51 protein-coding genes (2 of these 51 running past the window's edge) are annotated in these 57,671 nt (G+C 70.3%); 35 read left to right on the forward strand and 16 right to left on the reverse strand.

Going from position 1 to position 57,671, the window contains the following annotated elements; genetic code table 11:
- Window positions 1-1,238, forward strand: the 3' portion of a protein-coding gene (gene fadD2, locus G6N37_RS21735; RefSeq protein WP_163683478.1) for a long-chain-fatty-acid--CoA ligase FadD2. The gene continues 442 nt to the left of window position 1, outside the view; only the last 1,238 of its 1,680 coding nucleotides appear in the window; the start codon falls outside the window, past its left edge; it ends in the stop codon at window positions 1,236-1,238.
- 12 nt (window positions 1,239-1,250) lie between these two features.
- Here the strand turns inward: fadD2 and G6N37_RS21740 are convergent, their stop codons facing one another.
- The 4 genes from G6N37_RS21740 to G6N37_RS21755 all read right to left on the reverse strand — a co-directional run bounded on the left by G6N37_RS21740 (window position 1,251) and on the right by G6N37_RS21755 (window position 6,017).
- Entirely contained in the window at window positions 1,251-1,616 is a 366-nt protein-coding gene (locus G6N37_RS21740; protein WP_163683479.1) for an ATPase, read from the reverse strand.
- A 418-nt stretch (window positions 1,617-2,034) separates the two neighbouring features.
- Window positions 2,035-2,268, reverse strand: coding sequence for a hypothetical protein (locus tag G6N37_RS21745; protein WP_163683480.1), 234 nt, complete (start codon window positions 2,266-2,268; stop codon window positions 2,035-2,037).
- A gap of 309 nt (window positions 2,269-2,577) precedes the next feature.
- The gene (locus tag G6N37_RS21750; RefSeq protein WP_163683481.1) at window positions 2,578-4,779 is read right to left on the reverse strand and encodes an acyl-CoA dehydrogenase; all 2,202 of its coding nucleotides are present in this window, start codon (window positions 4,777-4,779) and stop codon (window positions 2,578-2,580) included.
- A 104-nt stretch (window positions 4,780-4,883) separates the two neighbouring features.
- On the reverse strand, window positions 4,884-6,017 hold the full coding sequence (locus G6N37_RS21755) for an alpha/beta hydrolase (protein WP_163683482.1): 1,134 nt from the start codon (window positions 6,015-6,017) through the stop codon (window positions 4,884-4,886).
- Window positions 6,018-6,128: 111 nt separating this feature from the next.
- On the opposite strand from G6N37_RS21755, the gene G6N37_RS21760 reads away from it, so the two are divergent.
- The 4 genes from G6N37_RS21760 to G6N37_RS21775 all read left to right on the forward strand — a co-directional run bounded on the left by G6N37_RS21760 (window position 6,129) and on the right by G6N37_RS21775 (window position 10,401).
- Window positions 6,129-6,710 (forward strand): VOC family protein, encoded by a 582-nt coding sequence (locus G6N37_RS21760; RefSeq protein WP_163683483.1) that lies wholly within the window; start codon window positions 6,129-6,131, stop codon window positions 6,708-6,710.
- The gene (locus G6N37_RS21765) at window positions 6,710-7,258 is read left to right on the forward strand and encodes a hypothetical protein (RefSeq protein WP_163683484.1); all 549 of its coding nucleotides are present in this window, start codon (window positions 6,710-6,712) and stop codon (window positions 7,256-7,258) included. The genes G6N37_RS21760 and G6N37_RS21765 overlap by 1 nt, the downstream gene beginning before the upstream one ends.
- 342 nt (window positions 7,259-7,600) lie before the next feature.
- Window positions 7,601-9,052 carry a condensation domain-containing protein gene (locus G6N37_RS21770; RefSeq protein WP_163683485.1) on the forward strand — a complete coding sequence of 484 codons (1,452 nt, stop codon included), beginning with the start codon at window positions 7,601-7,603 and terminating at the stop codon, window positions 9,050-9,052.
- Complete coding sequence (locus tag G6N37_RS21775; protein WP_163683486.1) at window positions 9,049-10,401, forward strand: hypothetical protein; 1,353 nt, start codon at window positions 9,049-9,051, stop codon at window positions 10,399-10,401. The genes G6N37_RS21770 and G6N37_RS21775 overlap by 4 nt, the downstream gene beginning before the upstream one ends.
- Window positions 10,402-10,410: 9 nt before the next feature.
- Here G6N37_RS21775 and G6N37_RS21780 read toward each other — a convergent pair whose 3' ends face one another.
- Entirely contained in the window at window positions 10,411-11,085 is a 675-nt protein-coding gene (locus tag G6N37_RS21780) for a TetR/AcrR family transcriptional regulator (protein WP_163683487.1), read from the reverse strand.
- An 82-nt stretch (window positions 11,086-11,167) separates the two neighbouring features.
- Here G6N37_RS21780 and G6N37_RS21785 point away from each other — a divergent pair, with 82 nt between their 5' ends.
- Entirely contained in the window at window positions 11,168-12,079 is a 912-nt protein-coding gene (locus G6N37_RS21785; protein ID WP_163683488.1) for an oxygenase MpaB family protein, read from the forward strand.
- A gap of 93 nt (window positions 12,080-12,172) precedes the next feature.
- The gene (locus G6N37_RS21790; RefSeq protein WP_163683489.1) at window positions 12,173-13,750 is read left to right on the forward strand and encodes a PPE family protein; all 1,578 of its coding nucleotides are present in this window, start codon (window positions 12,173-12,175) and stop codon (window positions 13,748-13,750) included.
- A 51-nt stretch (window positions 13,751-13,801) separates the two neighbouring features.
- On the opposite strand, the gene G6N37_RS26360 is transcribed toward G6N37_RS21790, so the two are convergent.
- On the reverse strand, window positions 13,802-14,365 hold the full coding sequence (locus G6N37_RS26360) for a DUF4333 domain-containing protein (protein WP_232075137.1): 564 nt from the start codon (window positions 14,363-14,365) through the stop codon (window positions 13,802-13,804).
- A 197-nt stretch (window positions 14,366-14,562) separates the two neighbouring features.
- Between G6N37_RS26360 and G6N37_RS21800 the strand changes: the two genes are divergently transcribed.
- Window positions 14,563-15,693, forward strand: a complete 1,131-nt coding sequence (locus tag G6N37_RS21800) for an FHA domain-containing protein (protein ID WP_163683490.1) — start codon at window positions 14,563-14,565, stop codon at window positions 15,691-15,693.
- Here the strand turns inward: G6N37_RS21800 and G6N37_RS21805 are convergent.
- Both G6N37_RS21805 and G6N37_RS21810 read right to left on the reverse strand, forming a co-directional pair.
- Window positions 15,690-16,061 (reverse strand): hypothetical protein, encoded by a 372-nt coding sequence (locus tag G6N37_RS21805; RefSeq protein WP_174813866.1) that lies wholly within the window; start codon window positions 16,059-16,061, stop codon window positions 15,690-15,692. The two genes, G6N37_RS21800 and G6N37_RS21805, sit on opposite strands and share 4 nt — an antisense overlap.
- 63 nt (window positions 16,062-16,124) lie before the next feature.
- Window positions 16,125-16,913 (reverse strand): sensor domain-containing protein, encoded by a 789-nt coding sequence (locus G6N37_RS21810; RefSeq protein ID WP_163683491.1) that lies wholly within the window; start codon window positions 16,911-16,913, stop codon window positions 16,125-16,127.
- A 113-nt stretch (window positions 16,914-17,026) separates the two neighbouring features.
- Between G6N37_RS21810 and G6N37_RS21815 the strand changes: the two genes are divergently transcribed.
- The 17 genes from G6N37_RS21815 to eccE all read left to right on the forward strand — a co-directional run bounded on the left by G6N37_RS21815 (window position 17,027) and on the right by eccE (window position 40,516).
- Window positions 17,027-18,130: a sensor domain-containing protein gene (locus tag G6N37_RS21815; protein ID WP_163683492.1), complete on the forward strand. Its 1,104-nt coding sequence runs from the start codon at window positions 17,027-17,029 to the stop codon at window positions 18,128-18,130.
- 117 nt (window positions 18,131-18,247) lie between these two features.
- Window positions 18,248-19,618: a DUF7373 family lipoprotein gene (locus G6N37_RS21820; protein WP_232075140.1), complete on the forward strand. Its 1,371-nt coding sequence runs from the start codon at window positions 18,248-18,250 to the stop codon at window positions 19,616-19,618.
- The gene (locus G6N37_RS21825) at window positions 19,615-20,823 is read left to right on the forward strand and encodes a DUF7373 family lipoprotein (protein WP_163683493.1); all 1,209 of its coding nucleotides are present in this window, start codon (window positions 19,615-19,617) and stop codon (window positions 20,821-20,823) included. The genes G6N37_RS21820 and G6N37_RS21825 overlap by 4 nt, the downstream gene beginning before the upstream one ends.
- Before the next feature lie 7 nt (window positions 20,824-20,830).
- Window positions 20,831-22,849, forward strand: a complete 2,019-nt coding sequence (locus G6N37_RS21830; protein ID WP_163683494.1) for a serine/threonine-protein kinase — start codon at window positions 20,831-20,833, stop codon at window positions 22,847-22,849.
- A gap of 54 nt (window positions 22,850-22,903) precedes the next feature.
- The gene (locus G6N37_RS21835; protein WP_163683495.1) at window positions 22,904-23,809 is read left to right on the forward strand and encodes a class I SAM-dependent methyltransferase; all 906 of its coding nucleotides are present in this window, start codon (window positions 22,904-22,906) and stop codon (window positions 23,807-23,809) included.
- Window positions 23,810-24,001: 192 nt separating this feature from the next.
- Entirely contained in the window at window positions 24,002-25,480 is a 1,479-nt protein-coding gene (locus tag G6N37_RS21840; RefSeq protein ID WP_163683496.1) for a PPE family protein, read from the forward strand.
- A 348-nt stretch (window positions 25,481-25,828) separates the two neighbouring features.
- Window positions 25,829-27,682: a type VII secretion AAA-ATPase EccA gene (gene eccA / locus G6N37_RS21845; RefSeq protein ID WP_163685367.1), complete on the forward strand. Its 1,854-nt coding sequence runs from the start codon at window positions 25,829-25,831 to the stop codon at window positions 27,680-27,682.
- Complete coding sequence (eccB, locus tag G6N37_RS21850) at window positions 27,679-29,289, forward strand: type VII secretion protein EccB (RefSeq protein WP_163683497.1); 1,611 nt, start codon at window positions 27,679-27,681, stop codon at window positions 29,287-29,289. The genes eccA and eccB overlap by 4 nt, the downstream gene beginning before the upstream one ends.
- Window positions 29,286-33,260, forward strand: a complete 3,975-nt coding sequence (gene eccCa, locus G6N37_RS21855; protein ID WP_163683498.1) for a type VII secretion protein EccCa — start codon at window positions 29,286-29,288, stop codon at window positions 33,258-33,260. The genes eccB and eccCa overlap by 4 nt, the downstream gene beginning before the upstream one ends.
- 10 nt (window positions 33,261-33,270) lie before the next feature.
- Window positions 33,271-33,579 carry a PE family protein gene (locus G6N37_RS21860; protein ID WP_163683499.1) on the forward strand — a complete coding sequence of 103 codons (309 nt, stop codon included), beginning with the start codon at window positions 33,271-33,273 and terminating at the stop codon, window positions 33,577-33,579.
- A gap of 2 nt (window positions 33,580-33,581) precedes the next feature.
- Window positions 33,582-35,069 carry a PPE family protein gene (locus G6N37_RS21865; RefSeq protein ID WP_174813867.1) on the forward strand — a complete coding sequence of 496 codons (1,488 nt, stop codon included), beginning with the start codon at window positions 33,582-33,584 and terminating at the stop codon, window positions 35,067-35,069.
- Between the two features lie 63 nt (window positions 35,070-35,132).
- A complete protein-coding gene (esxG, locus tag G6N37_RS21870) occupies window positions 35,133-35,426 on the forward strand; it encodes a type VII secretion system protein EsxG (protein ID WP_083178349.1) in 294 nt (97 codons plus the stop codon).
- Window positions 35,427-35,457: 31 nt separating this feature from the next.
- Window positions 35,458-35,748: a WXG100 family type VII secretion target gene (locus G6N37_RS21875; protein WP_083176306.1), complete on the forward strand. Its 291-nt coding sequence runs from the start codon at window positions 35,458-35,460 to the stop codon at window positions 35,746-35,748.
- A gap of 10 nt (window positions 35,749-35,758) precedes the next feature.
- Window positions 35,759-36,628, forward strand: a complete 870-nt coding sequence (locus G6N37_RS21880; protein WP_163683500.1) for an ESX secretion-associated protein EspG — start codon at window positions 35,759-35,761, stop codon at window positions 36,626-36,628.
- Window positions 36,629-36,684: 56 nt separating this feature from the next.
- A complete protein-coding gene (gene eccD / locus G6N37_RS21885; protein WP_163683501.1) occupies window positions 36,685-38,148 on the forward strand; it encodes a type VII secretion integral membrane protein EccD in 1,464 nt (487 codons plus the stop codon).
- Window positions 38,145-39,542, forward strand: a complete 1,398-nt coding sequence (gene mycP, locus G6N37_RS21890) for a type VII secretion-associated serine protease mycosin (protein WP_163683502.1) — start codon at window positions 38,145-38,147, stop codon at window positions 39,540-39,542. The genes eccD and mycP overlap by 4 nt, the downstream gene beginning before the upstream one ends.
- On the forward strand, window positions 39,539-40,516 hold the full coding sequence (eccE, locus tag G6N37_RS21895) for a type VII secretion protein EccE (RefSeq protein WP_163683503.1): 978 nt from the start codon (window positions 39,539-39,541) through the stop codon (window positions 40,514-40,516). Before mycP ends, eccE begins: the two co-directional genes overlap by 4 nt.
- Here the strand turns inward: eccE and G6N37_RS21900 are convergent.
- Window positions 40,506-41,714: an alpha/beta hydrolase family protein gene (locus G6N37_RS21900; protein WP_163683504.1), complete on the reverse strand. Its 1,209-nt coding sequence runs from the start codon at window positions 41,712-41,714 to the stop codon at window positions 40,506-40,508. The two genes, eccE and G6N37_RS21900, sit on opposite strands and share 11 nt — an antisense overlap.
- A 118-nt stretch (window positions 41,715-41,832) precedes the next feature.
- On the opposite strand from G6N37_RS21900, the gene G6N37_RS21905 reads away from it, so the two are divergent.
- Entirely contained in the window at window positions 41,833-42,618 is a 786-nt protein-coding gene (locus tag G6N37_RS21905; RefSeq protein ID WP_163683505.1) for a trans-aconitate 2-methyltransferase, read from the forward strand.
- Here G6N37_RS21905 and G6N37_RS21910 read toward each other — a convergent pair.
- Both G6N37_RS21910 and bluB read right to left on the reverse strand, forming a co-directional pair.
- Window positions 42,615-44,018: a sulfatase family protein gene (locus G6N37_RS21910; protein ID WP_163683506.1), complete on the reverse strand. Its 1,404-nt coding sequence runs from the start codon at window positions 44,016-44,018 to the stop codon at window positions 42,615-42,617. The two genes, G6N37_RS21905 and G6N37_RS21910, sit on opposite strands and share 4 nt — an antisense overlap.
- Window positions 44,019-44,056: 38 nt before the next feature.
- Window positions 44,057-44,734 (reverse strand): 5,6-dimethylbenzimidazole synthase, encoded by a 678-nt coding sequence (gene bluB / locus G6N37_RS21915; protein WP_163683507.1) that lies wholly within the window; start codon window positions 44,732-44,734, stop codon window positions 44,057-44,059.
- A gap of 73 nt (window positions 44,735-44,807) precedes the next feature.
- Between bluB and G6N37_RS21920 the strand changes: the two genes are divergently transcribed.
- Window positions 44,808-45,092 (forward strand): hypothetical protein, encoded by a 285-nt coding sequence (locus tag G6N37_RS21920; RefSeq protein WP_163683508.1) that lies wholly within the window; start codon window positions 44,808-44,810, stop codon window positions 45,090-45,092.
- Here G6N37_RS21920 and G6N37_RS21925 read toward each other — a convergent pair.
- On the reverse strand, window positions 45,076-45,558 hold the full coding sequence (locus G6N37_RS21925; RefSeq protein WP_163683509.1) for a hypothetical protein: 483 nt from the start codon (window positions 45,556-45,558) through the stop codon (window positions 45,076-45,078). The two genes, G6N37_RS21920 and G6N37_RS21925, sit on opposite strands and share 17 nt — an antisense overlap.
- An 82-nt stretch (window positions 45,559-45,640) precedes the next feature.
- Here G6N37_RS21925 and G6N37_RS21930 point away from each other — a divergent pair, with 82 nt between their 5' ends.
- Together G6N37_RS21930 and G6N37_RS21935 are read left to right on the forward strand one after the other, a co-directional pair.
- Entirely contained in the window at window positions 45,641-46,315 is a 675-nt protein-coding gene (locus G6N37_RS21930; RefSeq protein WP_163683510.1) for a phosphatase PAP2 family protein, read from the forward strand.
- A gap of 59 nt (window positions 46,316-46,374) precedes the next feature.
- Window positions 46,375-47,031 (forward strand): L,D-transpeptidase family protein, encoded by a 657-nt coding sequence (locus G6N37_RS21935; RefSeq protein ID WP_163683511.1) that lies wholly within the window; start codon window positions 46,375-46,377, stop codon window positions 47,029-47,031.
- Between the two features lie 3 nt (window positions 47,032-47,034).
- Here the strand turns inward: G6N37_RS21935 and G6N37_RS21940 are convergent, their stop codons facing one another.
- On the reverse strand, window positions 47,035-47,532 hold the full coding sequence (locus tag G6N37_RS21940) for a nuclear transport factor 2 family protein (RefSeq protein WP_163683512.1): 498 nt from the start codon (window positions 47,530-47,532) through the stop codon (window positions 47,035-47,037).
- Entirely contained in the window at window positions 47,519-48,139 is a 621-nt protein-coding gene (locus G6N37_RS21945) for a TetR/AcrR family transcriptional regulator (protein WP_163683513.1), read from the reverse strand. The genes G6N37_RS21940 and G6N37_RS21945 overlap by 14 nt, the downstream gene beginning before the upstream one ends.
- Before the next feature lie 38 nt (window positions 48,140-48,177).
- On the opposite strand from G6N37_RS21945, the gene G6N37_RS21950 reads away from it, so the two are divergent.
- The 4 genes from G6N37_RS21950 (at window position 48,178) to G6N37_RS21965 (ending at window position 53,463) form a co-directional block, all read left to right on the forward strand.
- Window positions 48,178-49,401, forward strand: a complete 1,224-nt coding sequence (locus G6N37_RS21950; RefSeq protein ID WP_163683514.1) for a hypothetical protein — start codon at window positions 48,178-48,180, stop codon at window positions 49,399-49,401.
- Between the two features lie 157 nt (window positions 49,402-49,558).
- Window positions 49,559-51,478 (forward strand): Hsp70 family protein, encoded by a 1,920-nt coding sequence (locus tag G6N37_RS21955; RefSeq protein ID WP_163683515.1) that lies wholly within the window; start codon window positions 49,559-49,561, stop codon window positions 51,476-51,478.
- 145 nt (window positions 51,479-51,623) lie between these two features.
- A complete protein-coding gene (locus G6N37_RS21960) occupies window positions 51,624-52,988 on the forward strand; it encodes a DUF7159 family protein (RefSeq protein ID WP_163683516.1) in 1,365 nt (454 codons plus the stop codon).
- A gap of 67 nt (window positions 52,989-53,055) precedes the next feature.
- The gene (locus G6N37_RS21965) at window positions 53,056-53,463 is read left to right on the forward strand and encodes a hypothetical protein (RefSeq protein ID WP_163683517.1); all 408 of its coding nucleotides are present in this window, start codon (window positions 53,056-53,058) and stop codon (window positions 53,461-53,463) included.
- 14 nt (window positions 53,464-53,477) lie between these two features.
- Here the strand turns inward: G6N37_RS21965 and G6N37_RS21970 are convergent, their stop codons facing one another.
- A complete protein-coding gene (locus G6N37_RS21970) occupies window positions 53,478-54,191 on the reverse strand; it encodes a DUF3060 domain-containing protein (RefSeq protein WP_163683518.1) in 714 nt (237 codons plus the stop codon).
- 56 nt (window positions 54,192-54,247) lie between these two features.
- Between G6N37_RS21970 and G6N37_RS21975 the strand changes: the two genes are divergently transcribed.
- Together G6N37_RS21975 and G6N37_RS21980 are read left to right on the forward strand one after the other, a co-directional pair.
- Window positions 54,248-55,267: an NADP-dependent oxidoreductase gene (locus G6N37_RS21975; protein WP_163683519.1), complete on the forward strand. Its 1,020-nt coding sequence runs from the start codon at window positions 54,248-54,250 to the stop codon at window positions 55,265-55,267.
- A gap of 155 nt (window positions 55,268-55,422) precedes the next feature.
- Window positions 55,423-56,253 carry a glycoside hydrolase family 16 protein gene (locus tag G6N37_RS21980; protein ID WP_163683520.1) on the forward strand — a complete coding sequence of 277 codons (831 nt, stop codon included), beginning with the start codon at window positions 55,423-55,425 and terminating at the stop codon, window positions 56,251-56,253.
- Here the strand turns inward: G6N37_RS21980 and G6N37_RS21985 are convergent, their stop codons facing one another.
- Window positions 56,254-57,671, reverse strand: partial view of a glycosyltransferase family 39 protein gene (locus tag G6N37_RS21985; protein ID WP_163683521.1) — the 3' portion only. The gene runs 100 nt beyond the window's last position; only the last 1,418 of its 1,518 coding nucleotides appear in the window; the start codon falls outside the window, past its right edge; the stop codon is at window positions 56,254-56,256. It abuts the gene before it with no gap.

Below are 57,671 nucleotides of genomic sequence, written 5' to 3' on the forward strand. Positions count from 1 at the left end.
AGGTGTCGGAGCGCGAGGGCGCGAAGCTGATCATCTACGACGACGAGTACACCAAGGCGGTCAGCAAGGCCGAGCCGGAACTGGGCTTCCTGCGGGCCCTGGGCACCAACCCGGACGCCGACGAGCCGTCGGGCAGCAAGGACGAGACCCTGGCCGACCTGATCAAGCGCAGCAGCAAGTCGCCCGCCCCGAAGGCGAGCAAGCACTCGTCGATCATCATCCTGACCAGCGGCACCACCGGCACCCCGAAGGGTGCGAACCGCAGCACCCCGCCGACGCTGGCACCGATTGGGGGCATCCTGTCGCACGTGCCGTTCAAGGCGAACGAGGTGACATCGCTGCCCGCGCCGATGTTCCACGCGCTGGGTTTCCTGCATGGCACCATCGCGATGTTCCTGGGCTCGACGCTGGTGCTGCGGCGCAAATTCAAGCCGCCGCTGGTGCTCGAGGACATCGAGAAGTACAAGGTGACCGCCATGGTGGTGGTGCCGGTGATGCTGTCGCGGATCCTCGACGCGGTCGAGAAGATGGACAAGAAGCCGGATCTGTCCAGCCTGAGGATCGTCTTCATCTCGGGCTCGCAGCTGGGGGCCGAGCTGGCCAGCCGCGCGCTGAAGGACCTGGGCCCGGTCATCTACAACATGTACGGGTCCACCGAGATCGCGTTCGCGACCATCGCCGGGCCGCAGGACCTGGAAAAGAACGCGGCCACGGTTGGCCCGGTGGTCAAGGGCGTCAAGGTCAAGATCCTCGACGACAACGGTCAGGAGCGGCCGCAGGGCGAGGTCGGGCGCATCTTCGTCGGCAACGCCTTCCCGTTCGAGGGCTACACCGGGGGCGGCCACAAGCAGATCATCGACGGCCTGATGTCCTCGGGCGATGTCGGCTACTTCGACGAGCACGGCCTGCTCTATGTCAGCGGCCGTGACGACGAGATGATCGTCTCCGGCGGCGAAAACGTGTTCCCCGCGGAGGTCGAGGACCTGATCAGCGGGCACCCCGAGGTGGTCGAGGCGACCGCGATCGGCGTCGAGGACAAGGAATGGGGCCACCGGCTGCGTGCCTTCGTGGTCAAGAAGGACGGCTCCGACGTCGACGAGGACACCATCAAGCACTACGTCCGCGACCACCTGGCGCGCTACAAGGTGCCGCGTGAGGTGGTCTTCCTCGAGGAGCTGCCGCGCAACCCGACGGGCAAGATCCTCAAGCGCGAGCTGCGCGAGATGGAGGTCGACTAGCCGCCGACGGGGTCAGCGCCGGTCTCTGATGGCGCGGGTGATCTGCGCCGCGAGCTTGGGGTCGACCAGGAGCTGGTCGATGAGCGCGGTGAGGACCTCTTGTCCGGTCACCCGGGCGACTCCCAGGCGGTCGGCCGCCTCCCGCTGCCAGATGTCCAGGGCCCGGTGGGTGGCCGCCGGCAGGTCGACGGTGCGCCGCGTCCGCTGAACCCGTCCCGCCTGGTTGGGCGCCGGCTGGCCGACCATACGCGGGGCGGCCTGCTGCGCGAGCCCGGTGAGGCGCTCGGTGGGCGCGGCGTCTCCCGCCGGCGCGGCGGACGGCGCGGGACCCCGAAACGTTCCGGCGCGGGGTCCGATCTGGCTGGGGTTGAAGTTCACTGTGGCGGTCGTCCTCCGATGAGTGGCCAATCAGTAAATCAGCGCTCGAGTGTGTCAATACTGATTCTTCCACCGACGACGGCGTAAGTCGCGTCGCCGGGCCGCCGGCCGCCCGGCGCCGCGGCGGGTCCGCCGGCAGCGCGTCCCAGCAGCAAATTATTGACGGTAGCTGGCAGGCTGGCGGTTTGGGGGCGCATATTTTCGCCGTCGGACGGAATCGCCGATATTGAGCAATCAGCAATTCAGTCGGTCTGTTAATACGCGACTGTGGAAACCAGTATCTCAGTAGATCCCTATTGAACTGCTCATATGCGCTGTATCGGCAGGTCAGTATCTGCTGTTTCCCTGGTATTGGGAAATCAGTAAACGCGACAAACGGACAAATTCAGGCCAATTGCATACGCAGTTGTTACATAATTCACAGCACAATTACGGTGTAGTCTCGTTGTTTGCCGGGAAACTTCTGGCTAACGTTTTCTTTTGTCGGCATCAGGTCTGGAAGGAGCCTCGCGAAGATGATCTCCGCACGATCGTTGCGTGGCGCGGCCGCGGGCGCGGCCGGTGCTTCAGCCGTGGCCGGAGCGCTGCTGTTCGGCACCGGCCCCGTTGCGCAGGCGGCCCCGGTACCAGGTCCCGGCACCAGCTTCACCACCGCCGGTCCACACGGCGCGCCGGGCGGACCCGGAATCCTTCCCGACCGTCCAGGAGGGGGTCATGGATGGGGCGGAGGCCACGGATGGAACGGGCACCGTGGTCCGGGTTGGGTGAACCGCGGATTCTGGGCCCCGGGCCACTGGTGGAACTGGTGGTGGTGAACCAGCCTCCCCGTGGTAGCTGGTCAGCTTCGACGTGCCGATCCACAGTAGGCTGACCAACCCACGGGATGGGGGGGAAACCATGCCGGCCTGACCACCCCTCAGGTCGGCATGGCCCTCTCCAGGGCCGAATCGCCAACCGGCGGTTAGGGATCGCGAGGAAGCCCGAGCAGCCGCTCGGCGATGATGTTCAGCTGAACTTCGGATGTTCCTCCGTAGATGGTCGTGGCCCGGCTCGCCAGTAGGTATTCGCCCCACTTGCCGGGTAGCTGGCCGGTGTCGCCGATGGCGGCGTCAGTGCCGAACGAGGACACCGCGAACTCGGCGTACCCCTGCCCGGTGCGCATCGAGAGCAGCTTGGAGATGGCCGCCGACGGCATGGCATCGCCGCCGGCCAGCGTCAACAGCGTCGAGCGCAGGTTCAGCACCTTGGCGGCCTGGCCCTCCGCGATCAGTTGACCGGCCCGGTGTTGCGCGACCGGGTCGAACTGCCCGTCGCGAACGAACTCGACGAACTGCGCGAGCGTGGCCAGGAAGTTCGCCTCGCTGCTGCCGATCGAAACCCGTTCCGCGGTAAGGGTGTTGCGGCTGACCTCCCACCCACGGTTCACTTCGCCGAGCACGCATTCATCGGGCACGAACACGTCGTCGATGTAGACGGTGTTGAACATCGCGTTCCCGGTGAGCTCGCGCAGCGGCTTCACCTCGACGCCCTCGCTGCGCATGTCCAGCAGGAAGTAGGTGATGCCGTTGTGTTTCGGGGCGCTCGGGTCCGTTCTGGCCAGCAGCGCGCCCCAGTGGGAGAGCTGCGCGGCCGTGGTCCAGATCTTCTGGCCGGTGATGCGCCAGCCACCGTCCGTGCGGGTCGCCTTGGTGCTCAGCCCGGCCAGGTCCGATCCGGCGCCCGGCTCGGAGAACAGCTGACACCAGATCATCTCGCCACGGAAGGTCGGCGGCAGGAACCGCTGTTTCTGCTCCTCGGTCCCGAAGGCGACGATGGACGGGATGATCCACGTCGCGATGCCCATCTGCGGGCGCTTGACCCGGCCGGCGGTGAACTCCTGGGCGATGATGATCTGCTCGATCGGGCCGGCGGCGCGGCCCCACGGTTTCGGCAGATACGGCAGCGTCCAGCCGCCCTCGGCGATGGCGACCTTGCGCTGGTCGCGCTCCAACGCCTTGAGGGCGCCGACCTCGGCGCGGATCTCGTCCCGCAGCTTCTCGGTGTCCGGGTCGAGGTCGATGTCGACCGCCCGAAGGCCGGTGCTGGTGGCGGTGTGCACCACCTTCTGCGGGTATTCCGAACCGCGGCCGAAGGAGGCGGCCAGCAGCAGCGCCCGGCGGTAGTACACGTTCGTGTCGTGCTCCCAGGTGAAGCCGATCCCGCCATGCACCTGGATGCAGTCCTGCGCGCACCGTTGGGCGGCCGCCGGTGCCAGCGTCGCCGCGACGGCGGCCGCGAACTCCACGTGGGAACCGGTGATGTCCCAATCGTTTTCGCGCGCCTCGTCGATGGCGCGGGCGGCGTCCCACACCGCGGCGGTGGCCCGCTCGGTGTCGGCGATCATCTCCGCGCACTTGTGCTTGATGGCCTGGAACTGGCCGATCGGCCGGCCGAACTGCTCACGGATCTTGGCGTATTGCGACGCGGTGTCGGTCGCCCAGCGCGCCACGCCGATCGCCTCGGCGGACAGCAGCGTCGTCATCAGCGCGTGCGCGGTCGCCATGCTCAGGTTGCCCAGCGCGGCGTCGGCGCCGATCTCGACGGCGTTGGCGCGCACGTGGGCGACCGGGCGTAGCGGGTCAAGACTTTTCACGGGCTCGATCTCGAGTTCCTCGGCGGGCACCACCACCCACTCCTCGCCGCTGTCGATCGCGACCGGGAGCACCAGCACGGAGGCCTGCGCCGCCGCGGGCACCGCGCGGACCTCGCCGCGGAGCACCAGCGCGTCACCGTGGCGGGTGGCGGTCAGCCCGCAGCAGTCCATCGCGTAGGCGGCGATGACGGCACCGGACGCCAGCTCGGACAGCACCTTCGCGTGCGGGTCGTTGGCGGAGATCAAGGCGCTGGCGATCGCCGACGGCACGAAGGGCCCGGGCACCGCGCCGTAGCCGAACTCGGCCAGCACGATGGCCAACTCGAGGATCCCGAAACCCTGCCCGCCCACGGATTCGGCCAGATGCAGGCCCTGCAGGCCCTGGTCGGCGGCCGCTTGCCAGTACGGCGGCGGATTGTCGATCGGCGTTTCCATGGCCGCGTGCAGCGCCTCGGACGGCGCGACGCGCGCCACCAGCGACCGCACCGAATCGGCCAGGTCTTGATGCTCAGGAGTGATAGCGATCGGCATTGGTCGCCTTCCCATGCGTTCGGGTTCCGTCTCGGCCAGGCACCTTCCAAACTAACAACCGGTCGGTTGGTTGACCACAGCGGTCACCGGGGCGGTGGGGGCACTCAGCCAAACCGCTTGGCGATCCACTTGGCGATGATGTCGGCCTGCTCGCCGCGGGCGCCCGGGGTGGTGAAGTAGTGATCGGTGTCGACCGACGCCTGCGTCTTATCGGGGCTGGCGAGCGCGGCGAAGATCCGTTGGGCGTCGGAGGGAAACACACCGGTGTCGGCCTCGGCGTTGATGACCAGGGCGGGGCAGCTGATGCGGGCCAGGTGCGGTTCGGCCCGGGTCTGCGCCACCCGCAGGCTCCACATGCCGAGCCAGTTGCGCAGGGTGCAGGCCGCCGCAATGCCGTGCGCCGACCGGTTGGCCTTGACCGGAAGGCCGGCATAGCACATGTTCGGCTGACGCCGGGTCGGCTCGATGCTCGCGTCGACCATGCGGGGATCTGCCCAGGTGCGCATGACGCTGAACGGGCGGTCGGAAAACCCTGCCGCGCGAACGCGTTTGAGCTCTCTCTCCGCCCAGTCGGTGATCGCGTGGTTGCGCGCGGTCTGCGCGCGGCGGTAGCGGGTGAGGAACTCCGGCGCGTACGGCGGGCCGTTGCGCTCGTTGAACAGGTCGAGGTCGGCATCGGTGGCGACCGGGTCGTTTTCGTCGACCACGGCGGCATCCATCCAGGCCGTCAGCACGTCGGGCCGCCCCGGATGGGCGGCGGTGGCCACGTAGCCGTCGGCGGCGGGCAACTCGGTCAGGCCCGCCGCGGGCCGCATCCCCTCCAGCGGGGTGACGTTCGGCTCCACGGCTTGCGACTGATACGCGGCCATCAGCGAGCCGCCCCCCGAGTTACCAAGCAACACAACGGTTTGCACTCCCTGCACTTCCCGTAGCCAGCGAACCCCGACGCCGATGTCGACCAGTGCGTGGTCGAGTAGGAAGCTGCTTTCGAAGCCGCGAAACCTGGTGTTCCACCCGAGGAAGCCGACGCCGCGGGTGGCCATGTAGTCGGCGAGGTAGTGCTCGGAGAAGTCGATCTGGTAGTGGGAGGCGATCATCGCCACCTTGGGCTTGCGTCCGACCCCGCGGTGGTAGACCCCCTGGCAGGGATGCCCGCCCGCGCCGGCGCGCCCGGCGGTGGGCGACGGCAGACCGACGAACTCGCGGATCACTCCCGCGGCACCGGTGTGAAGAGTCATTTCGGCGGCCCTGCTGGCGATTGACGTCTCGTTCAAAACTGAAGCTGATGTTAGATTCGGAATTACATCTTGGCCAGGATTTCCGCAGCCGGGACCGAGGGGAGCCGCGCGATGATCAAGCCGCACAACACCAACACGGAATTCGAACTCGGCGGGATCAATCACGTCGCCCTGGTCTGCTCGGACATGGCCCGAACCGTGGACTTCTACACCAACACCCTGGGCATGCCGTTGATCAAGTCGCTCGACCTGCCCGGGGGCGCGGGCCAGCACTTCTTCTTCGACGCCGGTAACGGCGACTGCGTGGCATTCTTCTGGTTCGCCGACGCCCCCGACCGGGTACCGGGCATCTCGTCGCCGGGCGCCATCCCCGGCATCGGCGACATCACCAGCGCCGTGAGCACCATGAACCATCTGGCCTTCCACGTGCCGGCCGACAAGTTCGACGCCTACCGCCGGCGCCTCAAGGAGAAGGGCGTGCGGGTGGGGCCGGTGCTCAACCACGACGAGAGCCCGACGCAGGTGTCGGCCACGGTGCACCCAGGGGTGTACGTGCGCTCGTTCTACTTCCAGGACCCGGATGGCATCACGCTCGAATTCGCCTGCTGGGTCAAGGAATTCGGTCAAAGCGATGCCCAGGCCGTGCCCAGGACCGCGGCGGACCGCCGGCCTCCGGTGGTCGCCGGTCGCTGATGACCGAGCGCATCCTGACCGACGCGCAGATCGCGGCGCTCACCCCCGAGCAGCGACGGCAGCTCATCTCCCGGCTGGAGCAACCGGTGAGCGACCTGATCGATCCCGCGCTGCTGGTCCGGGTGCGGCGCATCCGGTTGAGCCTCATGGTCGGCGGCTCGATGGCGATGGTTCCCTGGCTGGGATATCTCTCGGTGACGTTGCCGGAGAACTACGTTGCCCACAACTGGCCCGTGACGTGGGTGGGCTTCGACCTTCTCCTGGTCGGGTTCATGCTGGCGACTGCGGCACTCGGGTATCTGCGTCGCCAACTGCTGGTCCCGGCCGCGTTCACCACCGGGGTGTTGCTGATCTGCGACGCCTGGTTCGACCTGACGACGGCCGGGCCCAAAGACTTCTGGCTGTCGGTGACCACCGCGCTGCTGATCGAAGTGCCGCTCGCGGTGTTCCTGATCTTCAGCGCGCAGCGGCTGATACGGCTCACCATGATGCGGCTGTGGCTGTTGGACCCCGGCATGCGGCTCTGGCAGCTGCCGCTGTTCCCCTGAGGCGGCACGCATTTAGCTCGGCGAGCCGTCATGCGGCGCCGGCTCGGCGTGATCGTCCGGTCGGGGAAGAGGAGATTACCGCCGGCACCGCCGGAATGCGCGGGAATCGCGAATCTTCGCAAAACCGCGTCATCCCCGAGTTCCTGTACTAATGTCCAACAACAGCGACAAGGGGGGTTACTAGCGGCAACCGCAAGTTCAGTCCGACATACGAAATGGTCGCGAAGATCCCCTGGTACGAAATTGAATTCATGCTGCGCAGAAAAGCCATTCGAGAATGGGTTTTCCGGTACCCCTTTGCCGCACAACGGATCAGCATCGTATTAGAGCGAGGATCAAGAAATGGTCGCACTCGGAAACATCAGCGAATGGCAACCACCGCACGGCCCACTGACCACGTGGACGGCCACACCCGCGGCGCACGAAGCGGCTCGTACCGCGCCGTTGAGCGAACTGGTTCCGAGTTATCAACAGAGCCAACACCTCTGGACCGCTCACCATGGTAACGCGCTCAACAGAAGGCTGCCCCGTCTGATGGTGGTGGCCTGGGACATCCCCGGCGTGTGTGACATCCCGGCGATGACGGCGGCGATCAATGCCCATGTCCGCGGTCAGGACACCTACCACAGCTGGTTCGAAATCGTGGAAGGCGTCATCGTTCGCCGCGCGATCGCCGACCCCGAGGTCATCGAATTCGCTCCGACGGCGTTCGGGCCGATGAGCCCCGACCAAGCGCGCACCCACGCCCTGACGGCGACACCCGAGACGCTCGGATGGGGTTGCTTCACATACGGTGTCGTCCAGGGGGCAGACCACTTCACCTTCTACGCCAGCGTCGACCACCTGCACATCGACGGCGTCTCCGCCGCGCTGATCTTCCTCGACATCCACCTGACGTATCACGAACTGGCACTGGGCGTTGGAGGCGGCGGGCTCCCGGCTCGCCCCGAGCTGAGAAGCTACCGCGATTACACCGCGCGGCAGCGCGAGAAGGTGGCCGGGCTGACGCTGTCCTCCCCCGAGATCAAGGACTGGATTGCGTTCGCGCGCGAGACCGAAGGTGACTGGCCGAGCTTTCCGCTGCCGCTGGGCGACACGTGGGCCAGCTGCCAGGGTGACTTGGTCACGGTCGAGTTGCTGGACGCCAAGGGGACGGAGTCTTTCGACGCCGCCTGCTGCGCGGCGGGTGCCCGGTTCATCGGGGGAGTACTCGCGTGCACGGCGTTGGCGGAGCGCGAATTGACCGGCAAGGAAACCTATTTCGGCTTCACCGCCCGCGACACGCGGACCACGGACGTCGACGCGATGACAGTGGGATGGTTCGCCAGCCTGATCCCGGTCACCGTGCCGACGGCCGGCGACTCGTTCCCCGAGGCGGCGCGGGCGGCGCAGAAGTCTTTCGACTCCGCCAAGGACCTCGCCGCGGTGCCGGTCCAGCGGGTGCTGGAGTTGGCCACGCCGGACGAGCTGGGGATTAAGCTGCCCACGCAACTGCCGATGATGGTGTCGTTTCTGGACTTCCGGAAGATACCCCTCGTCGGGATGTGGACGGAGATGAACTTCGGGACCTACGGCGACAGCCTGTCCGCGGGCGGGATCAACATGTGGATCAACCGGCACGTCGAACGAACCACGGTGACGATGTCCTTCCCGGACAACGGGATAGCGCGCGAGTCGGTGCAGCGCTACGTGGCGGCGTTGGTCCGGGAGTTCGCTCGTGTCATCGACACCACCCCCGACCAACCCGACGTGGTTGCGGCCGAGGCGCACCGAACAACGGGGGTGGGAAGATGAGCAACGTGCTGGACCTGGCCGACCAGACGCTTTTCCTCGGCGAGCGAGCGACCGCCACCACCAGTGTGGTGCAATGCATCTGGGTGTACGACCGCGCCGTCGACATCGACGGCCTGCGGACCTTTCATCGCCAGCTGTGTCGGGGCCGATTGCGTCGCCGCATCGAAAGGTCCCCGCTGCCGTTCGGCCGCCATCGCTGGGTGGTGCCCACCGATCAGTCGGACCTGGAGGTCGTCGCGACTCCGCTGCCGCGCGATGCGATCGACGGCTGGCTGGACCGGCAGGCGGACAAGCGTCCCGACGCCGAGCGCGGCCCCGGGTGGCACCTCGCCGTCCTCCCGTTGACCGATGGCGGCGCGGCGGTGAGCTTTGTGGTCACCCACACCCTCACCGACGGCGTCGGGCTGTGCGAGGCGCTGGCGGACGCGGCGCGCGGCCGCGACGATGCGCACGACTGGCCGCCCGCGGCGTCGCGCCGTCGATGGCGGGCGCTGCGCGAGGACGCGCGCCAAGTCGCGCACGACACCCCGAACGTGGGCCGCGCCGTGGTGGCCGCGGCGCGCATGGTCCTGGCCGGACGCCGGGGCGCGACCGCCGCGTCGCCGGCCGACAAGCGGCCCGCGCCGCCCACCGGACCGGACGAACGCATCACGCTGCCCATGGCGACGGTGTTCGTCGACGCCGACGAGTGGGACGCGCGCGCCGCCGCGCTCGGGGGAACCAGCAACGCGCTGCTCGCCGGACTGGCCGCCCACCTTGCCCGACGAGTGGGGCGGGTCGCCACCGACGGCACGGTCAACGTGGGGATGCCCGTCAACGAGCGCACCCCGGGCGACACCCGTGCCAACGCCGCGATCAACGTCGACATCGCGGTCGACCCCGCGCCCGCGACGGCCGACCTGCGCGAGATCCGCGCCCGGATCAAGGAAGCCCTGACGCGCCACCGGGACGAGCCCGACGAGCGCTGGGCGTTGCTGCCGCTGGTTCCCTTCATTCCGCGGCGCGTCATGCGGCGACTCATCGGCGTGGTCACCGGCAGTGCGATCACCGTCGCGTCGTCCAACCTCGGGACGCTGGATCCCGCCGTCAACCGGCCGGACGGCACCGACGCCGACCATTTCGCCATGAGGACCGTGTACCCGGGCGTGACCGCCGCGACGATGTACCGCACCAATGGCGGGCTGGCGTTGTTGTCGGGACGAGTGCACGGCCGGGTCTTCGTCTCGTTCCTCGCCTACGAGCTGGGTCGCCACAACTCGGATATCGATTTGCGCCAACAGATTTCGACCGCATTGAGCGAGTTCTCGCTCACCGCCGGCACGGGGTGGCGCACCGTGTGCCCGGTGTGAGCCCGCGCGTCACGCGTCCGAACGCGGCTCCGCGGCCGTCTCCGTGAGCCGGTACAGGCTGGGCTTGGCGAGCTCGTCGAGCAGGGCGGCCAGGTGATCGACGAGCTGGTCCGGTTCCAGTCGCACGTCACCGGCGAGCCAGGCGCTGATGGTCTGGCCGACGCCGCCGACCACGAAGTGTGCCGCGGCCTTGATGCGGTCGTTTTCCGGAACCCTTAGCGCGTCTCCGACGTGCCGGCCCGACAGCATGGCGAACAGCGCACTGGATTCGGCGCGCTTGCGCACGATCACCGGGTCGGCCAGCTGCGTGCTGAACAGCAGGCGCCCGAGGCGGGCGTCGTCGGCGATGGTGTGCACGATGTTGGCCATGCCCGCACGGGTCTGCTCGGGCGCCGGCACCGTCGCCACCGCGGCCTGTGTGGTGGCGGCCAGCTGGGCGACCACCCAGTCGAACACCGAAGCGACGAATTCGTCTTTGTCGGCGAAGCTTTCGTAGAAGTAGCGGGCCGCCAGCCCGGCCTGGCGGCACACGCCGCGGACGGTGACCGCCGAGACGCTCTGTCGCTGGGCGCCGAGTATGTCGAGGCCCGCGGCCAGAAGCCGGCTGCGGCGCGTGGCCAGTCGCTGCGCGGCCTCGACGCCGCGATACGGCCGCGCGCTCGAGGTCTCGCTCATGCGAACCATCTTGACACCGGCGCGGCGCCGCGACAATATCAGGAAACACGCGTTCGCAGATTGGCGGGCGGTGCCGCGGGAGGGTTTGACCATGGCGATACACGGCGCTGTTCACGAACCGGCACGGCATGTCGAGCGCGCGATCGCCGACCCGCCCCGGCGATCCCCCGCGCGGCGGAGCCGGCGGGCGCTCGGCATCGACGAGGGGCTGATGGGCGTCGCGTTGTTGGCCGGCCCGGCGAACGTCATCATGCAGTTGGCGCGCCCCGGTGTCGGCTACGGCGTCATGGAGAGCCGCGTCGAGAGTGGCCGCGTCGACCTGCATCCGATCAAGCGCGCGCGCACCACCTTCACCTACCTGGCCGTGGCGACCAACGGCAGCGACGCCCAGAAGGAGGCCTTCCGCAGGGCGGTGAACCGCGCGCACGCCCAGGTCTACTCGACCCCGGAAAGCCCGGTGCAATACAACGCCTTTGACCCCGAGCTGCAGCTGTGGGTCGGAGCGTGCCTGTACAAGGGCGGGGTCGACATCTACCGCATGTTCATCGGCGAGCTGGACGGCGAGGACGCCGACCGCCATTACCGCGAGGGCATGGCGCTGGCGACCACCCTGCAGGTGCCGCCACAGATGTGGCCCGCGGACCGGGCGGCGTTCGACCGGTACTGGCAGGAGTCGCTGGCCAAGGTCCACATCGACGACGCCGTCCGCGAGTACCTCTATCCCATCGCCGCCAGCCGCATCCCTGGGCTGGCGCTTCCGCGCCCGCTGCAACGCGCCTGCGACAGCCTGGCGTTGCTGATCACCACGGGATTCCTGCCGCAGCGGTTCCGCGACGAGATGCGCCTGCCCTGGGACGCCGCCAAGCAACGGCGCTTCGACCGGCTCATGGCGGCGCTTGCCCTGGTGAACCGGCGCCTGCCGCGGTTCATTCGGCAGTTCCCGTTCAACGTTCTGCTGGCCGACGTCGACCGCCGGATCAGGACGGGGCGCCCGTTGGTCTAGTGCGAGGGCCGAATCGGCCGCCGTGTTGATAACGACAATCATATTCATTAAGCTCTCCTCTGCCTGGTAAGCCCTCCAGCCCGAGGAGTACCTATGACGGCGCCGATCTGGATGGCCTCGCCACCCGAGGTGCATTCCGCGTTGCTCAGTAGCGGCCCTGGTCCGGCGTCGCTGCTGGCGGCGGCCGCGGCATGGTCCCAACTGAGCACCGAATACGCCTCGGCCGCAGCGCAACTCAGCGGTGTGTTGGCCGCGGCGCAGGCCGGATCGTGGGAGGGGCCCAGCGCGGAGTCGTATGTGGCCGCGCATGCGCCCTATCTCGCGTGGCTGACGAGCGCCAGCGCGGACAGCGCGGTGGCGGCCGCCGAACACGAGAGCGCCGCGGTCGCCTACACCGCGGCGTTGGCGGCCATGCCGACGCTGCCGGAACTCGCCGCCAACCACGCCGTCCACGGCGCGTTGGTGGCGACGAACTTTTTCGGCATCAACACGGTTCCGATCGCGGTCAACGAGGCGGACTACGCCCGGATGTGGGTGCAGGCGGCCGGCACCATGACCACCTACCAGGCGGTCTCGACCGCGGCCGTCGCGGCGACACCGCAGACCGATCCGGCGCCGCAGATCGTGAAATCCACTGCCACCGGCCAAGGCTCGGGGAACGATCTGCACGACCCCACGATCGACAATCCGCTCGACGACTTCATCGCGAATATCCTGAAGAACCTCGGCATCAACTGGGACCCGGCCGAGGGCACCGTCAACGGGCTGCCCTACGACGCGTACACCAATGCGGGAGAACCGATCTTCTGGGTCGTTCGAGCGCTGGAGTTGCTCGAGGATTTTCAGCAGTTCGGCTACTACCTGGTGCACAACCCGGCCCTGGCCTTCCAGTACATCGTCCAACTCATGCTGTTCGACTGGCCGACCCACATCCTCGAGATCTTGACCAGCCAGCCCGAGCTATTGGCCCCCGCGGTTCTGCTCGCGGCCGCTCCGCTGGGCGCCGTCGGCGCGTTCGCCGGGTTGGCCGGGCTGGCCGGCATACCCCAGCCCGCGGTCGTACCGGCGCCGGCACCCGCGCCCGCCCCACCGCCCGGCGCGATGCCGGCCGTCGCGATGGCGCCGACCACCGTCGCGCCGGCCCCGGCCCCGGCCTCGGTGCCGGCGTCCGCGCCCGCTCCGACCGCGACCACCGTCGCCGCCTCCGGGCCGCCCGCGCCTCCGCCACCGCACGCGGCCGGTTTCGCACCGCCCTATGTCGTGGCCCCGCCGGGCATCGGGTCTGGTTCGGGGATGGGCGCCGGCGCCAGCTCGAGCGCCAAAAGGAAAGCGCCCGAACCGGATAGCGCCGCCGCCGCCGCGGCCGCGGCAGCGCGAGGGCAGGCCAGGGCGCGCCGGCGCAGGCGGGCGATCCAGCGCGACTACGGCGACGAGTTCGCGGATATGAACGTCGACGTGGACCCGGATTGGCGTGCGCCCGGTGACGAGGCGCCGTCGGCCGCATCGGGGAGCGGCGCCGGGAAGCTGGGGTTCGCCGGTACGGCGCGCCGGGAGGCGCCCGCCGTGGCGACGGGTCTCACCACACTGGCAGGTGACGAGTTCGGCGCCGGCCCACGGATTCCCATGATGCCGGGCACCTGGGACGGCGGCGGTAGCAGCGAGACGCCGTAGCGCACGCAACGACCTCGCGCGCCCGCGCCGGTGGATCCTCGGAGGCGAGGATCAGATCTTCGTTCCCTTCGCGGCGCTGACTTGATAGCTACCCGTGTCGTCGGTGAAGGTGACCACGAACTGATGTTTGAGGTGGTCGATGGTTGCCTGGCAGGTAAAGCTGCCACCCTTGGTCACGGTGGGGTTTTGGCCGTCGTTGCAGGAGACGTCGCCGACGTTCCTCGCGCCGTAACCCGCCGGGTCGGACAGCACGTGCGCGACACCGGCCTGCACGGCGGCGACGTCGAGTTGCTTGGTGACGAAAAAGCCCGGCGCCAACAATCCCGGGATGGCGACCGCCGCGGCGGCCACGGTGATCCCTGCGCCCAGGTAGAGCGGCAGACGTCTGCGCGCCGCGGACCGCGGGCCGTGTGGGGCGAAGGTGGTTGGCGCCCAGAAGTTCTCACCGGGACGGAGTTGCTGCCGAGGGTGGGGCAGGGGCGGGTGCGGCCTCCCCATGGGGAAGGGGCGCGGCAGCGGCCGGGTGGGTGGTTCGTGACAGGGCCCGGAGGTGGGCGGTGGCCCGGCCGGTGGTTGGGGGTATTGCCGTGGCGCCCTGGGCTGCGGTGGCTGCATCGGAGAACCTCTCTCGCTGTGGCCTGGGTGGCGGGTAGCGGGCCCGTGCTCGAACTCTAACCGAAGCGTACGATGAGTGCAATGTTTAAAAACATAGCACTAACCGCCTCAGCCGACTTCGCGCGCAGCCGCTGTAGCATCACCGGTAATGCATTGGGTCATACCGCAGCAGTGGCCCCCCGACCGAGGAGCGCTACGTGACATCCGGCCAATCGACGACCGCGCTCACCGTGCGGGTCGGGCAGGCGACCCACACGCTTGACCCCGCGGCCGGCGTCGCCGTCATCGGTCGAGACGCCGGGGCCGCGGTACGGGTGGACGACGAGCGGATCTCGCGGTCGCACGTGCGGCTCGAGCCGCACCGCGACGGCTGGCAGGCCTTCGACACCAGCACCAACGGGATGTTCGTCGACGGGATACGCCGCAACTCGGTCCTGCTCACCGGCGCCACCACCATCTATCTGGGCGCGCCCGACGGGGTGGCCGTGAGCCTGACCCCGCAGCACCCGTCGGAGGTGACGGGCGAGGAGTCGACCCAAGTCGTGCGCCCGTTCGACTCCGACGACGAACAGTGGTGGGAGGGCCAAAGCGACCCGGGCGTCATCCGCGCGGGCGGCGCGGTCGCCGAGCGCCGACAGCAGCTGGGGATCTCCCAGCGCAGCCTGGACCGCGACGGAATCATCAACGCGGGCGCCCTGATCAACTTCGAGAAGGGCCGCAGCTGGCCGCGTCGCAGCACGCTGGAGCGGCTGGAGAAGGTGTTGGACTGGCCCACGGGCCACATCACGCGCATCCGCCGCGGGGCGGTTCCGGCGCCGGCCGGCGGTGCGGTCAGGATCGCCCCGCCCCGGGCTGCCGGCGACGAGGCCACCGAGGTGCTGACCGACTCCGTTCAGGCGCCGCTGATGGCCGAGACGGTGGAACTGGCCATGCACACCCTCACCACCGCCGTCGCTGACCTGCCCGAGCCGACCGATCCCGACTTCACCCCCAGGGCCACCAAAATCCTCGCCGACCTGCGCAAGCTCGAAAGGTTGGCATCGAGCGCGGCGCGCAACGCCAAAGGCAGCCCGTCCGTCATCCTGGCGCTGAGCAGCGTGCGGCGCAGCTATAACGACTTGATGAGGCGGGCGGCGGCCTCGCCGGCGGCCACGCTGGGGCAGCGGCTCTACGGCGCCCGCCACCGGGCGGAACTGAGCCTCGAGGAGGCGGCCAACGGCGCCGGGCTGCCGGTATCCGCCCTCGAAGACGCCGAAGCCGAGCGCGCGATCTCTCCCGAGGCCACACGGGCCATCGAAAACCTCGTCGCGCAGCTGACAGTCAGTTAACGCCCCACCGGCGGCGCCGGGGACGGTGCCCACGGCGTCCCGATCCGGGTGGCATGAGCCTGGGCGGCCTGGCGGCGCAGATTTCTTCGCGCAGTGTGGTTTTCGAGTAAGGCAATCCAGTTCCAGCCCAGGATCGAGGCCACACTCCACCACCCGGCGAGCAGGTTATGCAACAGCGCGTCGTGCAGTGCGGCCTCGCACTGAGCGAATGTTCCGGTGACGGTGTAGGTCTGGTTGAACATGAGCACCACCGCGCCGGTGTGTTTCCTGATCCGTACCCGGAACAGCGGCTGGTTGCCGGGTGGGGCCGGGTAGTTGGCCTGCCAGGGGGCGTAGGGCTGCCGATAGGCGGGGTGCGGCGCAGACATCTTTCCTCCGTAATGGGTGGGGCGGTTCGGATTTCACGGCGCAAGGCCGTTGCGAGCGGTGGGTCAGGCTTGCGAGATCGCGGCGGTGGTTTTGGAGACGATGTCGCTCGCCTCGCTGGTGGTGTCGAACCCGCACCACAGGGCGTCGACGATGACGTTGTTGGCCAGCCCCATGGCGCGCTGGCAGGGTGCGCCGCGGCCACCGGGCTGGGTTTGCATGCTGGCCAACGTGGTGTCGGTGGCCTGCGGCGCGCCGAGATCCCAGGTGACGGGGGCGTGGCCGGGCGTGGTGACGGTGATCGACCGGTCGGCGCACCCAGTCCAGCGTGTCTTGGCCTGGCTGAAGAATTGCCGGGCCGAATCGGCGTCACGGAAGCCGATCAGCACTTGCACAAGCGCGTGCTCGGGAGCGACGGGTGCGGCGTCATCGAGTATCTGCCCTTGCACCGCCGTCCAGTTGCTGCCTTGGTAGTCGGCGGCTTCGGCGGGTGAATAGATGCCCAGGCAGCCCGGGTTGGAGACCATATTCTCGTCGTGCCACATCCGCGAGACCGGCTTGCGCACTGCCATGGCGGTGGTGTGCCCGATCGCGTTGACCTCGGTCTCCTTGAGCAGCAGATCGGCCAGGTTCTGGGGCAGGATCGCCGCCGGCTGCCAGTGGCCCAGGTCCGGGGCCGCGGCGGGGTGTCCGGTGGCGGTGGTGGTGCAGCCGCTCAGCACCACAGCGAGCGCGACGGCGGCGAGCAGTGCCCAGCGCGCGGTGGGCGCGAAGCGCGGTCTGCACCCGGCGCTGCCCGTATTCGGGGCGCCGGTTGTCGGCCCACCTTGGTGTGTCCGCGAAACAGCGCTCATGTCGGTCCTCCTGCCGGCTCGTGCGGTACGACGCAGACGCTAGCAATAAAAACGGAGCAGTGCAACGCTTAGAAACGTTGCACTAGGCCGAGCGCTGTGTTTCAATCGGGACTATGCACGACAACGCCGTTGCACCCGACGGCCGTCAGGACCGGTCCGCCGCCCTCGCGGTCGCCCCACCCCGCAGTCACCTCGTTCCGAAGGACGCCCCCATGCCCGACCACCCGCACCCGCCGATGACCACCACGACCTACCCCGCCCCGGGAAGCGTCCCGCCGGTACCGCGCAGCGCGTACCGACCCGCCCCGGCACCGTCCGTCGCCCCCGGGGACGAGGTCACCACGGTGTTGCCCCGCCGGCCGTTCGGGATCGCGGGTCCGCCCGCGGTGCCGGCGGCGATGCACGCCTGGGGGCCTGTGCCGGGTTACCCGCCCGCGTTCGCCCCGGCGCGCCGGCGGCGTCAACCCACCTGGGTGCAGATCGCCGTAGGGGCCGCGGTCGTGGTGACGCTGGTGGTCGCGGGTTTGGCGATCAACGTGGCAGGCAGCCCTGACGACACGGCGACCTCGACATCGATGCCGGCGCCGACGACTTCCGCGGCGCCGATCGACCCGGGCCCGGCACCGCAGACGCCCACGGTGCCGTTGTCGGCGCTGCCCGGGCTGATGCTGGATGTGGCAACCATCAACAGCATCGAGGGCGCCACCGACATTGCACCCTCACCCGACTCGGCCAACGACAACGGGGCCTACAGCGGCCTGAGCACCGACCGGCCCGAATGCGGCGAGATCCAAGCTCCCGCACTCGAATCGGAGCTGGACGGCAGCGGCTGGATCGGCGTGCGAACCCAGTCGCTGCAAGACCCCGTCGGCGCCCGGCACCTCAACCACAGCGCCGCGATCTACTTCGCCACCGCCAAGGCGGCCGACGACTTCGCGGCCAAACAGGCGCAGGCTTGGCCGAGATGCAACGGCGCCAGCCTGCGCCTGACCGTCCACCGAGAACCCACCAGCATCTGGATGGCGGGCACCGCCACCAACCGTGACGGCATGCTCAGCATCACCAACACTCAGGAAGGCGCCCGGGGGTGGCAGTGCCAGCGGGCCCTGACCGCACGCAACAACATCGTCATCGACGTGCGCAGCTGCGGCGACAACCGCACCGATCAAGCGATCACCATCGCCACCCGGATGGCCCAGCGCGTCACCGCCCGCTGAACTGAACAAAATCGGCGAACGAATCTGATGCGCTGGTGGGAGCGACTACCATTCTGCTGGTCTGGTCGGGGCCGCCACGGGTGGCCGGCAGTGGGGCGCCGAAACGAGGGGATAGGGATGGGGGATGGGCACGCGCCGCGCGGCCGCTCCCGGAGGATCGGCCGCCCGCGCGACAGCACCGACCCCGGTGCCGCCGGAGCCGACCGGCACCGAATGCGTGCGGAGGAGAAGCGAATCCGCGCCCGGGTGCGACGGCCGGCCGTGCTGATCGCCTCGCTGGCCGTGATGGCCGCGCTGGGCGGCTGTTCGACGGTGGTGACCGGCAGCGCCGTCAAGTCCGGCGGCCCGGCGCCGGCTGCGGCCAACGCGGCGCTGCTCGACCCGGGCAACTACCCGCGCCGGCCGCGCCCACCGCTGGGCACCGTCGCCGACGACGCAGCCGGGCGCCGTGTCGAAGCCCAGCGGATGGCAGAAATGGTGGCCGGCCCCTGGCAGGTCGACGGGACGATGATCAGCCCACTGAGCGCTGAAATAGCGCCCACCACAGCCCTTCCCGAGCCGGGGCGGCTCTCGGCGCTGGTGCGCGGTGATTCGATCGCCGCGATCGCCGCCGCGCATCACTTCGTGGCCGGCTTCGTCAGCGGGCGCGCCACCCCGCCACCACCACGCGGGCAACCCCCCGCTGACAAACCCAAGATCCTGGACAACGGGGTGTTCCGCTTCCCCGGCCCGCAAGACGCCACGGACGCCGCCGCGGCCATGGCGGACGCCGACCTGGCCACCATCCGGCCGGGCAACATCCCGGCCACCCGGCTGTCAATCCCGCAGCACCCCAACACGATCGCCAACGTCGCCCCCCTGTCCGGAGGCTTTGAGGCCGAAGCGTTCACCGCTCACGGCCCCTACGTACTTTTCCAGTTCGCGGGCTCTAAAGAGAGCGCGAGCGCGGTCGCCGACATGATCGCCAAAACGCTGGACCTGCAAGGCCCGATGGCCGACCACTTCCAGGCCACGCCCGTCGACCAGCTGGCCGCCTTGCCCGCCGACCCGACCGGACTGCTGGCCCGCACCGTGCCCGCCACCGACCCCGGCGTCAACCAGGCCGCGGTCTATGCACCACACGGCTCACTGCATTTCCGGTCCGACCCGGTGGCCACCCAGGCGGTGTACACCGACGCCGGAATCAACCGCGTCGCCGCCGACCGCACCACCGTCTACGAGGCGGTCGATATCACCGGCGCCCAGCGGGCCGCCGACGGGCTCGCCCGCATCGACGTCCCCTTCCTGGGCTACCGCTCCGCCCCCGGAATCACCGGACTGCCCGCGGCGCACTGCTTCGACCGCGGGGCCGATATCGGCGAGCTGGGCGCCGTTCGCTATCTGTGCGTGGCCACCGCCGATCGTTATGCGTTCAAAGTCACTGCCGCTCAGGAACTCGAGGCGCACCAGATCGTCGCCGCCCAATACCTGATGTTGACCGCGCCATGACGCGCCGCGTCCGCCAGTGGGCCCTCGCCGCCGCGGCCGCGGCATTGACGGTCGCCTGCAGTTCCACGGTCGCGGGGACCGCTGTCAAAGCCCCCGGGGCCGACAGTGCCGACGGCGTCGACCTCGCCCTGCTCGATGCCGGGAACTTCCCCACCACCCCGCGTGACCCGCTGGGCACCGCCGGTGACGGGCTGCGCGGCGGCTGGGCCGAAGGACGCCGCCTGGCCGGCGCCGTCGTGGGCCCCTGGGAGGCCGACCCCGACCTGATCGACTACGCCCAAGTCGATTCGGGCGTGGTCAAGGACGCTGACGCGGTCAACTCGCTGCTGGGCATCCCGATCGGCGAGGGCCTGGGCGGCCACAACCTACTGGCCGGGTTCTCCAGCTCGCGGCACACCGAGAAGGGCCCCTACAAGGGCCTGCTCAACATCGTGCTGGAGCTGGCCACCCCGGCCGACGCGACCGCCGCGACCGCCGCCATGGCCGCCAAGGGCGCGGCCCTGACAATGCCCTTCGAAACCAAACCCATTCCCACGCAGCCGTTTTCGATCCCACGTCACCCCGAAACTGCTGCGCTGACCTACCAGTGGACCGCGCGGTACCCAGACCCCGGCGGTCCACGGTTCTCGGTGACCGCCCTGAGTGCCCACGGTCAATATGTGCTGGCGCAAACGGGGACATCGTCGGACAATGCCGATATCGCAGCCCAATTGATCGCCACCACACTGGATTTGCAGCAGCCCTCGATCGACGCCTTCAAGCCCACCCCGCGCGATCAGCTGGCCCAGCTGCCGCTGGACCCCGACGGGCTGATGGCACGCACCCTGGCACCCCGACAGGAGAACGAATCGATCAGCGACGGCGTCTATGACCCGCACGGCGCGCTGCATGTGGCCACCGACAACCCGGTTCACCTACAGGCACTGTTCAAATCCGCCAACGTGCAGCAGGTCGCCTACGCCCTGGAAACCACGGTCTATCAAACGCCCGACGCCGGCGCGGCGGCGCGGATCGTCGCTGACATGTCCGGGCCACACCAAGTGGGCGGGATCAGCGGCATGCCCAAGGCGAAGTGCTTCAACGAGGCGTTGGGCTACTGGTGTGTGGCGCGCGCGGATCGCTACGCCTACGAGATGCAAAACGAACAGGAGAATGCGCTGCACCAGATGATGGCCGCCCAATATCGCATGCTCACCGGGAAATGAGCGCCTGATGCCGCTCGCTGTGGGAACGATCATCGCCGGATACCGCATCGAAGGTGTGCTCGGTTCCGGCGGGATGGGCACGGTGTACCTGGCCCGCCACCCGACGCTGCCTCGCAGCGACGCGTTGAAGATCCTGTCCGCCGAGCTGTCCGTGGACCGCCAATTCAGGGTCCGTTTCACCCGCGAAGCCGACTTGGCCGCCACCCTCAATCACCCGAATATCGTGCGGGTGTACAACCGCGGCGAAACCGACGACGGACACCTGTGGATCGCCATGGAGTATGTCGAAGGAACGGCGGCCAACGATCTGGACCGCGCCAACCTCACCCCGGCCCGCATCGTGCGCATCATCACCGACGTTGCCGCCGCACTTGATTACGCCCACTCCCGGCGGGTGCTGCACCGCGACATCAAACCCGGCAACTTCTTGATCTCCGCTCCCGGCAGCGACCATGAACGAGTGTTGTTGGCCGACTTCGGCATTGCCCGTGCCCTCGATGACGCAACCGCGTTGACCGCCACGGGCTCCATGGTCGGAACCGCCGCCTACGCCGCACCGGAGACCATCGAAGGCGGCCCGGCCGACGCCCGCAGCGATATCTACTCGCTGGGATGCGCCCTGTTCCGGTTGCTGACCGGCCGCAGCCCCTACGAGGACAACTCACTGTCGGCGATCTTGGCCGGACACCTGATGCGGCCCGTCCCGCGCCCCACCGAGATCAACCCCGCCCTGCCCCGCGAGATCGACGAGGTGATCGCCCGGGCGCTGGCCAAAGACCCCGCCGAGCGCTTCCCGACGGCGGGCGCACTGGCCGCGGCCACCGCCGCCGCGCTCACCAATAACCCCGCGCCGCCGGCCACCGGCCCCAGCGGGCCACCGGCAGGCAATCCGACCAATCCCACGCTGACCTATCCGCCAACCGTGCCTCCGGGGGCGACCGGTGCGCCGGGGTGGCCCGCCTACCACCCCGGGGTGGCCGGGTCCACGAATCATCCCGCGCCCCAATGGGTTTCGGGCATGCACCCGTTGGCCGGCGGGCCGGGGCCATCGCCCCAAGCCCAGCGGCGCAGACGCACCCGCCTGATCGTGGCGGCGACCGTTCTTGTCGCGGCGTTGGCCGTCGCCACGGTCGTGGGCGTTCACCTGTTCGGCCGCACCAGCGGCGGACTGGGCCCGTATGAACCACAAACCCTCACCACCAAATTCGGCACCCTCAAACTCGAGCACCGCCCGCTGGCCATCGCCGCGCTCGGACCCGGCGATCCCGATGCAGTCCTGTCGCTGGGGGCCCAGCCCGTCCTCATGAACGCGGCCAACGCGACCGTGCCGAACTGGCTGCAACCGCTCATCCACTCGTCCCCGCCGGTGTTCGCGGCGGCCGACACCGCCGCGATCACCGCCGCCAAACCCGACCTCATCATCGACACCGGCGACATCGACCAACCCACCTACAACGCGTTGACGGCGATCGCGCCCACTCTCGCCCGGCCCGCCGACGACACCCGAGACTGGACCTGGCAGACGCAGCTGAACTGGATCGCCACCGCGCTCGGCCGCACCGACGCGGCCAAAACCCTGATCGACACGGCGCAGTCCCAGCAGAACACCATCCGCTCGGAGCACGGCAGCTTTTCCGGCAAATCCGTCCTCGTCGTGAACTACACCGGCACCACCACGACGGCCGCCGCGGACCCGTCGCCGCCGAGCGGCTACCTGGAGGGCGTGGGCTTCACCTACAACCCCCACTACAAACGCAGCCCCGGCGGACCCGCAGAAGTCCCGTTCAACATCAACGACGCCGACTACATCTCGCAACGCAGCGACGTGATGCTGCTGCTGCGCACCGACCCCGCGGCCGGCGGCGGGGGATACGCCGGCCTGCCCGCCAGATACACCACTTTCGGCGGCACGCTGGTCATCGTCGACGACCCCGCCGCCATAGCCGCCCTCAACGCCGGCGGCCCCGCGGCCACCACGTACCTCAACACCGCGCTGGTCCCCAAGCTCAGCAACCAAATCCGCTGACGCCGTGGCGGTGGGCGCCGTCGCCCGACACCGGGCGCCGGTAATGTCGAATTCGTGCGTAGTGAAGGCGATACCTGGGATATCACAACAAGTGTCGGTTCGACGGCGTTGTTCGTCGCGACGGCCCGAGCGCTGGAGGCGCGGAAGCCCGACCCGCTGGCCGTCGACCCTTATGCGGAGGTGTTCTGCCGCGCCGTGGGCGGCTGGGCGGCCGACGTGCTGGACGGCAGGGCCCCCGATCACGAGCTGACGACGGCCGAGTTCGGCGAGCACTTCGTCAACTTCCAGGGCGCGCGGACCAAATACTTCGACGAGTATTTCCGTCGCGCCGCCGCCGCGGGCGTGCGGCAGGTCGTCATCCTGGCGGCCGGACTGGATTCGCGCGCCTACCGCCTGGACTGGCCGGCCGGCACCACGATCTTCGAGTTGGACCAGCCACAGGTGCTCGACTTCAAGCGCGAGGTGCTCGCCGGGCAGGGCGCCCAGCCCAAGGCGGAGCGCCGGGAGATCGCCGTTGACCTGCGCGACGACTGGCCGCAGGCGCTGCGTGACAGCGGCTTTGACGCCGCCAAGCCGTCGGCGTGGATCGCCGAGGGCCTGTTGATCTACCTTCCGGCCGCCGCGCAGGAGCAGCTGTTCACCGGCATCGACGGCCTGGCCGCCGCGGGCAGCCACGTCGGGGTCGAGGACGGCGCGCCGCTCGACCAGGACGACTTCGAAAAGAAACGCGAGGAAGAACGCGCCGCCATGGCCGAGGGCGCCGAGCGGCCCTTCTATCAGCTGGTCTACAACGAGCGGATCGCGCCGGCCACCGACTGGTTCGGCGAGCGGGGATGGACCGCGGTCGGCACCCCGCTGGCCGACTTCCTGCGTCAGAACGGCAGGCCCGTGCCCGGGCCGGACGTCGACGCCGGGCCGATGGTCGCCCGCAACACCCTGGTGAGCGCGGTCAAGGCCTGACCCGCTGCGGTCGGGCTCCCGATGAGTTCTCCATGAGTTGAGCGCGCGCCGGAACTTTCGCGCGCCGCCCTGCGACTACTACCGGGCTGATCGGTGCGCCGCCCAACAGCCCGGGCGGCGCCGATCTCAGCCCGGCGAGGAGTCTGGCGTGACGCTGCACGCTTTTTTCGATAGCCCGGCCGGCGGCCGACGATGACCGCGCCGGTGTGGATGGCGCTGCCGCCGGAGGTCCATTCGACGCAGCTGAGCAGTGGTCCCGGGCCGGCCGGGCTGCTGGCCGCCGCGGCCGCGTGGAGTTCGCTGAGCACGACCTACGTCTCGGCGGCCGACGAGCTGTCCGCGACCCTGGCCGCGGCGCAGGCCGGGGCGTGGGAGGGGCCCACCGCCGAGCGGTACGTGGCCGCCCACGCGCCCTACCTGGCATGGCTGACGCGGGCCGGCGCCACCAGTGCGGCGGCCGCGGCCCGGCACGAGACCGCGGCCACGGCCTACACCGCGGCGCTGGCCGCCATGCCGACGTTGCCGGAGCTGGCCGCGAACCACGCGACGCACGGCGCCCTGGTGGCGACGAACTTCTTCGGTGTGAACACCATCCCGATCGCGCTCAACGAGGCCGATTACGCGCGGATGTGGGTCCAGGCCGCCACCACGATGTCCACTTATCAGGCGGTATCGACCGCGGCCGTGGCCTCGACACCGCAGACCGACCCGGCGCCGGCCATCGTGCAGGCCGACAGCAGCGGCGACGGCGGCGACGAGCCCGACGACACCGGCATCGTCGACAACGACGGCGGCAACCCGTACCAGCTCAGCTGGTGGATCAACCGATTCACCGAGATCTTCCAAACCATCGCACGAGACCTCGAGGAGTTCCCCGAGAACCCGTCGGCCGCGCTGACGGAGCTGCTGCGCGACATCTGGTTGTTGATCGTGGACGAGTTCAGCCACGCGATCGAGGCCTTCCAGGCGTTCGCCCCCCAAATCGCGGCGTTCGCGCTCGCCCTGCCGGCGGGGGCCGCGGCGGGCTTGGTCGGCCTGGTGGGGCTGACCGCGGTCCAGCCCGAACCGGCCTCCGCGCCCGCCGCCGTCCCCGCGCCGGTACCGCAGGCCCCGAAGATGCCCGCGGTGGCCGCCGGCGCGCCGGTGAGTGTCGCGGCCACGGCCCCGGCACCGTCGACTGCCCCGACCTCCGCCCCGGCGCCCGCGTCAACGACGGTGCCGGCCACCGGAACCGCGCCGCCCGGCATCGGCGGCGGCGCCTTTCCCTACCTGGTCGGTGGGCCGACCCTGGGGTCCGGCACGGGCATGGGCGCCGGCGCGCAACGCAAGGCGACGAAGCCGGACTCGGCCGCGGCCGCGGCGGCCGCCGCGGCGGTGGCGCGCGAGCAGCGGCGGGCGCGCCGGCGCCGTCAGGCGGCGATGCCCGAGCACCAGCGCGGCTACCGGTACGAGTTCGTCGACTCCGACGGCGGGACGGCACCCGACGGGTTCGTCGAGCCGGCACCATTCGCCGCGACGGCGGCGTCCGATCGGGGGGCGGGCACGCTGGGTTTCGCCGGAACGGCGAGCAAGGCCCCGGCCGACGCGGCGGGCCTGGCGACGCTGACCGGCGACGAGTTCGGCGGCGGGCCCGCGCTACCGATGCTGCCGGGCTCGTGGGAGCCGGACTAGCGGGGCCCGGAACTTTTGGGCCGCGGCGGACGACTACTGGCTGCGTGTTCGTTCCCGCAGCGCCACGCTGGCCGGCGATCGGCGGGGCGGAGCCTCGGATTGCTAATGAAAATGGTTTTCGATAAGCTCGGCCGCTTAGGAGGGGCTGACAGCGGGCTGCCAACCCGAAGAGGCGGGAAAGAACCGGAAATGCGGATAAATATGGGGTTCAATCTCCGCATCAGCGGCGTAGAACGGGGAGTGGCGTGGTGAGTCGAACGGGCCCGCGCGCCTCGACACTTAGCTTATGCAATGCTAACTTCAGGCGCGTTAGGTTAGGGGAGGCTACACAAATGGAGAGGCGTGGCCGTGGAACTCGGTGACACCGGCGTGCTCGCCGCCCAGCCCGTCAATTCCCGGGTCGAAGCACGGGTCGACGGCGACGTCGTCAGCCGGTTCGCCACGTGCTGCCGCGCGCTCGGTCTCTCGGTCTACCAGCGCCAGCGCCCGGCCGACCTGGCCGCCGCCCGCTCCGGGTTCACCGCCTTGACCCGCATCGCCCACGATCAGTGCGACGCCTGGACCGGGCTGGCCGCCGCCGGCGACGCGTCCCTGCGGGTGCTGGAGGCGGTCTCGCAGACCGCGCCGACGGCCGGCACGCTGCAGCGGAAGGTGGATCTGGCGCCCGGCGCGCTGGGCTTCCGCTACGACACCGGCCTGTATCTGCAGTTTCGCGCCGTCACGCCCGACGACTTCCACCTGGCCTACGCGGCGGCCCTGGGGACGGCCGGCCGGTTGGCCGATGCCGACCGGATCGTCACCGGCCTGACCGCGCGGCGCCCGAACTGGCGCGAAGCCCGCTGGGTCGCCGTCGTCGTCAACTACCGCGCCGAGCGGTGGTCGGACGTCGTCAAGTTGCTGACGCCGGTCGTCAACGACGCCGACCTCGACGAGGCCTTCTCGCACGCGGCCAGGATCGCGCTGGGCACCGCGCTGGCGCGGCTGGGCATGTTCGCCCCGGCGCTGTCCTACCTCGAGGAACCCGACGGTCCCGTCGCGGTGGCGGCGGTCGACGGGGCGCTGGCCAAGGCGCTCGTGCTGCGCGCGCACGTCGACGAGGATTCGGCGAGCGAAGTGCTGCAGGACCTCTACGCCGCCCATCCGGAGAACGAACAGATCGAGCAGGCCCTGTCCGACACCAGCTTTGGGATCGTGACCACCACCGCGGCCCGAATCGAGGCGCGCACCGACCCCTGGGACCCGGACACGGAGCCCAGTGCCGAGGACTTCGTGGACCCCGCGGCCCACGAACGCAAGTCGGTGCTGCTGCACGAGGCCGAACTCCAGCTCGCCGAATTCATCGGGCTGGACGAGGTCAAAAACCAGGTGTCGCGGCTGAAGAGCTCGGTGGCCATGGAACTCGTGCGCAAGCAGCGCGGGCTGGCCGTCGCGCAGCGCGCCCACCACCTGGTCTTCGCCGGGCCGCCCGGCACCGGAAAGACCACCATCGCCCGCGTGGTCGCCAAGATCTATTGCGGCCTTGGGCTGTTGAAGCGGGAAAACATCCGAGAGGTGCACCGCGCCGACCTGATCGGGCAGCACATCGGCGAGACCGAGGCCAAGACCAACGCGATCATCGACAGCGCCCTGGACGGGGTGCTGTTCCTCGACGAGGCCTACGCCCTGGTGGCCACGGGCGCCAAGAACGACTTCGGGCTGGTGGCCATCGACACCCTGCTGGCGCGGATGGAGAACGACCGCGACCGGCTGGTGGTCATCATCGCCGGGTACCGTGCCGACCTCGACAAGTTCCTGGACACCAACGAGGGCCTGCGGTCCCGGTTCACCCGCAACATCGACTTCCCTTCCTACGCACCGTCGGAGCTCGTCGAGATCGCGACCAAGATGGCCGAGCAGCGTGACAGCGTCTTCGAACAGGCCGCGCTCGACCACATGGAGGCGCTGTTCACCAAGCTGGCCACCGAGTCGACACCGGACGCCAACGGAATTTCGCGGCGCAACCTCGACATCGCCGGCAACGGTCGCTTCGTCCGCAACATCGTCGAGCGCTCCGAGGAAGAACGCGAATTCCGGCTCGACCACTCGGACCACGCCGGGACCGGGGAATTCAGTGACGAGGAGCTGATGACCATCACCGACCAAGACGTCGAGAACTCGGTGGAGCCGTTGTTGCGCGGCCTCGGCCTGTCGGTGCCGGCATGACGAATCCCGAATCGGACGACCGGCGTTCGTTCGCCTCGCGTACCCCGGTCAACGACAATCCCGACCAGGTCGAGTATCGGCGCGGCTTCGTCACCCGCCACCAGGTCAGCGGCTGGCGATTCGTGATGCGGCGCATCGCTTCCGGCATCGCCCTGCACGACACCCGGATGCTCGTCGACCCGTTGCGCACCCAGTCGCGCGCGGTGCTGATGGGCGTGGTCCTGCTGGCCACCGGCCTGGCGGGCTGCTTCGTGTTCTCGCTGATCCGGCCCAACGGGACGGCGGGCACCAACGCCGTACTCGCCGACCGGTCGACCGCCGCCCTGTACGTGCGGGTGGGCGACCAGCTGCACCCGGTGCTCAACCTGACCTCGGCCCGGCTGATCGCCGGGAAGCCGGTCAACCCCGCCACGGTGAAAAGCACCGAGCTGGACCGTTTTCCGCGCGGCAACCTGATCGGCATTCCGGGCGCGCCGGAGCGCATGGTGCAAAACACCACGCGCGACGCGAACTGGACCGTGTGCGACGGCATCGGCGGGACGGCGCACGCCGTGCACAGCACCGGTGTCACGGTGATCGCCGGCCGCCCCGACAGCAGCGGCGCGCGGGCCGCCAAGCTCGACACCAAACAGGCGATCCTGGTGGACTTCCCGACGGACAAGGGCAACGGCACCTGGCTGCTGTGGGACGGCAGGCGCAGCCAGATCAACCTGGCCGACCACGCGGTCACCAACGCGCTTGGCTTGGGGCTGAACAACTCCGACATCCCCGCGCCCCGGCCCATCGCGCTGGGATTGTTCAACGCCATCCCCGAGGCGCCGCCGCTGGCGGCGCCGGCCATCCCCAACGCCGGCGCCCCGGCGGGCTTCAGCGTGCCCGCGCCGATCGGGGCGGTCGTGGTTTCCTATGCGCTGGACCAGAACTCGGCGGGCGCGCTGCGCTACTACGCGGTGCTGCCGGACGGCCTGCAGCCCATCTCCCCGGTGCTCGCGGCGATCCTGCGCAACACCAACTCCTATGGCCTGGACCAACCGCCGCGGCTGGGCGCCGACGCCGTGGCCAAGCTGCCGGTGTCGCGGATGCTGGACACCTCGCGCTATCCCGAGCAGCAGGTCACCCTCGTGGACGCAGCCAAAGACCCCGTCACGTGCGCGTACTGGAGCAAGCCGGCGGGCGCCGCCACCAGCTCGCTGAGCCTGATGGCCGGTTCGGCGCTGCCGGTGCCCGAGTCGATCCGCACCGTCGACCTGGTCGGCGCCTCCGCGGCCACCGCCACCCGCGTTGCCCTGGCCCCGGGCACCGGATACTTCGCCCAGACCGTCACCGGCGGTGCCGGCGCGCCCGGCACCGGGTCGTTGTTCTGGGTGTCCGACACCGGGGTCCGCTACGGCATCGACAACGAGGCGGAGAGCTCGGCCGCCGGGCGCGGCAAAACCGTTGAGGCCCTTGGCCTGAGCGAGCCGGCGGTGCCCGCCCCGTGGTCGGTGCTGTCGCTGTTCGCCAGTGGCCCCACCCTGTCGCGCGCCGACGCGCTGCTCGCGCACGACGGGCTGGCGCCCGACACCAAGCCCGGCCGCGTGGCATCAGCAGAGGGAGCGCCCCGATGAGCCGACTCATCTTCGAAGCCCGCCGCCGGCTGGCGCCGCCGGTCACCCGCAAGGGCACCATCAACATCGAGGCGCCGCCCGAGCTGCCGCGGGTGATCCCGCCGTCGTTCCTGCGCCGGGCGATGCCCTACGTGCTGGTGATCCTGATCGTCGGCATGGTCGTCGCGCTCTTCGCCACCGGGATGCGGCTGATCTCCCCGCAGACGCTGTTCTTCCCGTTTGTGTTGCTGCTGGCCGCCACCGCGATGTATCGCGGCAACGACAACAAGGCGCGCACCGAGGAGGTCGACGCCGAACGCGCCGACTACCTGCGCTACCTGTCGGTGGTCCGCGACAACATCCGTACCCAGGCCGCCCAGCAGCGGGCCGCCGCCGAATGGTCGCACCCCACGCCGACGGTCCTGGCGAGCGTGTCCGGCTCGCGCCGGCAGTGGGAGCGGGACCCGCACGACCCGGACTTCCTGGTGGTGCGGGCCGGCCGCCACCAGGTTCCCCTGAGCACGGCGCTGCGGGTCAACGACACCGCCGACGAGATCGACCTGGAACCCGTGTCGCACAGCGCATTACGCAGCCTGATCGACACCCACCGCGTCGTTCGCGACGTGCCGACCGGAATCGACCTGACCAAGGTCTCGCGGATCACCGTGCTGGGCGAGGCGGAGGACGCGCGGGCGGCGATGCGCGCGTGGATCGCCCAGGCGGTGACGTGGCACGACCCGACGGTGCTGGGGGTGGCGCTGGTCGCCCGCGACCTGGAGAGCCCCGACTGGTCCTGGCTGAAATGGCTTCCGCACACCGACGTTCCGGGCGAGCTCGACGGTGTCGGGCCGGCCCGCTTGCTGACCACCAACCCCGACGAACTGGTCCTGCTGCTGGGCCCCGCGTTCGTCGACCGCCCGGCGTTCACCGGCGCGCCCGCCGACACGCTGCGCCACCTGCTGATCGTCGTCGACGACCCCGACCTCGACCTGAACACCTCGACGCTGGCCCTGGGCCGGGCGGGCGTCACCGTCGTGCACCGCGGCGCGACACCGCCACACCGCGAGCAGTATTCGGACCCGGAGAGGCCGATCCTGCGCGTCATCGGCGAGGGCAGCCGAGCGGGGGCCCTGGAGCGCTGGCAGACCGGCGGCTGGCAGCCCTACATCGACGAGGCCGACCGGTTCGGCGCCGACGAGGCCGCCCACCTGGCGCGCCAACTGGCGCGCTGGGATTCCAACCCGACCCACACCGGTCTGCGCTCGGCGGCCACCCGCGGTGCCACCTTCACCACACTGCTGGGGATTCCCGACGCCTCGCGGCTGGACGTCCCCACGATGTGGGCGCCGCGGCGCCGCGACGACGAGTTGCGCGTACCCATCGGCGTCACCGCGACCGGTGAGCCGCTGTTCTTCGACCTCAAGGACGAGGCCGAGGGCGGGATGGGCCCGCACGGCCTGATGATCGGTATGACGGGCTCCGGAAAGTCGCAGACCCTGATGTCGATCCTGTTGTCGCTGTTGACGACTCATTCGGCGGACCGGCTGATCGTGATCTACGCCGACTTCAAGGGTGAGGCCGGCGCCGACAGCTTCCGCCACTTCCCGCAGGTCGTCGCGGTGATCTCCAACATGGCCGAGAAGAAATCGCTCGCCGACCGGTTCGCCGACACGCTGCGCGGCGAGGTGGCCCGCCGCGAGACGCTGCTGCGCGAGGCCGGGCGCCGCGTCCAGGGCAGCGCGTTCAACTCGGTGGTCGAATACGAGGGCGCCATCGCGGCCGGGCATGACCTGCCGCCCATTCCGACGCTGTTCGTGGTCGCCGACGAGTTCACCCTGATGCTGGCCGACCACCCGGAATACGCGGAGTTGTTCGATTACGTTGCGCGCAAGGGCCGCTCGTTCCGCATCCACATCCTGTTCGCGTCACAGACGCTGGACGTGGGCAAGATCAAGGACATCGACAAGAACACCTCCTACCGCATCGGGCTGAAGGTGGCCAGCCCCAGCGTGTCCCGCCAGATCATCGGCGTGGAGGACGCCTACCACATCGAATCGGGCAAGGAGCACAAGGGCGTGGGCTTTCTGGTGCCAGCCCCGGGCGCGGCCCCGATCAAATTTCGCAGCACCTACGTCGACGGCATCTACGAGCCGCCGCGGCAGGCGAAATCCTTTGTGGTGCACGCCGCCCCGGAGCCCAAGCTGTTCACGGCCGGGCGCGTCGAGCCCGATCAGGACACGGTGATCTCAACCGCCGACGACGAAGAGCACACCGGGCCCCCGCGCAAGCTGATCGCCACCATCGGTGACCAGTTGGCGCGCTACGGGCCTCGGGCCCCGCAGCTGTGGCTGCCGCCGCTGGACGAGCCGATCCCGCTGACCGCGATGCTGGGGCGCGCCGGGGTGCCGCAGCGCCAGTGGCGGTGGCCGCTGGGCGAGATCGACAAACCCTTCGAAATGCGCCGCGACCCACTGGTGTTCGACGCCACCTCGTCGGCCGGGAACATGGTGATCCACGGCGGCCCCAAGTCCGGCAAATCGACCGCGCTGCAGACGTTCATCCTGTCGGCGGCCAGCCTGCACTCGCCGCGCGACGTCACGTTCTACTGCCTGGACTACGGCGGCGGCAAGCTGCGGGCGCTGGAAGACCTGGCGCACGTCGGCAGCGTCGCCTCCGCGCTGGAACCCGAGCGCATCCGGCGCACCTTCGGCGAGCTCGAGCAACTGCTGCTGTCCCGGCAGCGGCGCGAGGTGTTCCGCGACCGGCACGGCGCCGCCCCCGACGACGGGTACGGCGAGGTGTTCTTGGTCATCGACAACCTGTACGCCTTCGGCCGGGACAACACCGATCAGTTCAACACCCGGAATCCGTTGTTGGCCAAGGTGACCGAGCTGGTCAACGTCGGGCTCGCCTACGGCATCCACGTCGTCATCACCACCCCGAGCTGGCTCGAGGTGCCCTTGGCGATGCGCGACGGCCTCGGTTTGCGCCTCGAGCTCAAACTGCACGATCCGCGGGACAGCAACGTGCGGCTCGTCGGTGCGCTGCGGCGTCCCGCGGAAGCCGTGCCGCACGACCAGCCGGGCCGCGGGTTGACCATGGCCGCCGAACACTTCTTGTTCGCCGCGCCGGAGCTGGACCAGATCGCCGCGCTCAACGCCCGCTACCCGGGCATGGCCGCGCCGCCGGTGCGGCTGCTGCCGACCAACCTTGCTCCCGAGGCGGTCGGCGCGCTCTATCGCGGGCCGGAGCAGGTGGTGATCGGCCAGCGTGAGGAGGACCTCGCCCCGGTCGTCGTCAACTTCGCCGACGAGCCGCTGCTGATGGTGCTCGGCGACAGCAAGTCGGGCAAAACGACGTTGCTGCGCCACATCATTCGCACCATCCGCGAGCACTCCACCGCCGACCAGGCGGCCTTCACCGTGCTGGATCGGCGGCTGCATCTGGTCGACGAGCCCTTGTTCGCCGACAACGAGTACACCGCCAACATCGACCGCATCATCCCGGCGATGTTGGGGCTGGCCAACATCATCGAATCGCGGCGTCCCCCGGCCGGGCTGTCGCCCGGCGAGCTGGCCCGCTGGACGTACGCGGGCCACACCCACTACCTGATCATCGACGACGTCGACCAGATACCGGACTCGCCGGCGATGAGCGGCCCCTACGTCGGGCAGCGACCGTGGAGCCCGCTGATCGGAATCCTCTCGCAGGCGGCCGATTTGGGGCTGCGGGTGATCGTCACGGCACGTGCCACCGGGTCCGGGCACGCCCTGATGACCAATCCGCTGCTGCGCCGCTTCAACGACTTGCAGGCCACCACGCTGATGCTGGCGGGCAATCCGCAGGACAGCGGCAAGATCCGCGGTCAGCGGTTCGGCCGCTTGCCGGCCGGGCGGGCGATCTTGTTGGGCGACAGCGACAGTCCGACCTACGTGCAGTTGGTCAACCCGTTGGTGGGTCAGGCCGCGATGTCCGGTGAAACGCAACAGTAAGGGGAGAGTCATGACGTTGCGAGTGGTTCCCGAGGGCCTGGCGGCGACCAGCGCCGCGGTGGAGGCGCTGACGGCGCAGCTGGCGGCCGCGCATGCGGCGGCCGCCCCCGCCATCACCGCGGTGGTGCCGCCGGCGGTGGATCCGGTGTCGGTGCAGACGGCCATCGGGTTCAGCGCCCAGGGCCAGGAGCACGCCGCGGTCGCCGCCCAAGGGGTGGAAGAACTCGGCCGCGCCGGCGTGGGCGTCGGCGAAGCCGGCGCCAGCTATCTCACCGGGGACGCCTCGGCCGCCGCGACGTATGGGTTCGCGGGCGCCTGACCATGACGTCCCCCATTGCGCCCGTCTGGATGGCCTCGCCGCCCGAGGTGCATTCGGCGCTGCTGAGTGCCGGTCCCGGACCGGGGCCGCTGCTGGCAGCCGCGGGCGCGTGGAGCGCGCTGAGCGCCGAATACGCCACGGCCGCAGCCGAACTCACGGGAGTGCTGGGGGAGACGCAGGCCGGGGCGTGGGAGGGGCCGACGTCCGAACAGTACGCGGTCGCGCACGCGCCCTACCTGGCGTGGCTGCAGCAGGCCAGCGCCGACAGCGCGGGCGTGGCCGCGCAGCACGAGGTCGCGGCGGCGGCCTATACCGCCGCCCTGACGGCCATGCCCACGCTGGGGGAGCTGGCCGCCAATCACACCGTCCACGGGGTGTTGGTGGCGACGAACTTCTTTGGCATCAACACGATCCCGATCGCGCTCAACGAGGCCGACTACGCGCGGATGTGGGTCCAGGCCGCGACCGTGATGGGCGCCTATCAGGCCACCTCGGGCGCGGCGCTCGCCGCCGCCCCGCGCAGCGCCCCGGCGCCGTCCATCGTGCGGCCGGGCGGCGAGGCCAACGACGCCACGGTCAACACCCTGCAAAATTCGTCGAACCCGATCTCGGACTTCTTCCAGCAGCTGTCCAAATTCCTGCAGGACTTCTTCCAGAACATCCAGCAGATGCTGCAAAACTTCTTCTCGAACCTGCCCGCGTTACTGGCCGCCAACGGCCCGCTGCTGTTCTTCGTCGCCTACCAGGTGTTCTTCAACGCCGTCGGCTGGCCGACCTGGGGCGCGATCCTGACCGCACCCTTCCTCATCCCGCTGCTGCTCGGCATCGGCCTGAGTTCGTTGCTCAGCGCGCCCGACATCGCGCCGGTCGCCGCGGCGCCCGCCGCGACGCCGCTGGTCACGTCGACCAAGCCGGCGTCGATGCTGCCGGCGGTCGCGTTGGCCCCCACGGTGGCGACTCCCGCCGCGGCGCCGGCCACTTCGGTCGCCGCGGGTTCCGGTGCGGCTCCCGCGCCGGCCCCGGCGCCCGCGCCGAGCACTCTGGCCTACCTGGTCGCCTACGGCGGTGACCCCGAAACCGGCGTCGGCCCGACGCTGGGCGGCCGGGGTGGCGTCAAGGCGCCCGCGGCGACCATCCCGGCGGCCGGCGCGGCGGCGGCCAGCCGGGCCGAGGCGCGGGCGCGGCGGCGGAAGCGGGCGGCGATGCGCGACCACGCCGACGAGTTCGCCGACATGGATGCCGACTTCGACGTTCCTCCCGACTACGGAGACGAGGAGTGGCCGGCCGTGGCGGCGTCCGGCGCGGGGGCAGGAACGCTGGGCTTCGCCGGCACCGCGCGCACAGGGCGCGCCTTCCGGGCGGCCGGATTGACCAAGCTGACCGACGGCGAGTTCGGCGGCGGCCCGAGGGTGCCGATGATGCCCGGCACCTGGGACCACGACGCCGACCAAGACCCGGCACGCCCGACCGAGCCGAGGGAAGGGGGGTAAGGCAGTCGGCACGATGCCTGGCAGTCAGCGAAACCCCATGGGACCGAAGAGAAAGGAAGCACCATGAGCATGTTGGACGCTCATATTCCGCAGTTGGTGGCCGCGCAATCGGCGTTCAGCGCCAAGGCGGCGTTGATGCGCAGCACCATCAGCCAGGCCGAGCAGGAGGCGATGTCGGCGCAGGCGTTCCACCAGGGCGAGGCATCGGCCGCGTTCCAGGCCGCGCACGCCCGCTTCGTCGAGGCCGCCGCGCGGGTGAACACCCTGCTGGACATCGCGCAGGCCAACCTCGGCGACGCCGCGGGCACCTACGTGGCCGCCGACGCCGCCGCGGCGTCCGGTTACACCGCCTTCTGACCAGCCGCCACCAACCGCGAAAGGACTTGTCATGTCCCAGATCATGTACAACTACCCGGCGATGTTGAGCCACGCCGCCGACATGTCGGGCTACGCCGGCACGTTGCAGGGGCTCGGTTCGGACATCGCCAGCGAGCAGGCGACGCTGTCGAACGCCTGGCAGGGCGACACCGGTATGACTTACCAGGTGTGGCAGGCCCAGTGGAACCAGGCGATGGACAGCCTGGTGCGTGCCTACCAGGCGATGGCCAGCACCCACGAGGCCAACACCATGTCGATGCTCGCCCGCGACCAGGCCGAAGCCGCCAAATGGGGCGGTTAGTCCTCCTCAGATGAAGGCTGAGCCCAACGCCGTCGAGCTGACGGTCGACCACGCGTGGTTCATCGCGGAAACCATTGGGGCGGGCAGCTTCCCGTGGGTGCTGGCGATCACCTCGCCGTACAGCGATGCTGCGCAACGCCAGGCGTTCCTCGAGCGCCAGAAGGCCGAGCTGACCCAGCTGGGTCTGGTATCGGAGGGCGGGGCGATCAACCCGGCGGTGGCCGACTGGATCAGGGTGGTCTGCTTTCCCGAACGATGGCTCGACCTGCGTTACGTGGGTCCCGCGAAGGACGCCGGTGCGGGGGAGTTGCTGCGCGGCATCGTCGCGCAGCGCCCCGCCATCACCGCCAAGACGGTGGTGGCGCTGCGCAGCGCGCAGCTGATCACGTTCACCGCCATGGACATCGACGACCCGCGAGCGCTGGTTCCGGTCCTCGGCGTCGGGCTCGCGCGGCGACCGCCGGCTCGGTTCGACGAGTTCACCATGCCCGCGCGGGTCGGAGCGCGGGCCGACGAGCGGCTGCGTTCGGGCGCCTCGCTCGCCGAAGTCGTTGACTACCTGGGCATCCCGCAGTCGGCGCGACGGGTGGTGGAGTCGGTGTTCGCCGGTCCGCGCAGCTACGTCGAGATCGTCGCGGGCTGCCGCCGCGACGGCCGGCATGCCACCACCGAGGTGGGGATGAGCATCGTCGACGCGGCGGCGGGCCGGATCTTGGTCAGCCCGTCGCGCGCGTTCGACGGCGAGTGGGTGTCGACCTTCGCCCCCGGCACACCCTTCGCCATCGCCGTCGCGATCGAACAGCTGACCGCGTCACTGCCGGAGTCCGACTGGTTCTCCGGCCACCGGTTGGCCCGGGACTTCACCCCCCAACACGCATGACCGCTAGCCAGTAAGAGACCGAATCCACTAGAGAAGAGAGCAACGATGTTTCAGGTATGGCCCCAGCGTCCTTCGGGGGACCGGTGACGTCCGGCGCCGTCATGCCGATCGTCCGCGTCGCGATCCTCGCGGACAGCAGGCTGACGGAAATGGCGTTGCCCGCCGAGTTGCCGCTGCGGGAGATCCTGCCCGCGGTCCGGCGGCTCGTCATTCCGGCGGAGTCGAACGGCGAGTCCGACGACACCTCCCGGGGCGCCGCCGACCTCGGCGCCGCGACCCAGCTGAGCCTCGCGCCGATCGGTGGGGCGCCGTTCAGCCTGGACGCCAGCCTGGACACCGTCGGTGTCGTCGACGGTGACCTGCTTGCGCTGCGGCCGGTGCCCGTGGGCCAGGCGGCCCCCGGCATCGTCGAGGACATCGCCGACGCGGCCATGATCTTCTCGACCTCCCGGCTGAGGCCCTGGGGCGCAACGCATATCGGGCGCGCGGCGCTGGCCGCGGCGATCGCGGTCGCGTTCCTGGCCACCGGGCTCGCCGCCACCTACCGCGTCGCCACCGGCGCGCTCGCCGGACTGGTCGCGGTCAGCGCCGTCGCCGCGGTGACCGCGATCGTCGGCCTGCTGGTCGCGGCGCGCTCGCCGCGCACCGGGACGGCGTGCACGATCGCCGCGCTGGTGCCCATCGGCGCCGCGCTGGCATTGGCGGTGCCGGGACGCTTCGGCCCGGCGCACATCATGCTCGCCGCGGCCGGCGTCACCGCGTGGTCGCTGATCGCGCTGATGGTGCCCGGCGCCGAACGTGAACGCATCGTCGGGTTCTTCACCGCGAGCGCGGTGGTGGGCGCCGGCGCGCTGCTGGCCGCCGGCGCCGTGCTGCTCTGGCACCCGGGCCCGCTCGCGATCGGCTGCGGCCTGATCGTGGCGGCGCTGCTGGTCACCATCGAGGCGGCCCAACTCTCGGCGCTGTGGGCGCGTTTCCCGCTGCCGGTCATCCCGGCGCCCGGCGACCCCACCCCGTCGGCCCCGTCGTTGCGGGTGCTCGAGGATCTGCCGCGGCGGGTGCGGATCAGCGACGCCCATCAGAGCGGATTCATCGCTGCCGCAGTGCTGCTCAGCGTCATCGGGTCGGTGGCGATCGCGCTGCGCCCCGAGGCGCTCGCCGGCGTGGGCTGGTACGTGGTGGGCGCCACGGCGGCGACGTCCGTCCTGCGCGCCCGGGTGTGGGACTCGGCCGCGTGCAAGGCGTGGCTGCTCGCGCAGCCCTACCTGACCGCGGGCGTCCTGCTGGTGCTCTACGCCGCGACGGGACGCTACGCCGCCGCCCTGGGCGCTGTGCTGGTGCTCGTCGCGCTGACCTCGGTGTGGATCGTCGTCGCCCTCAACCCGCGCATCGCCGAGCCGGAGAGCTATTCGCTTCCGCTGCGCCGGCTGACGGGCTTCGTGGCCGCTGGGCTCGACGCGTCGCTCATCCCCGTCATGGCCTACCTGGTCGGCATCTTCGCCTGGATACTCAATCGATGATTCGGTCCGGATCAGCTTGTCTCACAGCGGCTTTGGCGGCCATGCTGTGGGCGTGCCCGTCGGCCATGGCGATCGAGGCGCCGAAGGTCGATCCGGGCGTCCCGCCACCCAGCGGGGCCGCCGGCCCCGTGCAGCCGATGGAGCAACGCGGGCCGTGCGGCGTCGCCGGGGTCATCCCTGGCAGCGACCCCGCGGCCGTCACGCCCAGCCAGGCGACGCTGAATCTGCCTGGGGCGTGGCAGTTCTCGCGCGGTGACGGCCAGCTGGTGGCCGTGCTCGACACCGGGGTGCGGCCGGGCCCGCGGCTGCCCAACGTCGATCCGGGCGGTGACTTCGTCGAGACGACCGACGGCCTGACGGACTGCGACGGCCACGGCACCCTGGTCGCCGGGCTGATCGCCGGCCAGCCCGGGGATGACGGCTTCGCCGGCGTGGCGCCGGCGGCGCGGGTGGTGTCGATCAGGACGACGTCGGCCAAGTTCTCGCCGCGCACGCCCGGCGGCGACCCGCTGATGGCGCGCGCCTCCTCCGACGTCACGACGCTGGGCCGCGCGATCGTGCACGCGGCCGACCTCGGCGCGCGGGTGATCGACATCTCCACGCTCACTTGCCTTCCCGCCGACCGGCCCGTGGATCAGGCGGCGCTGGGGGCGGCGATCCGCTACGCGGCGGTCGACAAGGACGCGGTGATCGTGGCCGCCGCCGGCAACACCGGACCGACCGGGTCGGTCGCCGGCGGAACGTCCTGCGAGTCCAACCCGCTCACCGACCTGAGCCGCCCGGACGATCCGCGCAACTGGGCCGGTGTCACCTCGCTGTCCATTCCGTCGATGTGGCAGCCGTACGTGCTGTCGGTGGCCTCCCTGACACCGGACGGGCAGGCGTCGAAATTCACCATGGCTGGCCCGTGGGTGGGCGTCGCCGCACCCGGCGAACGCATCGTGTCGGTCGGCAACGGCGACGGCGGCGGCCTGGCCAACGGGCTGCCCGACGAACACCAGCAACAGGTTGCGCTCAGCGGCACCAGCTACGCGGCCGGCTACGTGGCCGGCGTCGCGGCGCTGGTACGCAGCAAGTACCCCGACCTCAACGCCGCTCAGGTGGTGCATCGCCTCACCGCGACGGCGCACAACGGCGCGAGGGCGCCCTCCAATGTCGTCGGCGCCGGCAGCGTGGATCCGGTCGCGGCCCTGACCTGGCAGCTGCCCACGGGCAATCAGCCTCCCCCCGGCGCGCCGGTCAAGCCGGTCGCCGTTCCGCCGGCACCCGCCCCCCAGGACACCACCCCGCGGACCGTCGCGCTGGCCGGAACCGCCGCGCTGGCCGTGCTTGTCGCGGTGGCGGGCGCCGTCGCCGCCACCGCCACCCGCCGTCGAAAGGACCCCACCCCGTGAGCCTGCAGCGCTGGATACCAACCCCCGGACCCGGCCGCATCACGCTGGCGCTGCTGGCGATCGTGCCCGCGGTGATGGCCTACCCCTGGCGATCGCCGCGCGACTACTGGCTGCTCGGCATCGCCGCGGCCGTGGTGATCGTGCTCTTCGGCTGCTGGCGCGGCTTGTATTTCACCACGCTGCTGCGCCGCCGGCTGGCGATCCTGGGCCGCGGCGATGCGGCCGCCCCCGAATCCGCCACCGCGACAACGGCTCTGCTGCGCGTCGAGGCGCCGGGCACCGACCCCGACGTGCTGCCCCTGCTGGCAAGCTACCTGGACCGCTACGGTATCCGCGCGGACAAGATCCGGATCACCAGCCGCGACAACGCAACCGATGCGTCCAGGCGCGCGACGTGGATCGGGATCACCATCTCGGCCACCGACAACCTGGCCGCGCTGCGGGCGCGCTCGGAACGCATCCCGTTGCACGAGACCGCGCGGGTGGCGGCGCGCCGGCTGGCCGATCACCTGCGCGAGCTCGGCTGGGACGTCGCCGGCGTCGCGCCCGACGACGTCCCGCGGTTGCTCACCTCCAACGCCCGCGAGCGGTGGTCCGCGGTGCACTGCGGCGCCTCGGATTACCTTGCGGCATACCAGATCCAGGTGGACGGTGGGTTGGCGGAGACGCTCGAGGCGATTCGCGCGCATCCGGCGCGCGAGACGTGCACGGCACTGGAGATCGCCGGCGACGCGACCCGCCACACGGTCGCCGCCGCGTGCGCCTTCTTGACCGACGCGCCGCCGGAACCGACCGCGCCACCGGCCGGCCTGACCGCGCAGCGCGGCAACCACCGGCCTGCGCTTGAGGCGCTGGACCTGCTGTCCACCCGGCGGCTCGACGGGCACGTCGATGCCCCGGCGGGCTTGCTGGCGGAGCTGGACTGGCCGGCCGTGGTGGGCGCGGCCCCGGTGCCCGAGACCGCTAGAACATGACGTTGCGCAGGAACGCGGTCATCCGCCGCAGGTAGTCCAGCTGGCTCACGTGCAGCACGTGGCTGCCCGGAAACCAGTGCAGCGCACAACGATCCCAGTGCTCCCACAGTTTGACGGCGTGGTCCGGCGGCGCCATCCGGTCGCCGAGCCCGGTGATGATCATCCGCCGCTCGTATTTCAGCAGCGGCCGATAGCTCAGCGGGCAGTGGTAGGACAGCCCGTCCGATAACTCGGCGCGGCCGATGTGGGCCAGCCGCAACCCCAGCCGCACGAGTTTGTTGGCCGGGAACCATTCGTCGAACAACGTCGCCGGGGTGACGACGGGACAGTTCGGGATGACGGCCTCGAGCCGGTCGTCGACCGAGGCCACCAGCGCGGAGGTGTAGCCGCCCAGCGATATGCCGGTCAGTGCGATGCGGTCGACCCCGGTGCCGCGCAGATAGTCGATGATGGACCGGAAGTCGTGCACCGCCTGCGCCATCGCCTCGGCGAAACCGCTCAGGCCGCCGGCGAAATAGCCGAAACCGCTGAAGGGCGAGAACCTTTCGGCGCGCCTGCCGTGAAACGGCAAGGTGTACATCAAGACGTCGTAGCCGGACCGGTAGTACCACGGCAGCGCGAAGAATCGCCCGTTGGCCAGATACGACGACCCCATGAAGCCGTGGATGACGCACAGCGTGGGGCGGGGCCCGTCGTCGTGGCGCCAGTGCTGCGCGCGCACGACGTTGTTCGACCGCCACGCGCTCCACCGTTCGCGCATCGCGGGGTTGACGGCGGTGAAGCCGCTTTCGAACGCGATGTTGTGCACCGTGCCGCCCGCCACCCACTCGGTCAGCGGGCTGGCCGCGCGCGACGACACCCGCGGCGGTTCGGTCGGCGCGGGAAACGACTTCACCGGGTCGCGCTGCGCGCCCAGCCCGGCGTAGAACTCCAGGTTGGCGCGCTCGGCGCGGGCATCGGAGTGCCGCAGCGAGGCGGCGAGCACGGCCGGCGCCACGGTCGCGGTGAGCAAGGACGACACCCAGGTGCGCAGGGCCAGGTCGCCGATGGCCGAGCCCTCGACTACCATCCGCTGGCGGGGGGACAACGCGGAATTCGGGGGTAATCCGTCGACGTCGATTCCTACGTCCGCACCTTGCAAGGCATCGGGAATGGCCGGAACGGGGATGGGCGGATCAATCGACGTGTCGGGCGCCACGAACGCCGATGCTAACCGGCCGGCGCCGTTCCCGGGGCCACTTGGGCGGCGCGGGGGGCGGCATGCGGTAATACGGTTGGTCTGTTCCGCCGACGGCGCAACGATCAGGAGGACCGACATGTGGGATCCCGATGTCTACCTGGCCTTTGCGGATCATCGCAGCCGGCCCTTCTACGACCTGCTGTCCCGGGTGGGTGCCGAGCGGGCCCGGCGGGTCGTCGATCTCGGTTGCGGGCCCGGCCACCTGACCAAGTACCTGTCCCGGCGCTGGCCGGAAGCGGTGATCGAGGCGGTGGACACCTCCCCGGAGATGGTTGCCGCCGCCAAGGAACGCGGCATCGACGCCGTCATCGGCGACCTGCGGGACTGGAAGCCCAAGCCCGATACCGACGTCGTGGTCAGCAACGCCGCCCTGCACTGGGTGCCCGAGCACGCCGAGCTGCTGGTCCGCTGGGCGGACGAACTGCACCCCGGATCGTGGATCGCCGTCCAGATCCCGGGCAACTTCGAGACGCCGTCACACGCCACGGTGCGCACGCTGGCCCGGCGGGAGCCCTACGCGAAAGTGATGCGCGACATACCGTTTCGTGTCGGCGCCGTGGTGCAGCCGCCGATCCAGTACGCCAACCTGTTGCTGGACGCCGGGTGCAGGGTCGACGTCTGGGAGACCACCTACCTGCACCAGCTGACCGGTGACAACCCGGTGCTGGAGTGGATCACCGGGACGGCGCTGGTTCCGGTGCGCGAGCGGCTGAGCGCCGACGACTGGGAGCGGTTCCGGGCGGAACTCATCCCGCTGCTGGACGACGCCTACCCGCCCCGGGCCGACGGTACGACGATCTTCCCGTTCCGTCGGGTGTTCATCGTCGCCGAGGTGGGCGGTTCGCGGCGCTCGGCGGGCTAACCGCTCGCCTGTCCCTCGATGCCCCGGTCGGCCGCGATCGCCGACCGGGCGGTCGGCTTCGACCGGTGAATGTGCAGGTACGTCTCGGTGTAACGCGCGGCGATGCGGGTGCCGGCGAACTCCGACGGGATGACGTCGCCGGTGCGCTGTCGCCAATCATGAAGCCGCACAGCCAAATCGGCGGCTACCTCGTCGGCGCGCGGGTCGTCACCGGCCAGCAGGTTGGTGGTCTCGGTCGGGTCGGCGCGCAGGTCGTAGAGTTCGCGTTGGGGGCGCGGGCCGGCGATGAACGGCGCCACGGCGTGCCCGGACGGGCTTTCCTCGATATCCAACGGCAGGTCGAGCAGCGCCCGGGCCGCGTAGTTCTCGATGTAGCTGTAGTCCTTGGTGCGGATCGCGCGGATGGGATCGAACGAGTCGTGATAGGTCTTCGTCGCGTACACGTGGTCCCTGACCGGCGCCGCGTCCGGGTCGGGCTCCAGGAGGGCGCGCGCGTGCGACACCCCGTCCACGTCCGCGGGGACCTCGAGACCCAGTAGGCCCAGCAGCGTCGGAAGCAGGTCCACGCCGCTGAACAGTTCGTCGTAGACCCGGGGGGTCCCGGCCCGGCCGCCGGGGGGCCGGATGATCATGCCGATGCCGGTTCCCGCGTCGTAGAGCGTGGATTTGGCGCGGGGGAACGCCGGGCCGTGATCGGTGAAGAACACCACCCAGGTGGTGGCGTCCAGTCCGGTTTCGGCCAGCGTGTCCAGCAGCCGGCCGACGGCGGCATCGGCCGTCGCGATCGACCCGTAGAAGCTGGCGAGGTCGTCGCGCACCTCGGGGGTGTCGGGCAGGTAGTCGGGAGGGTCGACCCGGTCGCCGTCCGCCGGCTGGTAGCGGTCGCGTGGGTAGGGCCGGTGCGTTTCGAAGAACCCGGCGGTCAGCAGGAACGGCTGGCCCGCGAGGTCCTCGGTGCTGTCGCGCAGCCAGTCCGAGGCCCGCTCCACCACGTACTCGCAGTAGGAGTTGGACACGTCGAACTCGTCGAAGCCGAGCCGCTGCGGATAGGACGTCTCGTGCTGCATTCCGAAAAGCGCCGAATACCAACCCGCGTCGGTCAATATCTGGGGGAGGGTGCGCACGCCGCTGCGGTATTCCCAGCCGTGGTGCGCCAGCCCGATCAGGCCGTTGCTCTGCGGGTAGCGCCCGGTGAACAGCGATCCGCGCGACGGCGAGCACAGCGGCGCCGTGGCGTGCGCCCGGGTGAACAGGATCCCCTCGGCGGCAAGACGGTCCAGCCGGGGGCTGCTGACGTCGGGGTGGCCGTAGACGCCGAGATAACGTCCCAGGTCGTGCCAGTGCACGATGAGCACGTTGTGTTTGCGGCCCGCTGCGTCGCCCGGCGCCAATTCCGTCACCTCTCCCACTTGCCCCGCGACGGGCGACGATACCGCAGCTAGTTGTCGGCAGTGCGGGTGTGCTGAGTCCAGCGGTTCTCGCAGACGAACTCCGACAGCGGGCGGGCGACGGCCCAACCGTCCAGCTCCAGCGCCGGGCGGTCGGGGAATTCGGGCACCGGACCCAGGCACAGGATGGCCACCGGCTCCGCCCCGGCGGGCATCTCGAGCAGGGCCGCCAACCGGTGCGGATCGAACAGCGAAACCCAGCCCATGCCAAGGCCTTCCGAGCGGGCCGCCAGCCACAGATTCTGGATCGCGCACGACACCGACGCGAGATCCATCTGCGGTAGCGTCCGCCGGCCGAACACGTGCTTCTCACGGTCGTCGCCCAGCGCCACCACCAGCAGTTCGGCGCACTCGAGGATGCCTTCGACTTTCAGCGCAAGAAACTCCTCGCCCCGCTCACCCAGCGCCGCGGCGGTGCGGGGTCGCTCTTCGTCGACGAGGGCGTGGATGCGCCGCCGCAGCGAGTCGTCGGTGATCCGGATGAACCGCCACGGCTGCATCAGGCCGACGCTGGGCGCCGCATGGGCGGCCTGCAGCAGGCGTGCCAGCACGTCCTCGCCCACCACGCCGCCGGGGACGAAGCGGCGCATGTCGCGCCGCTCCGAGATCACCCGATAGACGGCCCGCCGTTCCTGCGGGCTGAAGGCCTCGTCGCTCACGGGAGTCATCGTAGGAAATCCGCGTTAGCGTGAACCGTGTCCGCAACACGGACCGGCCGAACACCCGGGAAAGGAGTGTTCCGTGAAGCGTTTCGACCTTCTCGACCAGCTGCCCACCGACCCCGCCGCCGGCCGGGTCTACGGCGAGCCCTATCAGACACCGGACGGCACCACCGTGATCCCCGTCGTCAAACCGCTCGGCGTCTTCGTCATTCGCAACGGCGAGGCGTCCTGGGAGGCTGCCGTCGACGCGAATCGGATCGCGCTGATCGGGGTGATCACCGGCCTGCTGGCGGCGGTGATCGGCAGCCTGGCGGTGCTGCGGCAGCCGCCCTGGCCGCGGATGACGATCACGGACTATAGGTGACGCCGACCGCGCGGAAGACGTACTCCGGCGGCATGTCGAAGGCCAGCGAGTGCCGCGGCAGTCCGCTGAGCACGTCGGCCGGAATGGCGACCTTGTAGTGCAGCGACAGTTCGCCGCTGAACTTCGGGTCCACCCGCGCGACGTCGACGTCGACCCGCAAACCGGTCGACGAAATCTCGACCCGCGCCGCGCCGGTCTGCGGCGCGTCCCAGCGGACGTCGACCGTCGGGCCGGCCAGCCTGGGCAGCATCGACAGCGTGGCCAGCACCCGCTCGGCGGTGAACACCAGCGAACCCGTATAGCTGGCGACGCTGTGCGGCAATCGCACGCCGGGGATGGCGCCGCGGAAGCGCCGCATCACCGCGACGTAGTCGGCGTGGTAGAGCAGGCCTTCCGCCTGGACCTGCGCGTACACGTCGTCGGGCAGCTTGCCGATGCCCAACAACCTCCGGACGAATACGGCCATGACGCCAGTATGGACCGGGCCCGGTGACCGGGTGGTCGGGCCGCCCGATCCCCGTCGCCGCGCGGCTGGTATCGGTGGGGTCATGACCCCACGGACCCGTGCGGCCGTGTGCATCGCCCTGGCCGCGGCGATCGTCTACGCGCTGATGTGGGTGGGGTACGCGCAGGACTGGCACTGGCAGCAGCGCATGGATTGGGCGCTGCTGGACGCCGCGCGGGACGGCGCGGTCAAGCACCCGTTCTGGGTGCGCTTCTGGGCTGACGTCTCCTTCGCGCTGGGCCCGGTCCCGTTGCGGGTGCTGGGCGCGGTGGCGGCGCTGGCCGCCCTGGCCATGCGCCGGGTGCGGGCGGCGCTGCTGCTGTCGGCCTGCGCGCCCCTGAGCGGACTCGTGACCGTGGCGGCCAAGACGCTGGCGGACCGGCCGCGGCCGTCGACCATGCTGGTGGCCGCGGCCGAGACCTCGTTTCCGTCCGGGCACGCGCTGGAAGTGACGGCCGCGCTGTGCGCGGGGTTGTCGCTCGCGTTGCCCGCGATGAGCCGCGTCCTGCGCCGCGTCGCGGTGGCGGTGGTGGCGCTGAGCGTGCTGGCGGCGGGGATCTCCCGGGTGGCGCTGAACGTGCACTACCCGTCCGACGTGTTGGCCGGGTGGTCGCTGGGCTACCTGTATTTCCTGTTGTGCGTCACGGTCATTCGCCCCGCCGGCGCGGACCTCTCCCGAAATCCATGGGACGCGGACGATTTGGTCACGGCGCGGTGACCTAACCGGGTCGAAAGCTTTACTTGACCTTGGGCCGTGCGGGTTCGACGATTGAGGTCATGCGCCGACTGCTCGCTTTGCTGTCCGCTTCGGCGTGCGCGCTTTTCGCGTCGCTGGCCCTGGCGCCGATGAGTGCCGCCGCGGGCGCCCCCTGGTTCGCCAACGCCGTCGGCAATGCCACGCAGGTGGTTTCGGTGATGAGCACCGGCGGGTCGAACGCGACGATGGACATCTATCAGCGCACCGCCGCCGGCTGGCAGGCGCTGCGGACTCAGATTCCCACCCACGTCGGCTCGGCGGGCATGGCGCCACAGGCCAAGAGCGGGGTGCCGGCCACCCCGATGGGCGTCTACACGCTGGACTCCGCCTTCGGCACCGCGCCCAATCCCGGCACCGCGCTGCCCTACACCCAGGTGGGGCCCAACCACTGGTGGAGCGGCGACGACCACAGCCCCACCTTCAACTCCATGCAGGTGTGCCAGAAGGCGCAGTGCCCGTTCAACACCGCCGAAAGCGAAAACCTGCAGATCCCGCAGTACAAACACGCCGTCGTGATGGGCGTCAACAAGAACAAGACCCCGGGCGGCGGTGCGGCGTTCTTCTTCCACACCACCGACGGAAAACCCACCGAGGGCTGCGTGGCCGTCGACGACGCTCAGCTGGTGTCGATCATGAAATGGCTGCAGCCCGGCGCGGTGATCGCCATCACCAAGTAACGCTCAGTCGACGCCCGCGATGGCGCGGCCCGGCTTGAGCGTGAAGTTCAGGCCCTCCAAAGACATTGTGGCGTCGTAGGTTCGGTCGTAGCCGGTGCCACTGATCTTCCAGCCATCGTCGGTACGCCGGTATTGGTCCTTGTAGAACGCCGCGCCGATCAGCATGAAATTGAGGTCGGCGACGATAACCCGGTCCTGCAGATACCAACTGCCGGTGGCGGTATCGCCACTGACGACGATGTCGGGGTGGGTCACCCGGTGTTCGGTGATCACGTTGGCGGGCAGCGACGTGCGCATGTACTCGACCAAGTCGTCGCGGTTGGTGAAGTGCAACTCGTTTCCGATGGACGGCCCGTAATCGGCCTTGATGTCCGCGGCGAGCGTGTCGGCGAAGTCATCCCAGTGCTTGGTGTCCAGCGCGCGCAAGTACCGGTACTTGACCTGCTTGATGGCTTCGATGTCGGCGAGATCGTGAGGGGTCATCAGGTCATTGCAGCACACGGGTGACCATGTCGATCAGAGCGCGTCGTTCCAGGCTCCAGTCGATCGCCGTCCCGGTGACCATTTGCGCCAGCACCACACCGCGCAGCGTGGCCCAGATGACCTCGGCCACACCGGCATTCGCGGGGTCATCGGTGATCAGGCGCCCCAGCTGCCCGATAGCGGCGTTCATCTCCAGCAGATGACGCCGCGGCGACTCGCCCGGGCCGCCGCGGGTGGCCCGCAGGATCTCGAACGCCGCCATCGACGTCGGACTGCTGTAGCAACTCCACGCGGTGTCGACGACCACCTCGATGCGCTCGCGCAGCGGCAGCTCACTGACATCGGCGGACGACAGGCTCTCGATCAGCCGGTCCACCCCGTCGTCCACGACGGCCATCAACAGGCCGTTGCGATCGCCGAAGTGATACTGGATGACCCCCCACGTGACGCCCGCGCGTTCGGCCACATGCTTGGCGGTGGCCGCGGCGAAGCCTTCCTCGGTGATGCAGCGGACCGTCTCGTCGATGATCCGCGCGCGGGTGTCGTCGCCGCGCTTGCGCGGCGCGCTGGTGCGCCGGGTGGGGCCGACCGGGCCTCCGGCGCTCTGAGCTGCGGCAATGGACATTGTTGACTTTATAACATAGTCGAGTCTATTTTTGGCCCGTGAGCCGATCCCGATATGCGCGGTTGACGCGCGAGCAGCTGGCCGTGCTGGTCCCCGAACTGCTCCTGATCGGGCAGCTGATCGACCGCTCCGGCATGGCCTGGTGCATCAGCGCGTTCGGCCGCGACGAGATGGTGCAGATCGCCATCGAGGAGTGGGCGGGTGCCAGCCCCGTCTACACCCGGCGCATGCAGCGGGCGCTCAACTTCGAAGGCGACGACGTGCCGACCATCTTCAAGGGTCTGCAGCTCGACATCGGCGCCCCACCGCAATTCATGGACTTCCGCTACACCGTCCACGACCGCTGGCACGGCGAATTCCACCTCGACCACTGCGGCGCGTTGCTGGACGTGGAGCCGATGGGCGAAAAGTACGTCTTCGGCATGTGCCACACCATCGAGGACCCGACCTTCGACGCCACCGCGGTGGCGACGAACCCGCGCGCCCAGGTGCGCCCGATCCACCGGCCGCCGCGCACCCCGGCCGACCGCCATCCGCATTGCGCGTGGACGGTCATCATCGACGAGTCTCATCCCGAGGCCCAGGGCATTCCCGCGCTGGACATCGTTCGCCAAACCCGCGCCGCGACATGGGAACTCGATCCGATCGACCGCTCAGACGAGGGCAAGGCGGATTACTCCGGGCCGCTGCTCTCCGACTTCGACTTCGCCGGCTTCTCGCATTCGGCGCTGGTCCGGATGGCCGACGAAGTCTGTCTGCAGATGCACCTGCTCTACCTGTCGTTCGCGATCGCGGTGCGGGCGCGCGCCGCCGACGAGGCGCAGGCCGTGTCGGTGTGCACCCAGGGCCTGACCGGCATAGCGGGCGTGGCCGCCGAGCGCATACACCGCGCGCTGGGGCTGCAAGGCGGTGTCGACGGGGTGCTGGAGGTGCTCGACTTGCACCCGTTGCTGAATCCCGCGGGCTACGTGCGGGCCGAAACGGCCGACCGGCTCGTCGTGCACCGCTCGCCGGCCCACGACGACGCCGCCTGGATCGCGCTGTGTTCACCCGAATCCGTGCAACCGCTGCAGGCGATCGCCACCGCCGTCGACCCGCACGTGGAGGTCCGGGTCAGCGGCACCGACACCGACTGGACCGCGGAACTGGTCGAAACCGACACCGCGGCGGCCGAACTGCCCGAGGTGTCGGTAACGAAGGTCAGTGGCGGAGCGACATTCCAGTTCGAACCGAGGCGATCGCTGCCGCTGACCGTGGTGTGAGCACGGGCGCGGATTTGTCAAGGGGTCAGCGGTACCACTTCGGTGACGAGGTGGCATCGACCGGATACCGATGATGTTGCAAGCCATCGGTTTTGGGCGTGTCCGCGGCTATGGTTAACGCTGGCCACCGACCCCTATAGACGAAGGTTTTCGCTCTATGTACGACCCACTTGGGTTGTCGATCGGGACCACCAACCTGGTCGCTGCGCGCAACGAAAGCCCACCGGTTACCCGGCGTTCGGTGCTGACTCTTTATCCGCACTGCGCGCCGAAAATTGGCTTGCCCGAGGAGAACTCGTACCTTTCCGAGCCCGGTGTGATGATGAAGGGCTTCGTCGAGCGCATCGGTGACTCGGTGGCGCTGGTGTCCGCCGACGGGTCGGCGCACGACCCGGAACTGCTGACGGTGGAGGCCCTGGACGCGATGGTGTGCGCCGCGGGCGCCGACGCCTCCTCCTCGGAGATCTCCATCGCCGTGCCCGCGTACTGGAAACCCGTCACCGTCCAGGCATTGCGCGACGCGCTGCGGACGCATCTGGGATTCGTGCGCAGCGGCATGGCGCCCCGGCTGGTCTCGGACGCGATAGCGTCGCTGGCCGCCGTGAAGTCCGAGCTCGGCCTGCCCGACGACGGTGTGGTGGGGCTGCTCGACTTCGGCGGCGGCGGAACCTCGGCGACCCTGGTGAACGTCGCGGGTGACTTCGAACTCATCAGCGCGACAATGCGTTACGCGGGCCTGTCCGGCGACGAGATCGACCAGGAGCTGCTGCTGCGGGTCTTCGAGGAGCTGGGCCGCGGCAGCGGCATCGACCCGGGCAGCACGGCGGCCGTCGGGCAGCTCGGCGAGCTTCGCGAACAGTGCCGGCTGGCCAAGGAGCGGCTGTCCATCGACGTCGACAGCGAGATCGCCGCCGAGCTCGGCGGGCGCAGCTGCAGCCTCACGCTGAAGCGCGACGACCTCGAAGACCTGATGGCGGATCGGCTGACCGGTTTCATCTACGCCTTCGACGACATGCTGGTGCGCTACCGCAAGAACTGGGCGGACCTCGCGGCGGTGGTGACCGTCGGCGGGGGCGCACACATTCCCCTTGTCGCCGAACGGCTTTCGATCCACGGGCGCACCCCGGTCCTGACCCCGTCGCAGCCGGCGCTGGCGGCGGCGTCCGGCGCGCTGCTGCTGGCGGCCCGCGGCGAAGAGCTGAGCCTGCGCACGCGGACGTCGATGGGACTGCTGGTGGCCGCCAACGCCACCGGCGATGTCGTCGACCTCGGGGCCGGTGACGTGCTGGTGATCGACGACGAGGCGCTGACGGACCGCGAGCTGGCGTGGTCGCAGACCGAGGACCCCGGCGACCTGCGCGTGCGGTTCGGCGGCGAAATCTACGACGAGGACGGCCCGTCCGGCTGGTCGATGCGCCTGAATGTGATCGAGCCGCCCCGGGACCGGCCGTGGCGCCGCCTCCGGTTGTCGCAGCTGATCATCGGCATGTCCGCGTTGGTGGCCATGACGGCGATCGGGGGTGTGGCCTACACCCTGACCGGCATCGAACACCGTCAGGCCCCGCCCGCGCCCAGCGTCGCCCCGCGGCCGGCGCCGGCCAGCCCGCTGGTCCCGCGCACCGTCGTGCCGCCTCCCCCCACCGCCGTGCCGCCCCCGCCCAGCGCCGCGCCGGTGCCCAGCCCCGCGCCGCCGCCGGCCGAACCGCCGCCGCCACCGCCGTCACCCCCGCCGCCACCGCCGGTGGTGGTCACCACGCAGGCGCCGCCCGTCTACACCCCGCGGCACACCGCGCCGCCGTCGACCCAGCCGCCGACCACGACGGCCATGACGACGCCCCCGCCGCCGACGACCACGACCGAGACGCCACCCCCGCCGTCGACCACCACCACGACCACCACGACGGTGCCGATGACCACCGAGTGGATCCACGTACCGCTGCTGCCGGTGCCCATACCGGTCCCGGTCCCGCAGACGCAGGCACCGCAGGCGCCCCAGGCCCCGCAGTACCCCCAGTACCCGCAGTATCCGCAATACCCGGGGAACTCCCAGAATCCGTTCCTGAGCCCGGGCTACTAGTCCCGCGTCCTCCCTGGCAGAGCGCGCTCCAGCAGCGCGTGCGCGCCCGCGCGGGTAGCGTGGTGTCACCCGGTCGGGCGGGGTCTTTCCAGCGGTGCCCTCATGGAGGGATCCTGGAGCAAATCAGCGGACTGTGGAGGCGTACGTGGACATCGTGCTTGGGGTCTCGATGGCTCCCGGGACGGTCCGCCTGGTGATCATCGAGGGCCAGAACGCCGACGGCGTCACCGTCGAACAGGACGAGTTCGAGGTCGGCGCCACCGGCGGGGACCCGGTGGCCGCCGACGCGGTCGACCAGGTGCTGGCGGCGATCGACGGCACCCGGGAAGGGGCGCTGGCCGGCGGCCATCAGTTGGTGTCGACCGGAGTCACCTGGACCGACGCCGCCGCCGTCGGCGGGCTGCGCGAGGCGATGGCCCGCCACGGCATGGGCAGCGTGATGCTGGTGTCCCCGTTGTTGGCCGCGGCCGCGCTGGCCCAGACCGTCGGGTCCGCGCTCGACTACCAGCACATCGCGATGCTGTTCGTGGAACCCCAGACCGCCACGCTGGCCGTGGTCGACGTCACCGACGGCTCCATCGTCGACCTGCACCGCCAGCAGCTGGCGAACCCGGGGCGCGAGCCGCTGGCCGCCGAGTTGGCGACGATGGTCGCCGGCCTGGGCGCCCGGGGGGCTCGGGCGGACGGCGTCTTCCTGATCGGCTGCGGCACCGACATCGTGGCCATCAAGCCCGCGCTCGAGGCGGCGACCCCGCTCGAGGTGACCGCCCCGGAGGAACCGGACATGGCGCTGGCCCGCGGGGCGGCGCTGGCCTCGGCGGACGCGCCGCTGTTCGCCTCGTCCACGGCCGCCCTGGCGTACGCGCTGGATCCGGGCACCGGCGAGGTGGGCCCCCGACCGCTCGGCCCGACCTACCTCGACGTCTGGGGCAACGCGGACGCCGAGGCGCTGGCCTACAGCGCCGTCGCGGACGACGGCGACCCGACCCCGCGCCGCCGCGGGCCGATGTTCCTCGCCGGCAGCGCGCTGGCCGGGATCGCCGCCGTGGTGGCCGGCGTGGTGCTGTTCTCGCTGGCCTCCGACCGGCCCGGGTCCAGCGCGCCGCAGAACCCGCGGGTCAGCGTCGCCACGCCGGCCGAGCAGCGGCCGGCCCAAGCTCCGAGCCCGCCGCCCCAAGCGCAGCCGCCCGTTCCCGCGCCGCCACCCCCCACCGTGGTGGCCGCCCCGCAGCCGGCCCCCGCCGCCGAGCAGCCCGCGCCGCAAGTCAAGCCGCCGCCGGCGGCACCGGTCTACCGCGCCCCGGCCCGGCCGGCGCCGCAGTACACGCCCCCGGCCCAACGACCCGCTCCGGCGCCGCCCCCGGCGGCCCCGGCCCCGCCGCCGCCCGCCGCGCCGCCGCCGGCCGTGCCCGCTCAACCCCCGGTGACGATGTACCTGCATTTCCCGTTCGTCACGGTGCCGATTCCCATCACCCCACCGCCGCCGCCGGCGCCCCCGCCGGGGCGGTGACGACGTGGCGCGCGCCCGCGACGGGGCGCACACTGGGCGGTGACGGCACGAGCGGCGAGGAGGTCGCGTGGGCGAACACGGTGCGTTCGGATTTGATCCCGAAGAGTTCGATCGAATGATCCGGGAGGGCAGCGAGGGCCTGCGCGAGATGGTCGAGCGGGTCAGCAAGTTTGTGGCTCCCGGAGCCCGGCCCGGGTGGTCGTCGTTCTTCGACGACCTGTCGCGGCGTCCCCGCCCAGAGCCCGAGACCGCCGGCGAGGCGGGCGACGGCGTGTGGGCCATCTACACCACCGACGCCGACGGCGGCGCGCACGTCGAACAGGTGTACGCGACCGAGCTCGACGCGCTGCGGGCCAACAAGAACAACGTCGACCCCAGGCGCAAGGTGCGGTTCCTGCCCTACGGCATCGCGGTCAGCGTCCTCGACGGCGATTCGCCGGACGACGAATCCGGCGAGACCCCGCAACCCTCGTAACGCCGTCGCCCGCCTCAGCCCTGCTGGACGACGTTCGAACCCCCGGAGTTGCTGACCTTCGGCGTGCCCGAATGGTAGGTCACCTTGTTGTTGAAGCCGGAGGCTTCGATGCTGTCGACGGCGTCGACGGTGATCTCGTTCTGCACGCCCGACACCGTGAGGCTCGCGCAGTGGCCGCTGATCACCACCGTGTTGGACACGCCGCTGACGCTGACCACGTTGTCGTTGCAGGCGATCGTCCGGTTCTCGCCGATCCCGGAGACGCTGACCCGGTCGCCCGGCGCCGGGGCCGGTGACGTCGACGGCCTGGGCGTCTTGGTCCGGGTGGTCGACGGGGCCGTGCCGCCCGGCGAGGTGCTCACCGGGGGACCGAACGTGTCGGTGATGGTCGGCGGTGAGCTGATGATGGAGCGGACGCCGGAAAGCTGGTGTGCCGCAAAGGCCGCGATGCCGCCGGCGAGGGCCAGCACGCCGACGACGATGACGGTGCCCACGATCCACCACATGCGGTTGCCCGACGGACGCTGCGGGGGCGGGCCCCCGAGGGGGCCGCCGTAGGTCCACGCCGGCGGTGGTGGCGGCCCCGCCGGGCCGGGCGGGTACGGCGGCGGCGGCGGGTAAGCCGGGCCGGCCGGTTGCGCGCTACTCGCCTCGGATGCCCGCGCCGCGTCGGCGAGCGGGCGCTCGAGTTCGCGGATCCGGTCCTCCGGGTCATCGTTTGCTGCCATGGGTTGAATATGCCATTCGCGTCGGTGATTTCGTGCGGTTCGGTAGTTTCTGCTTCGTGCCCGAGTTGCCGAACCGTCAGGTCCTGTTGCGTCGCCGCCCCACGGGTCTGGTCCAGCCCGGTGACACGGAGCTGGTCACCACGCCGGCGCCCGAGCCCGCGGAGGGGGAGGCGCTGCTGCGCACCACGTACGTCGGGATCGACGCCGCGGCCCGCACGTGGCTCGACGACCAGCCCGGCTACCTGCCGCCGGTGCAGCTGGGCGAGGTCATCCGCGCGGCCGGGATCGGCGAGGTGGTCGAGTCGCGCTGCGACGCCTACGCCGTCGGGGATGTCGTCACCACGCTGACCGGCTTCTCCGAGTACGCGATCGTCCGCGACGACCTGTTCAGCACGCCCATCCCGGGCGAGGACGACCAGCTGGCGATCATGTCGGTGTACGGGCCGACCGGCGCCACCGCGTATTTCGGGATGACCGACATCGGCCGTCCCAAGGCGGGGGAGACGGTCGTGGTCTCCGCGGCCGCGGGCGCCACCGGATCGGTGGCCGGGCAGATCGCCAAGATCGCCGGCGCCCGGGTGGTCGGGATCGCGGGCGGGCCCGAGAAGTGCCGGGCGGTGGTCGAGGACTTCGGGTTCGACGCGTGCATCGATTACAAGAACGACGACCTCGCGGCGGCGCTCAAGCGGCACTGCCCGCGGCGGGTCGACGTCTACTTCGACAACGTCGGCGGCCCGATCCTCGACGCGGTGCTGGGCCGCTTGGCTCCCCGCGCCCGCGTCGTCCTGTGCGGGGTCATCTCCAGCTACCTGACCGGCGAGCACCCGGGGCCGGCCAACTACGTGAACCTGCTCTCCAAGACGGCCTTGATGCAGGGATTCAACGCCCTCGACCAGTGGGGTCGCTTCGACGAGGCCTTCGCCGCGCTGCGGCAGTGGGAGGCCGAGGGCCGCCTGCGGCACCGGGAAACCATCTTCGACGGCATCGAGTCGTGCGTCGACGCCCTCAACGGCCTGTTCACCGGGGTCAACATCGGGAAGACCCTGGTCAAGATCAGCGAACCGGCTTCCGGCTGAACCGCGGCGTTGCCCGCGGGCAAAAACTCGCCGCCACGGGCCGGGTGCGGGGTGCGTGGCACCCCGCCGCGTGGTTTCATAACACCGTTTGCAAAAGTTGCTCAGGGGTGGCGGGCTTGGGACGGAACACGGCTTTCACGATTGGTGGGTTGTAGATGGATCGTCGCAGCATGATGTTGATCTCGGGGCTCGGCATGCTGGGGGCTGCGATGCGGTTGCCGGGCGCCTGGGCCACCCCGCCGGCGCCGGAGGCGCCCCCGTCGGCCGGCCCCGGCGGCCCCTACATCTTCGCCGACGAGTTCGACGGGCCCGCGGGCTCGCCGCCCGACCCGGGTAAGTGGACGATCCAGACCTGGCAGGACGACGTCTTCCCGCCGGTCGAGGGCATCTATCGCGACGACCGCCAAAACGTCTTCCAGGACGGGCATTCCAACCTCGTGCTGTGCGCCACCCACGATCTGCTAAGCAACACCTATTACAGCGGCAAGCTGCGCGGCAACTTCCGCAGCATGATCAACCAGACCTGGGAGGCGCGGATCAAGCTCGACTGCCTGTACCCCGGCCTGTGGCCCTCGTTCTGGGGCGTCAACGAGGACCCGCTGCCCGACGGCGAGGTGGACATCTTCGAGTGGTACGGCAACGGCCAGTGGGCCCCGGGCACCACCGTCCACGCGGCGTCCAACGGCAAGACCTGGGAGGGCAAGTCCATCCCCGGCCTGGTCGACAGCAACTGGCACACCTGGCGAATGCATTGGGGCGAGGAGGGATTCGAGTTCTCCCGGGACGGGGCGGAGTACTTCAAGGTGCCCAACAAGCCCATCCACGTCGCCGGTGGCGCCCCCGACGACTTCCGCTGGCCGTTCAACATCCCCGGCTACTGGATGACGCCGATGTTCACCCTCGCCGTCGGCGGGGTGGGCGCCGGCGACCCGGCCGCGGGCACCTTCCCGGCCTCGATGCTGGTCGACTACATCCGCATCTGGTGACTATCGCTGCGCTTTGAGCACCTGAACCAGGTTGAACTGCCAGCGCTCGACCAGGCGGAAGCCCAGGTCGTGCGGGACCGCGAAGGCGGGGGTCGGCCCGTAGACCGGTCCGGGCGGGAGCCCGACGCCCCGCTCGTGCGCGGGCTGTGACGCGTCGGCCTGGGTGATGATCCAGACCACGCCGCAGTGGCTCAACGGGTTCGCGACGACCTCGGGGATGAGGTTGGTGTCGAAGACCTCGTTGCGGTCGGTCGCGCGTTGCCACAGGGTGAGGTCGACCAGCTTGCGGTAGGCGTCCGGGCGTGCCGCCATCAACGGTCGCATCGGGGCGGGCATGAACGTCACGGTGTCGTTCACCAGCAGGCAATCGCCGGGTGCGGCCTCGGCGGTGATCAGATCGGCCACCTGGCTGTAGTCCATCCCGTACTTGGCGTACGGGCCACGTTGCGCCCGAACGTAATTCGGTGCGGCCGCGACGGCGAAGAGGGTGACCAGGGCGGCGGTCAGCCACGGCCGGGCGGTCACCGCGGCGGCGCAGACACCCAGGATCAGCGCCATTCCCGGCACGGTGAACGACAGGTAGCGGGGGGTGTAGATGGAGTGCACCAGCGCCGAGTAGGCCAGGATGGCCGCGGTCGGCAGCACGAGCCACGCGCTCGCGAGGGCCAGCAGTTCTCCGTCGTTCCGCGGCAGGGGCACGGACTTGCTGAGCCACAACGCGATAGCCGCCGCGATCAGCAGCGCCGACAACGCGGCGAACGGCGGGCTGCGCTCGAAATACTGCTGCACCACCACGTCTTCGAGGGTCCGGCGACCGATCGGCGCGATCCAGCTGATCTGGTGGGCCTGCGCGGCGACCGTCACCAGGAACGGCGCCATGGCGCAGACCGCGACGGCCGCGGCGATGGCGAACCGCAGCAAAACCGTTCGCGCACAACGGGATACCACGACGAGGACCAGGTGCGCCGCGACCAGCAGTGCGAGGTAGACGTCGAGCGCGATCGACGCGGCCAGCGCGACGCCGTAGGCCGCCCACAGCCACCCGGTGTCGCGGCGCGCGGCGCGAACCAGCAACACCGTCAGCCACACGGCGGCCAGCATCGACAGCGCATAGGGGCGCGCCTCGATGCCCGCCCAGGTCGTCCGGGGCAGGACGGCGCAGAAGACGCCGGCGGCCACCGCCACCGTGCGCGAGGAGAACTGCTTGGCCAACACCACGATTCCGGCGGCGGCGCCCCCGACGGCCAGCCCGCTCGGCGCGCGCGACCAGAACTCGGTGGGCGGGAAAACCTGAAACCAGGCGTGCATGAGCAGGTAGTACACGCCGTGCACGGCGTCGACATTGCCCAGCATCCGCCACAACTGGGCGAGGGAACGACTGTAGGCGGCCGAAATGGTGGCGGCCTCGTCGTACCAGA

The sequence above is a fragment of the Mycobacterium seoulense genome, assembly GCF_010731595.1.
Classification (GTDB): Bacteria; Actinomycetota; Actinomycetes; order Mycobacteriales; family Mycobacteriaceae; genus Mycobacterium; species Mycobacterium seoulense.

Bases quoted from the DNA above. Each gene is read 5' to 3' on its own strand.
- G6N37_RS21810 (WP_163683491.1), bottom strand. From the start codon at position 16,913: ATGAGCGCTGTTTCGCGGACACACCAAGGTGGGCCGACAACCGGCGCC.
- G6N37_RS21880 (WP_163683500.1), top strand. From the start codon at position 35,759: ATGAAGGCTGAGCCCAACGCCGTCGAGCTGACGGTCGACCACGCGTGG.
- esxG (WP_083178349.1), top strand. From the start codon at position 35,133: ATGAGCATGTTGGACGCTCATATTCCGCAGTTGGTGGCCGCGCAATCG.
- G6N37_RS21865 (WP_174813867.1), top strand. From the start codon at position 33,582: ATGACGTCCCCCATTGCGCCCGTCTGGATGGCCTCGCCGCCCGAGGTG.
- G6N37_RS21930 (WP_163683510.1), top strand. From the start codon at position 45,641: ATGACCCCACGGACCCGTGCGGCCGTGTGCATCGCCCTGGCCGCGGCG.
- G6N37_RS21805 (WP_174813866.1), bottom strand. From the start codon at position 16,061: ATGTCTGCGCCGCACCCCGCCTATCGGCAGCCCTACGCCCCCTGGCAG.
- bluB (WP_163683507.1), bottom strand. From the start codon at position 44,734: ATGACTCCCGTGAGCGACGAGGCCTTCAGCCCGCAGGAACGGCGGGCC.
- eccCa (WP_163683498.1), top strand. From the start codon at position 29,286: ATGAGCCGACTCATCTTCGAAGCCCGCCGCCGGCTGGCGCCGCCGGTC.
- G6N37_RS21820 (WP_232075140.1), top strand. From the start codon at position 18,248: ATGGGGGATGGGCACGCGCCGCGCGGCCGCTCCCGGAGGATCGGCCGC.
- G6N37_RS21765 (WP_163683484.1), top strand. From the start codon at position 6,710: ATGACCGAGCGCATCCTGACCGACGCGCAGATCGCGGCGCTCACCCCC.
- G6N37_RS21780 (WP_163683487.1), bottom strand. From the start codon at position 11,085: ATGGTTCGCATGAGCGAGACCTCGAGCGCGCGGCCGTATCGCGGCGTC.
- G6N37_RS21875 (WP_083176306.1), top strand. From the start codon at position 35,458: ATGTCCCAGATCATGTACAACTACCCGGCGATGTTGAGCCACGCCGCC.
- G6N37_RS21825 (WP_163683493.1), top strand. From the start codon at position 19,615: ATGACGCGCCGCGTCCGCCAGTGGGCCCTCGCCGCCGCGGCCGCGGCA.
- G6N37_RS21760 (WP_163683483.1), top strand. From the start codon at position 6,129: ATGATCAAGCCGCACAACACCAACACGGAATTCGAACTCGGCGGGATC.
- eccB (WP_163683497.1), top strand. From the start codon at position 27,679: ATGACGAATCCCGAATCGGACGACCGGCGTTCGTTCGCCTCGCGTACC.
- G6N37_RS21755 (WP_163683482.1), bottom strand. From the start codon at position 6,017: ATGACTCTTCACACCGGTGCCGCGGGAGTGATCCGCGAGTTCGTCGGT.
- eccD (WP_163683501.1), top strand. From the start codon at position 36,685: ATGGCCCCAGCGTCCTTCGGGGGACCGGTGACGTCCGGCGCCGTCATG.
- G6N37_RS21785 (WP_163683488.1), top strand. From the start codon at position 11,168: ATGGCGATACACGGCGCTGTTCACGAACCGGCACGGCATGTCGAGCGC.
- G6N37_RS21980 (WP_163683520.1), top strand. From the start codon at position 55,423: ATGGATCGTCGCAGCATGATGTTGATCTCGGGGCTCGGCATGCTGGGG.
- mycP (WP_163683502.1), top strand. From the start codon at position 38,145: ATGATTCGGTCCGGATCAGCTTGTCTCACAGCGGCTTTGGCGGCCATG.
- G6N37_RS21830 (WP_163683494.1), top strand. From the start codon at position 20,831: ATGCCGCTCGCTGTGGGAACGATCATCGCCGGATACCGCATCGAAGGT.
- G6N37_RS21770 (WP_163683485.1), top strand. From the start codon at position 7,601: ATGGTCGCACTCGGAAACATCAGCGAATGGCAACCACCGCACGGCCCA.
- G6N37_RS21970 (WP_163683518.1), bottom strand. From the start codon at position 54,191: ATGGCAGCAAACGATGACCCGGAGGACCGGATCCGCGAACTCGAGCGC.
- G6N37_RS21750 (WP_163683481.1), bottom strand. From the start codon at position 4,779: ATGCCGATCGCTATCACTCCTGAGCATCAAGACCTGGCCGATTCGGTG.
- G6N37_RS21935 (WP_163683511.1), top strand. From the start codon at position 46,375: ATGCGCCGACTGCTCGCTTTGCTGTCCGCTTCGGCGTGCGCGCTTTTC.
- G6N37_RS21815 (WP_163683492.1), top strand. From the start codon at position 17,027: ATGCACGACAACGCCGTTGCACCCGACGGCCGTCAGGACCGGTCCGCC.
- G6N37_RS21925 (WP_163683509.1), bottom strand. From the start codon at position 45,558: ATGGCCGTATTCGTCCGGAGGTTGTTGGGCATCGGCAAGCTGCCCGAC.
- G6N37_RS21840 (WP_163683496.1), top strand. From the start codon at position 24,002: ATGACCGCGCCGGTGTGGATGGCGCTGCCGCCGGAGGTCCATTCGACG.
- G6N37_RS21945 (WP_163683513.1), bottom strand. From the start codon at position 48,139: ATGTCCATTGCCGCAGCTCAGAGCGCCGGAGGCCCGGTCGGCCCCACC.
- G6N37_RS21955 (WP_163683515.1), top strand. From the start codon at position 49,559: ATGTACGACCCACTTGGGTTGTCGATCGGGACCACCAACCTGGTCGCT.
- G6N37_RS21860 (WP_163683499.1), top strand. From the start codon at position 33,271: ATGACGTTGCGAGTGGTTCCCGAGGGCCTGGCGGCGACCAGCGCCGCG.
- G6N37_RS21775 (WP_163683486.1), top strand. From the start codon at position 9,049: ATGAGCAACGTGCTGGACCTGGCCGACCAGACGCTTTTCCTCGGCGAG.
- G6N37_RS21790 (WP_163683489.1), top strand. From the start codon at position 12,173: ATGACGGCGCCGATCTGGATGGCCTCGCCACCCGAGGTGCATTCCGCG.
- G6N37_RS21905 (WP_163683505.1), top strand. From the start codon at position 41,833: ATGTGGGATCCCGATGTCTACCTGGCCTTTGCGGATCATCGCAGCCGG.
- G6N37_RS26360 (WP_232075137.1), bottom strand. From the start codon at position 14,365: ATGCAGCCACCGCAGCCCAGGGCGCCACGGCAATACCCCCAACCACCG.